The sequence below is a fragment of the Tistrella arctica genome, assembly GCF_039630945.1.
Classification (GTDB): domain Bacteria; phylum Pseudomonadota; class Alphaproteobacteria; order Tistrellales; family Tistrellaceae; genus Tistrella; species Tistrella bauzanensis.
The window spans coordinates 1-42,136 of the sequence record NZ_JBBKTV010000023.1 but is presented as its reverse complement, the minus strand read 5'-3'; the positions used below and the strand labels follow the sequence as shown (position 1 = coordinate 42,136).

The window sequence follows — 42,136 nt, the reverse complement described above, 5'->3', positions numbered from 1 at the left end:
AAGGCATCCTGAAACCCCAACCCAAGGAACAGAAGCGCACGACCCCGAAAGCCATCGCGGCGACCGCCGCTTAACCCGGCTCCCGAGGCGGAACTGTCAGGCGAATACCCTCTCTGTACATAAAGGGTGTGGCTTGGCTGGCCGTCTGAGCTTGCCTGCGGATGTGGTGCTTCAGGGGAATATTCTCTCTGTACATATCTGTTAAGCTCCAGAATCCCTTACAGCGTCACCGTAATCAAACTCGATCTCCGAAATATTCTTCTCGCCTACCCCAACAGAAAACAAAAATTCGTCCTCTACTTTCTTTATGGTTCGCGCTCTTTCTTCCAAAAACAAAGAAACATTCCCATCCCGCAGCGCGGTAATTGCGTTTCCTTCAATAAAATGTGATTTACATATTCTTTCTTGATCCGAATCAGGAATGTCGATGAACATAGTTCTGGCGCGACGCCCATAGCCTCTCGGCAGAATAACGCGATTAGCTGGATCTGAAACATGGGCAGGGATAGCATTCGGGAAAAAATATGGAATATCACGCGCTACTTCATCTTCAAATACTGAAAAAGCATCAAAGTTCCGTCTAGTTTTTGGATCAATCTGCTCTCTTGAAAGAATTTGCACCACAAGAGAAGCTCGAATACGTGCACTGCGTCGATCAAAGCTTCTTGGCATATTCCGAAGAGGGCGATCAGAGAAGAATTCAAAAAAACTCGCATCATCTTCGGAGTCAAAAGAAGCAATATCTCGTATTTTTTCGGCAGAACGCCTCAAGTCAGTCGTGTTTGCACCGGCAAACCAGCCGTTAAACGATGTAATCCAAAACCACTTTTTTAATAAAGAGGCAGGTCTATTGCCATCTAAACCCGCACGCGTCCGTTCCTGGAAGTAGAAAGAAATCATGATAAGCTGTGATGCATAAGGAAGCAGCCTACCGGACTTCAATCCGACTTCCTCTTGCAGAAATTTCGCAGCAGATATGAGTGATGACATTGCCAATTTTGCAGCTGGATCCAGTTTAGAAGCAGAATTTCGATCAACTATTCTCTCATAGGCGGGCTTTGTAAAATTTAAATCTGCGGCATATAATATAGCCTGCAATATTGACTTTCGTTCCGTGTTACCAAACCCATATTGGCTAAGTTCATCGATAATTTTATCAATTTCGATAGATAGATCAAATGCGCCCTCAGTCTGCTCTCTGAAGGACAGAGCCGAAACCATCTGATCCGGAGTCATATCACGTCCACGTTGATTGACTCGCGCAAATATATTAACAGCATCATCCATTGATGTTGATTTCATAACTGTAGCTGGTATACTATAGTCTCGAATTTTTCTATTCAATTGATCGGCTCTATCTAAATACAGGTCGATTTTTTCATCCGAAATTTTACTCGCCAGACTTCTTGTTAGTCGCGCAAAATCTACTGTCTTGATAACTTTGTTAAGTGGAATAATATGACTCTCAGCTTGTGACGATTTCTTTTTAAAATGAACAAACTCTTCACGTTCTAAATCATACCCGATCCACCACCGCCAATCATCTATTGTTTCAGAAGGATGGGTGTCAGGCAGAGCCAAAACTCCCACTAATGTCGCCAACCTTTGATGACCGTCAACAACATAGCTAGCGCTTCGCACGGAAGAGGACCGCCGATCGATTGGTCCAATCTTCTGTAGACTCGAAATATCATCCCTATCCGTCTCCCATATCAGTAACGAACCAATGGGATAGCCATGGTAAATGCTATCAAAGAGCTGAATCATATCATCTGGCGTCCAGACATACGGTCTTTGAAATCTGGGAATCCTAATCTCCCCAGAAGATGCTTTATCTATAAGATCGTATACAGGAATTATTTGCGGTGTCGTCTTCGAAACTTCTTCACTCGAAGCCATATCCTCAGATACTCCTCATGACATCATCCAGTATTTCGTCTATTTCCTTATTCATGCCCGGCAGGGGTAAAATAGTCTTCCCAGGCTCTGGGCGGTGCTCAAGCTTAGTGTATATGGTAGAAAGTGCACTACCAAAGCCTTTGCACAAAAGCTCCCAATCTTGGACTGAAACGTTCTTGTATAATATCTTCCGCTCCTTATGCACATGGGGGCTCTTTTGAAATTCCTCCAAGGAAGGATTTGCAGTGCTCACAAGAGCAAAGCCTTTTTTTAAGTTAAAATGCCGCATTTGTGAAACAGACATGTTAAAATATGCATGTACTTTTGCTTTATCCACATGATCTGAATAATAATTTAACATACTTACTTTTGGTAAAAAATTCTCAATACTTCTAGCGCTAAGCTGCCGAACCCATGCTGTGTGTGGCTCACATTTTAACCGTATGGTGGCATTCGGATCATCCCCTTCGTACGATGAATCACTGTCCAGCAATATGCCACACCATAGCCGTCGTGCATGTGTGTAATCATTATCAGATCGGGGCCAGACTCCTGTAGATAGAACCTTTGCTGACCTCTCCAACTCGCTTTTCCCCCCAGCATGACGAAATTGAAACAGCCGATCTCGATAGGCAGAGATGAACCGCTGATTATTACGAACTTTTGCCATCCATAAAATAAAAGAACCGTCAAACCACTCATTCTCCACAATGACGGAAAATGGCTGCGCCAGGAAAATAAGTGCCTCCACCGGGCGAATGGAAGTCGTTCTCCTAGAAAAATCTACCACTCCCCCTACTGCAGCATTTTTATCTATTATTACTGTCGTCGAGCTAATCGTTCTAGAAAATGATGTAGATCGTGCGCTCAAAGTCAAAAATTCTCGCACTCTGTTATTCAAATTTTTTACCCAGTTGCTGGATAGAATTACGCCAAGATAATCAGGGTCAATAACATGCCTCCTTTCCTCAACAAATAACAAGATAACATTAAATATCACATATAGATCAGGATCACGAAGCGTCTCTTCTGTTATTCTAATTTTCAATTTTCGTGCTCCCTAACAGCTTTTCGTATTGCAGCTATATCATTGAAACTTTCTTCAAATACTCCGCTTGGCCAATCATCTGGATCACCAGACTTATCAAAATGAATTTCTTTAATAGTAGAATTACTAATGTTCTCGCCAGATCCGTGCCCAACTGACCAAAGCACCACATTCTTAGGATCCAATCCTTCAGCGATCCTGCGTCGGATGCGCATAATGATCTGCTCAGAGTGGGTCTCAATCAAAATGGGGCCGCTATGGTTCATGGCCTCAATAAATAAATCCGCAAGGTTTCCATGGGCTGCTGGATGCAAATGCAGTTCTGGCTGCTCTACGATGAAGGCACTCTTTAGATCCCGCCTCCTTTTTGAAAGGTAAGCCTGAACAACAATAGGCAATACCTGAGAGAAACCTGCTCCCGTGTCCGATAAGTTAATACCGAAATCTCCATCGCTTTCTTGCACAAGTATCTTGAAATAATTTCCGCACTTCTCCAATCGGATCTTACAACCCATCGCACGTTCAAACCAAGCACTTACGTCATCGATTAATCTTCCGTGCCCCCGCATCAAATCATCTGCTAAAATTTCTACGGTCATTTCACCTTGCGCACCTAAGAAGTTTATTCCCTGTCGCGGACTACCTATAAAATGACCAACTTCCGTTCTAAAAGGCCCCAAGTATGATGCCTGTGGAAATGAAGATATTATCTTTTCTTCAATTTTTTTCCACTGGCTCCATCCATCACCCTCAACTACTGGAAGAAATCCTGAAAATCCCGCCACCCCGCAATCGCGCCCGCAATTACCACTTGATCTATACTTTGGACGGTTCTTGATAAGCTGCTCATCATCGCAAAGCGCTATCTCGACCTCACGACGCCCATCGATATCCACCTGGAAACTATCTACAATAATTCCAGAGCGCTCCTTGACGTATCTAAATGTAACTTCAATACTGGTTTTTCCTGTCACGTCGTCAAATTCAATTCCAAGAACGAATGGTAATGCAGACTTCATATATGGTATATCTTCGTAATCAACTGCATGGCGAACCCCACCTGCACCAATATTAATTGGTTCGTTTATTTTTCCAAAGTGCAAGCCCTCGGATATAATTAACGGCAATCTGGAAATAACACTCTTTCCACTTCCATTTTTTCCAATAAGAATAGTGATTGGCCTAATTCCCAATCTTGTTTTCTCTCTAATCGACCTATATCTACTGATACTGATGGCGGACAAATTCATAGGATTGACCTTATCAAGCTACGAAAGCGGATAATCGGTTTTCTTCTCAACCCTCCGATCATAGCCATCAGGCAGCGAGGGCAACAGCGTCAAAGATACTGATCTCGCGCTCATTACAACTGATCGGACAGGTCGAAGGAGGCATCGGACGGACGGCAGCCGGGGCAATTCGATCTTCAGGAGCCTTGCACAGAACTGAGCGAGAGCAACGATCTTCTGGAAAGGTTGTTAGCAGTGGTAGAATTCGAGGTGTTCCCCAACTCGCTGAACGCGGCGCTGAGGCGCAATGACCGCTCCATGCGTCACACAGAAGACGACCGCCGCCTCTCCAACACCCCCACAATCCCCGCCAGCAACTCCACATCCTCTTCCGGCAGCAGTTTCACCCCGTTCAGCACCTTGATGGCGCTCTCGGACAGGGCGGGGGTTTCCCCCTCTCCGGGGTCGATGTCGGTGAAGAAATCGGCGATCTGGACGTTGAGGACGTGCGCGAGCTTTTCCAGGGTGCGAACGCTGGTGACCACCCTGCCGCGTTCGAAATTCGAGATGGTTTCGACGTTCTTGTACATGAGCTGGGCAAGCTGCGCCTGCGTCAGGCCGCGGGCTTCGCGGAACGCTTTGATGCGGGTGCCGATGTAATTGCCGATGTCCATGGCCCGATCCTGCGGAGAAAGGCCGGACCTGACTACCTGCGTAATAATCGGTTCTTCTTACTAAGCCTAATTTTATGATATGCCCTGGATACGGATTGCTGATCGCACGCCGATCAACCCTTGGGCATGGAGACAACGCATGGCGACAGGATGGAGCCGGTGGGGCCTGTCATTGCGGCGCTTTGGGCGCGTTGGCCGGTTGCTGGTGGCAGTGGCGGCCAGCACCACCACCCTGCTCGCCCCCACCCCCGCCCCGGCCGCGTGGCAGCGGCTGCCGCCCGAACTTGTGCCGCGCGCGGGTGGGGGTGCGGCGGCGCGGGGGGTGTATCCGGTGTTCTATCTGGCGTCGGAGAGCGGGTTGAGCGCGCTGGTCGCCACCTGCGGGGATGATGGCGGGCCCGAGATGTTCTGGCTGGCGGCGGGGGCCGAGGCGGTGCCCGAGGGGGTGGCGGCGCTGGAGGTGGTGTGGCGGGTGGGCGATCGGCAACCGCAGGCCGGGGTGTGGTGGGTTGGACACACGCGGCGGATGCTGGTGCCCGAGGGCGGCTGGGCCTTGTTCGAACGGCTGGCCGGCGAGGCGCTGTTCGAGGTCGACAGCCGGTTCCTGTTTCCGGCCCGCGAGCGGTTCGACATTGCCGCCACCGCCGGGGTCGTCACCGATCTGGTCACCGCCTGCCCTGCGGGTGGCTGACGCGGCCCTCAGGCGAAGGGCATCGGCCCCGGGAAATCGCCGATCGGCAGCACATGGCTGATCAGGCCGGTATCGGGGCGCCACTGGTGCAGCAGCATCGCCGGCGGCTCGACATAGGATGCCGCCTCCGCCGCCGGATCCAGCCGCAGCGCGATGGCGGTGGTGGTGCTGGGCGCCGTGCACAGCAGGGTGCCGCCAAACCGCAGTTGCATGGCCCGGTGAATATGACCGCAGGTGATCCGCTCCACCGACGGATAGCCGGCAACGATCGCGGCCAGACGGTCGCCGCGCCGGCAGTGATAGGCGTCGATATAGGGAATGCCGCTGTCGAAGGGCGGATGGTGGATCATGATCAGGGTCGGGCGGGCGGGATCGGCGGCCAGTGTCCGGGTCAGCCAGGCCGCCGCCGCGTCGTCGATATCGCCGTGATGCCGGCCGGGGACGGTGACATCCAGCCCGATGATCCGCACCGGCCCGAACCCATCCGCCACCAGATGCAGCGGCGCGTCCATCGGCCGGCCACCGACGCCGCCAGCGCCCGAGCCATCGCCAGCGCCAAGGGCCTCCATCCCACTGAAACACCGGCGGAAGGCCGCGCGCTCATCATGATTGCCGGGAATGGCCAGCAGCGGCATGGCCAGCGCGTCCAGCATGTCGCGCGCCATGGCATAGGCCTCGGGCGTGCCGTCATCGGTGACGTCACCGGTCAACAGCACCACATCGGGGCGCGGCGCCAGCCGGTTCAGATGCCGGATCGCCGCCGCGAACATCGCGTTCGAATCGACCAGCCCCTGATAGAGCTGGCCGCGCGGGCGGATATGCGGGTCCGAGATCTGGGCGATCAGCATGGCTCATATCCTTGACGCGGTATCAGAAATCGAACCCAAGCTGGCGCGGATCGGTCTTGCGGCGACGGGTGGCGGGTTTTGCAGGGCTGGCCTTCGCCGGGCTGAGTTTTGTCGGGTTGGGCTCTGGTTGCGGACGGGCGCCGGCCGGGCGTGGTTTGCGGGTGCCGGGGGCCGTGGCCGGGATCAGGTCGGGGCTGTCGGTGATGCCGTGCAGGGCCCGGCTCAGGCGGTCACGCGCCGCGCGGGCCGCCGCCAGCGGGTCGGCGATCGGGGCCGGATAGTCGCGGCCGAGGGTGATACCGGCCTCGGTCAGCACGCTCGGCGGTGCCGTCCAGGGCGCGTGGATGAACGGCGCCGGCAGGCGGGCCAGGGCCGGCAGCATGGCGCGGATGAAGCCGCCATCCGGATCCTGCACCTCCGATTGCCGCACCGGGTTCACCATGCGGAAGGCATGGCTGCCGGTGGTGCCGGCCTGCATCTGGGCCTGCGCCCAGTGGATGCCCGGTTCGTAATCCACGAAGCACCGGGCCAGCACCGTGCCTGCGGGCCGGAAATCCAGCCACAGATGATAGCTTGCCACCGCCATCAGCATGGCGCGCATCCGGAAGCTGAGCCAGCCATCGCGGGCCAGCGCCCGCATGCAGGCATCGACCATCGGCCAGCCGGTCTCCCCCCGGCTCCAGGCGTCGAGGTGCCCAGCTTCCGCGTCACGCAGCCCGGCATCGGTGTCACGCAAACCATCGAAGGCCGGGTCGAGGGTGACATGCGGGCAATCGGGGCGGGCTTCCAGGCCCTGGATCATCCGGCCGCGCCAGCGCAGGCGGTCGGTGAAGGCATCGATCGCCTTCAGCCGGTCGCCGGTGATCGCGGGCGGCAGGTCGCGCAATTCGTCGCGGCGCCGCACCGCCGCCGCCATCACCTCACGCGTCGACAGCGTGCCCCAGGCCAGATGCGGGCTCAACCGCGAACAGGCATCGCCCGCCGTTGTCGGCGAGGCCATGCCCCGGCGATAGCGCAGCAGCCGGCGGTCGAAGAACCGCTGCATCGCCGCCTCGCCCGCCCGCCGGCCACCCGACTGACGACCGGGGCAGATATCGGGCACCCGGCCGATCAACCGGTCGAGGGTGTCAGGGATCGGGCCGGGCTCAATACCGGCACCGGGCGACATGGTGGCAGGCGGAATGGCCACGGGTGATGCCGCCGGCGCCACAGCCATGATCCGCGACCAGCGCGCGACCCAGCCCGCGCCATCGGCGGCGCCGCGCAGCACGCCGTCATGGCCGGTCTCGATCCAGGGAATGCCACGGTCGCGCGCCCAGGCGGCGACGGCGGCATCCCGCCCCCAGCTCCAGGCGGTGCCGGTTTCGCGATGCGACCACAGGCCGGCGATGCCCTGCGCCCGGTGGATCGCCGCCAGCACATTGACCACAGGCCCCGCGCGCAGCACCAGCAGCTGGCCGCGCGCCGCCAGATCGCGGCGCAGATCAGCGAGCGACTCGCGCACGAAGCCCCATTGCCGGCCGCTCATATCACAGCGTCGCCACAGATCCGGCTCCAGAATATACAGCGGCAGCACACCACGGCCGGCCTCACGCGCAGCCGCCACCGCCGCCAGCAGCGGCGCGTGATCGGCGCTGCGCAGGTCGCGTTTGAACCAGACGATGTGCAGTCCGGAGGTCGTCATGCCTGCCTGCCGATGCCGGAGCGGGCCTCAACCGCCCGCGCGGGGTGTTGAGGATAACGCCTGCGTCACGGGATGCCAGAGCCGCCACGCGCAAGGCCGCGACCGACGCTCAGAGCGGCAATCCGCCGATGCCCCAGAACCACAGCACGGCCATGATCATGCCGGCCAGGGTCATCGGCATGCCGGCGCGGGCATGGGCGCCGAAGCCGATCACCACCCCCGCCTGCCGGGCGCGTTCAACCGCGATGATATTGGCCAGACTGCCAACCACCAGCAGATTGCCGGCCAGCGTCGCCAGCACCGCCAGCGCCGTCAACGCCAGCGGCGGCCAGTCGGGCACCACCGCCAGCAGCAGCATCACCAGCGGCACATTGCCGATGGTGTTCGATCCGGCCAGGGTCAGCGGCGCCATCACCGCCAGCCGGCCGGGGGCGATGCCATGAGCAGCCAGGGCATCCAGCGCCACGCCCGGCAATCCCGTCTGCGCGAAGGCCGCCGTCACCACGAACAGGCCGGCGAACAGCAGCAGCAGCGACCAGTCGACCTCGGCCAGCAGGCGCCGGGTTTCGATCCGCCGGCTGATCAGCAGCGCCGCCGCGATCGCCACCGCCGCCTCGACATGATCGAGCGGGGTTGAAAAGGCGATCAGCAAGGCCGCCAGCGCCACCGCCGCCTTGATCAGCGCCGCCCGGTCTCGGATGGCACTGGTGCCGGCTATCCCGGCCGATGATGACGACACGCCCTCCGCGGCCACCAGCCACCAATGCCGCCGCCACACCGCCCAGATCGCCAGATGCACCGCCACCAGCCCGGCCAGCGCCGGCAGAGCCGCCACCAGCGCATAGCCCCAGAAATCCAGCCCGCCCAACTGGCCGATCAGGATGTTCTGCGGGTTGCCGATCAGGGTGGCGGCCGATCCGGCATTGGCGCCGCCGGCCAGCGCCAGCACGAAGGGGCGCGGGTCCAGCCCCCGGCCGCGCACGCCCTGGGCCAACGGGATCGCCAGCGCGAACACGACCACGTCATTCGACAACGCCGCCGACAACAGCCCCGCCGCCATCACCACCAGGGCCAGCAGCGTGACCGGCCCCACCCGCCCGGCGGCAAGCCGGCCGGCGGCGGCGTCATAGAACCCCGACAGGGCGAACTGCGCCGACAGGATCATCAGCGCGAACAGCAGGATCAGCGTCGGCCAGTCGATCGCGGCCAGCGCCTGACCGGGCGTCATGGCACCGCTCACCACCATCAGCAGGGCGCCGATGATGGCAATGCCGGTGCGGTCGACCACCAGCCCCGGCCAGCGCCCGGCCGCCATCCCGGCATAGACCGCGAGGAAAACCGACAGAACCACCCAGGTCATCGATGGCACCGGTTCATGGATGGCACCGGCGGGCGGCACATGGCCGGCGACAGGCAGACCGGATCATGACGGACACCGTTTCGCAAAGGCGGCGGCATCATGCCGCCGCCGCCTCTGTCATCCCGCGCCGGCCGGCGCGGCGTCAATCCGAAAAGCGGCCCACCAGATCCAGGGGCCTCAGATCCGCTCGAAGGTCACGAAGGGCGACAGCAGCGAGATCAGGAAGGCGCCGGCGCCCAGCAAGGGCGGGCGATCCTGCAACAGCCGGTCGCGATCGGCCAGGGCCTGAAGATCGATCCGCGCCGAGGCGCCGGGGCTGATCGCATCGGCCACCCATCCCGCCAGCAGGCCGTTGCCGACCGCGTTCAGATGCAGATTGTCGAGGCCATACAGGCTGGAGGTCTCGTCATCCAGGATCAGATTGGCCAGCGACAGATCCTGGCCCTTCACCCGCACCGACACCGCATGGGCGGCATCGCCCCGGTGTTTCCGGTCGACCTCCGCCATCCGCGCCGCCAGATCGACCACCACCAGCCGCTCGCCCGCCTGCCCCAACCCCGCACGAAACGCGTCGGCGGCGGCGGCCGACAGCACCGCCGCCTGCTCGTCCAGTTCCGCCACGTCGCGGCCGGTCATGTCGCCACGCCCGGCCAGATAGCCGACATAGCGCCGCCAATAGCCCTTGGCCTTGGGGTCGCGGCCGGGTTCCTGATCATCCGGCCATTTGGCGCGCGGCCGCAGATTGGCGACGGCACTTGGTTTGGACAGGCCGTTCAGCACGATCTGGTCGGTATCGGCCAAAGCCGGCGCCAGCGCCTCGCCCAGCGCCCGCATCCGGTCGGGCAGTTTGGCCATCTTGCGATCGAAGACATTGATCCGCTTGCCGGCCATGATGGTCGCGGTCAGCCCGTCATTCTGACCGATGCTGACCAGCAGCCGCCGTGGCCGGCGGATATCCACCCAGTCGGTCTGGGTCAGCCCGTCAAGCTCGGGCAACCCATGCGGGTTCAGCAGATGGGCGGTGTTGATGCCCATATGCATCTCGACCAGCTCATCGCCCGGCAGGCCCGATGCGGCGCGGAACCGCTTCAGCGCGCCCGCGAACATTCGCCGGGCGGCGGTGGCGCTGCCACGCTTCGGATCGATCAGATCGTCGACCTCGGCGCCGGCGACCGCGATGTTGTCGAACAGCGCCGGGCCGGCAGGGCTGCGGGCGCCCTCGGTCAGCAGATCGGCTTCCCAGGCGGCGACAGTCTCAAGAATGCGCGCGCGCAGGCCGGCGACATTCACCGCCGATTGCGCCAGATCGCGATAGGCCTGTTCCAGATCGCCCATCACCACCCGCGGATAGCACGCCGGCTGAAAGGTTTCTCCCAGCGCCGCCGCGACCAGCACCGGCGGCGCCAGTTGCGCCTTGTCGTCATCGATGGTGGCCGACCGCATGCCGTTATAGAACCCGTCGCCGATCGCCATCAGGGCGGGGGCTGGCGGGTTGCCGATCCGGTCGCGAATTGCGGCGCGTGCCGCCGTCTCCAGAACCATGGCGTCGGTGTCTCCTCCGTCCGGGCCGTTGACGCGGCAACCGGCAGGGCACAGCACCGCCCATGCCCGGCGATGCGCGCCCGGCGCGTTTTCTTGATCCCCCGGATCATATCATGACGAGAGACACGACAACCACCACGGCGCGAAGACCCGACAGATAAAACAACGCAGAGACACAGACTCCAACCGGTTCCGGTGGCTCAGGGAGCAGAGGCCACGCCGCCATGGACCCGCACCCGGCCGCGCCCGGCGCGCTTGGCCTGATACAGCGCCGCATCGGCGTGGCCCAGCACCACACGCGGATCGCGATCATCCAGCGGCCACAACCCCACACCGGCACTGGCGCCGATCCGGGCCAGCACGCCATCCTCCAGCGGCACCGGCATCGACAACAGGGCAATCAGCCGCTCGGCCGTGCGCGCGGCCTGTCCGGCGGGATCGCCGCTGTCCAACGTCAGCAGCACCACGAACTCATCGCCGCCCAGCCGGATCGGGACATCGGTGTCGCGCACCGCCTCCCGCAGTCGCGCGGCGGTGGCGCTCAGCACCCGGTCGCCCATGGCGTGGCCCAGCGTGTCGTTGACCGCCTTGAAACCATCCAGGTCGATGAACACGCAGCCCAGCACATTGCCTTCATCGCGCAGCCGCGCGCACAGCAGATCGAGCACGTCATCAAAGAAGCGGCGGTTCGGCAGGCCGGTCAACGCGTCGCGCGCCGCCGCCGAGACCGCCGCATCCAGCGCGTTGCGGCTGTGGGTCAGCCGGTCGATCAACGCCCGCAGCGAATAGGACAGCAATTCAACCTCGGTGGCGCCACGAACATTGGGGATGTCCACCGCATCCTCGCCCGACCGGATCCGGTCGGCGGCCTGGGCGATGCGGCGCAGCGGCCGCGCGATCCAGCCCGCGACCAGCCAGCCGGCAATCGCCACCAGCAACCCGCCACCCAGACCCCAGATCATCACCATGCGGCGCAGATCCTGAACCGGCGCCATGGCCACGCCGGCCGGCAGCCGGACATGGACCGTCCAGCCCAGCTCGCCCATATCGGCGCGCCCGACCAACGCGGCATAACCGGTGAGCTGGCGGTCGGGCCGGTCGGGCCAACTGGTCGCCACCCAGCCATTGCGCGCGATCGTCGCCGGCTCGACCGAGGCGGCCGGCACCGCCTGTCCGATCAACGCGTCGGGGCCGATGATCACCCGCCGGTCGCCATTGGCCACCACGATATCAAGCGGCCGGTCTCGGCGCAGCGCGCGGCCATAATCCCGTTGAACATCCTCCGCCCACCGCCAGCCGATATGTCCGACCAGGGCACCGCGCATGCGGCCATCGGGGGTGAGCGCCGGTGCCGCGACCGTCACCATATGGGGGCCGGGCGGATTGCCCGGCATCGACAGGCGCCGGCCGGTGTCGAACACCACGGGCCGGCTCCCGGCGGCCCGCATCCGCCGGATATCCTCGTCGTTCAATCGCTCGCCCGCCTGTCGGCCGCGACCGCTCGCGGCCACGATCCGGCCGTCAGTGTCGATATAGGCCAGCCACAGGATGGTATTGAAGCTGGATTGCATGCCCGAGACCATCACGGCGATCCGCGCCTCATCGCGCCGATCCACCCGGGCCATTCCCCGGGCCGCCAATCGGATCTCGTGGCTGCGGCTCAACATCTCGCGGTCGAAACGGTCGGCCGCAAGCTGCGCCACCTCGGCAAGGCCGGTGCCGATCTCGACCGCCAGATGGTCGGCGGCACGTCGGCCGATCAGGGTTTGCAGGCCGATCACCAGAATGGCGATCAGCACCACACACAGCAGCGCCACCCGGCTTCTGAGGTCGTTCAACCGGATCAGCACCAGTCGCCACCCGCGGGTTGGACCGATAGCCGGTGTGGTCTCATCCCGCAGCAGGGCCATCCTCCGGATCGGCATCGGCCGGATCCGTATCGGCTGTCGGCGTGCGGTGGAAAGGCCGCAGTCGCAGCTTCGTGCGGTGCGGCGCCATCTGCGGGCCCGCGCCATCGGGTGCGCGGCCCCGGAAATAGTCCTTCTGCCAGCCGGCCCGGCGGGCGGGGCTGTCTTCCTGGCCCAGATCGTTCAGAAAACGGCTGCGTCCCTCGACGAAGGCCGCATGGGCAAGGGCGGTCGCAGGGTCGCTGTCGATCGGGCGGATATCGGGCCGCATGGCTTCCATCAGCGATGGCAGCACCGGAATGATGGCGGCGAACGGCTCGCCCGCCTCGAACCGCACCGGGGTCCGCGGCCGGGTGAACCGCCAGTTCATGGTGAAGCCGAAGGGCGACCAGCCGGTTTCAACCAGCCCCGACAGCGGCGCGATCGCATCCTTCGGCCGGTTCAGCGGTCCCTGCACCATCAGCGCCACCTCGCCCGCCGTGCGAAACAGCCAGGGGACATGAAACGTCAGAATACCCGACCCGAAATGCCCGATCGCCACCTGACGGGCGGCGTCGTCAGGGGTGACCACGACATCGCCGGACGCGGCCCCACCGGTCCAGACCGCGCTGAACCCGGCGGGCGCCAGCATCTCCCAGCCCCAGGCATTGGCCACGGCCAGCGGCAGACAGCGATAGGCGAAACCGTCCGGCGTCGCGTCCATCCAGTCGCGATCGACCGGTGCCGGCCTGATCTCCGGACCGTCCGCCCCCAGCGAAAAGGCGGTCAGCCGCGTGATGTCGTCATTGTCCGGGTTCATGACGCAAACCCTACCGTCGTATTGCGCCCTAGGCCAGCAACACCAGCAGCACGCCGGCAATCACCGCCACACTGCCCGGAATATCGGCGGCCTTTGGCCGTTCGCCCAGCAGCAGCCGCCCCATGATCAGGGTGAAGACCAGTTCCACCTGACCGAAGGCCCGCACCAGGGCCGCGGTCTCCAGCGTCATCGCCCAGGCCCAGCCGGCCGATCCGGTCACGCTCAACAGCCCGACCAGGGCGGAACTGCGCCAGGTGCGGAACACCGCCACGAAGGTTGCAGGCTCGCGCGCCACCAGCCATGCGCCCATCAGCACCGCCTGTATGGTGTTCATCACCGCCAGTGTGGCGATGGCGCGGGGGAAAGCCGGGCCATCGCCCAGACCAAGGGCACCGGCACGGATACACACCGATGCCACCGCGAACATGGCGCCGGCACCCAGCCCGTACAACGCCGCCTTGTCGCCGGCGCCGCGCAGCAGGGCGGCAACGCCGTCGCGGCTGCCACGGGTGGCGAGCACCGCCACACCGGCCATACACACCAGAATGCCGGCCCAGGCGGTGACGGCCAGCGCCTCGCCCAGCACCGCCCAGCCCACCAGGGCCACGATCACGGTCTCGGCCTTCGAATACACCGTGCCCACCGCGAAGCCGCGGGCACCGAACGACATGATCAGCAGATTGGTCCCCAGGATCTGCGCCACGCCGGCCACCGCGCACCACAGCGCATGCGTCATGCTCAATGCGGGCAACCCGGCCGGAAACGGCCCGTCGGCCGGCAGCAGCGCCACGGCGGCCAAAGCCGCCAGCGACACCGGCGCGCCATAGGCATAGCGCACGAACCCCGCCCCCTGCACCGACAGCAATCCGCGAAGTCGTTGTTGCAGCGCAGTGCGCGATGCCTGCAACAACGCAGCCGCGACGGTGACAACCACCCAGGTCTCTATCATCAGTCCGGCCCTTCGCCTCAGCGTGATCCATGCCCTGGCGTTGGTATACCACTAAGAGGATTTTTGGTATACCATGCTGGTTTCGCATAGGCCGGATGCATCTTTGGCGCATCATCTTTTTCCGGAGCGGCGATATCCTGTCGGGCTTACACGCCGGATGGTGCCAGTCACCCCGGCCGCATATGCGGCCCCACCATCCTCGGACCACCCGACATCCTCGGATCACTGGGGCCATGATCCCCGCGGCGGATGCGTGCCTCGCGCACCGCTTCCCGCGTGATCAGCACAGCCGCCGTTCCGGGACCGGTATCCGCGCGCGTCCCCCGCCAAGCTTCAGTGACCAACATGACCGGCACCGCCTCCCCCGCGGCCGGCGCACGGACCCCGCTCGTGCGCGAGGCCCCGTTTCTGCACGAAATCCGCGCGACCTTCGCGCTGGCCTGGCCCATCGTGCTGACCAACCTGGCCCAGATGGCCATCACCACCACCGATGTGCTGGTGATCGGCCGCCTGGGGCCCGAGGCGCTCGCGGCGGCGACCCTCGGTGCCAACCTCTATTTCGCGCTGTTCATCTATGGCATGGGCCTGGCCATGGCCACGGCGCCGATGCTGGCCCAGGCGGTCGGCGCCCGGCTTGGCATCATCCGCGATGTCAGGCGCAGCGTCCGCCAGGGCCTGTGGCTGTGCGCGGGTGTCAGCGCCGCCTTCATCCTGGTGATGGGGGAAACCGAAGCCATCCTGCTTACGCTGGGTCAGGATCCGGTGCTGGCGGAACGGGCCGCGGCTTATGTCCACACGCTCCGCTGGGGCGTGCTGCCGGCGCTATGGTTCATCGTGCTGCGCAATTTCATCTCGGCGCTGGGCCGGCCGCGTGCGGCGATGGTGATCACCATCATCGCCATCGGTATCAATGCGGTGCTGGATATCGGTCTGGTGCTGGGTGAGTTCGGCCTGCCGGGATTGGGCCTGCCCGGCGCCGGCATCGCCAGCACGCTGGCCAATCTGTTCCTGTTCAGCGCGCTGACCCTGTTCACGATGGCGGATCGCCGCTTCCGGCGGTTCAACCTGTTCGGCCGCTGGTGGCGGTCGGATTGGCCGCGGCTGGTCGAGATGTTGAAGATCGGCCTGCCGATCAGCCTGACCGTTGGATTCGAGGTGACGGTGTTCAATGCCGCCGCCTTCATGATGGGGCTGATCGGCACCGAGGCGCTGGCCGCCCATGCCATCGCCCTGCAGGTGGCCGCCGTCACCTTCATGGTGCCGATGGGCGTGGGTCAGGCGGGCACGGTGCGCGTCGGGCTGGCGGCCGGCGCCGGCGACGCGCACCGGATAACGATGGCCGGCCGCTCGGCCATTCTGCTGGGCATCGGCTTCATGGCCCTGTCGGCGATCGTGATGCTGTCGATCCCGCGCACCATCATCGGCCTGTTCCTGGATGCCGGCGACCCGGGCGTTGCCGAAACCACCCGCATCGCCGTGGGATTTCTTGGCATCGCCGCGATCTTCCAACTGGCCGATGGCGCCCAGGCGGTGGGCGCCGGGCTGCTGCGCGGCCTGAAGGACACAGCCATGCCCATGATCTATGCCGGCATCGGCTATTGGGGTGTCGGGCTGGGTCTTGGCGCCGGGCTCGCTTTCGGCGCCGGCATGGGCGGCACGGGGATCTGGATCGGACTGGCGGCAGGGCTTGGCACGGTCGCGGTTCTGATGCTGACGCGCTGGGCGCGGCGCGGGCGTCTGACACGGGCCACGACGCCCCGGCGGCGAGATGACACGGCCGAGGACTCTTGATGCCGTAATACCCGGGGGAGTATATATCGCGCAAACATCAACCCATGATGGATTTTGCGATGTCCTCCCCCACCATCCTGATCCTGGTGCGCGAACCCACCGCCGACAGCGAGGCTCTGGCCTCGGCCCTTGCCCGTCAGGGCGCCCGCGCGCTGATCCGGCGCCCGGAAGCGCTGACGGTGGCGATCGACGGCCGGTCGCTGACCATAATGGACGGCAACGGCGCGCCAATTGCCGTTGATGCCGCCCTTGGCTGGACCTCGCTTGCCGCCCGCGATGCCGGTTTGTGGCTGTTGCGGGCACTGGAACAGGCCGGCATACCCGTGATGAACCGGGCAGCCGTACTGGATGGCGGCCAGTTGAAGCCGGTCGGATCGCTGATCCTGGCGGCCCACGGCCTGCCCCATGCCCGCACGCTTCTCGCCGGCGCCGATGGCGACCCGAATATGCTGATCACCACGCTGGGCCTGCCGATGGTGGTGAAGCCCTGCCTTGGCACCAAGGGTGGCGGTGTGCGCCTGATCACCGAGCGCGCCGATCTGGTGGCGCTTCTGGCTGCGGCCACGGCCAGCCGTCTGCCGCTGTATCTTCAGGAGCATGTGCCGAACACCGGCGCGGATCTGCGCATCCAATGCGTCGATTACCGGCCGTCCTATGCCTTTCGCCGTCATGCCGCCCCAGGCTCCTTCGTGACCAATCTTCATGCCGGCGGCCGCGCCGAGCTTGTGGCGCCGATCCCGCCGGTGCTGGCGGCGCTGGCCACAGCCGCCGCCCGCGCCTTCGACGCGCCGATCGCCGGTGTCGACCTGATCGAGAGCCCCGATCGCGGGCCGGTGATCCTGGAGGTCAACATGACCCCAGGCTTCTTCACCGCCGCCGTGTTGGCCGGCGATCAGCGCGTGGTGATCGAGCCCGCCGCGCGCGCCGCCGCCGATGCGATCGCCCGCGGCCTGATCCGGATGGCGGCAACCCGACGGCGCGGCGCGGCCCTTGGCCACGGAACCGCCGCATGACCGCCGCCCGCATCCTGGCCCACGTGCCACAGCCGGTGCGGGCCACCGGCGGGCCGCGCCAGCGTGGCCGGATGATCGGTCAGGCACTGAAACCCGCGCTCCATGCATTCCTGGACGAAGACGTCGCCCATATCGACCGCGTGCGGGCGGTCCCGCTGGGTCGCGAGCAGGCCCGCCTGCTGGCGCTGAGCTTCGCCACCGTCATTGCCGCCACCCTGCCCGGCATCTTCGCCGAACTGAACGGCATGGCCGAGGGCGCCGACCTGCCGCTCGCCGACATCATGATCCTGCAAATGCGTCGGGAACTGGCCATGCCCGGCATCGGCCCCGCCACCTGGCCGCCGGCGACCGACATCTCAGGCGGGGTGGAGGGCTGCACCACCATCGCCTTCCGCACCGACGCAGACGATGGCCGGCCGCATCCGCTGATCGCGCAGACCGCCGATCTGCCCGGCGATCTGTATGGGCTGGGCACCGTGCTGCATCTTCAGGGCGCGGGGCCCGCCGGCGGTGACATCCTGGCCTGGGCGCCGCTGGGTCAGCTCGGGTTTCTGGGCATCAACGGCGCCGGACTCGCCATCGGCATCAACATGGTCGTGGCCGAAGGCTGGCGGCCGGGCGTGCCGCCCTATCTGATCATCCGCCATCTGCTGTCCCTGCCCGACGCCCGTGCCGCCGAAGAGGCGATCGCCCGGCTGCCGCGCGCGTCGTCTCGCTGCTACACCCTGGCCGATGCCCGCGACCTGATGATGATCGAGACGACCATCGACACTCGCCGGCGGCTGGACCCGGCGCCCGGCATACCGCAATCGCGGCTCAGCCACTGCAATCACTTCCTGCACCCCGATCTGGCCCCCCGCGACCGGGTGCCGGACTGGTCGTCGACGCGGGTGCGCGCGGCCCGGATGGACACGGTGTTTGCATCCGGCGCCTGGGCCGCCGGCACCGCCGGCGCCGATGATGCCCGCGCACTGCTGGCCGATCATGCCAATGCGCCGCTCAGCATCTGCGCCCATGACCGCGGGCCCGCCCGGGGCCGCACCGTCGCCGCGGCGGTCATGGACCCGCTGGCCGGATGCCTGGACATCGCGGCCGGCACCGCCTGCGACAGCCCCTTCATCCGCCATCGGATCGCGCCGCCCGCGTGGCCGGGCGCCATGGATCCCGCCGCCGACGCCGGAGTTGCCCCATGGAACGGGTGATCCGCCTGCGACTGGCGGTGCTGTTCCTTGAGAAATTCGCCGAAGCCGCGATCTTTCCGTTCATGGCGTTGCGCTTTGCCGAAGCCCTTGGCACCGGCACCGCCGGACTGTTGATGTTCACGGCCTTTGCCGCCGCGACGCTCGCCGGCATCTGGGCCGGCCATCTGGCCGATACGCTGGGCCGGCGGCGGGTGCTGGTGCCGGCCGAGATCGGCCGGGCGATCGCCGCCGCCGCACTCGCGCTCGCCATTCTGCCCGAGACGACGGCGATGGCCGGCCCCGTCGCCGCCTGGGCCGGGTTTCCGCCATTTCTGGCGCTGGCGATCGCCGCCGGCGTCTCCACCCCCACCGCCGAGGCCACGGTCATCGATCTGGCGACGCCGGAACGCCGGACACGGATCTATGGCGCGGTCTACTGGATCACGAATGTGGCGCGGTCTTCAGGCACGCTGGCCGGCGCCGCCCTTTATGCCATCGCCTTCGGCTGGCTGCTGGCGGGCATCGCGGTGCTGGCGGCGGGTGTTGCCATCGCCCTGATGCTGTGGCTGATCGAAACCCGCCCGGAGGCCGTGCGGGCCGCGGCCAGCCATGGCCGCTTCCATCCGGGCGCGCTGATCGCCGGCTATCTGGTGGTGCTGCGCGACCGCCTGTTCCTGCGCTATGCGCTGGGTGTGTCGCTGTCGCTGGCGGTGGCCGCCCAGCTTGCCCATTACGTGGCGGTCCGCCTGGGCACCACGGTGGAGACCGCGGTGCTGATCGATGCCGCCGGCTGGCGGCTGGCCCTGAACGGCCCGGAACTGTTCGGCCTGCTGCGGATCGAGAACGGGTTGATGGTGGTGGCGCTGGCGCCGCTGGTTCAGCGCCTGGCCCGGCCGATGACCGATCGCCGGCGGCTGATCATCGGCTTTGCGCTGTTCGCGATCGGGTTCTGGGTGCTGGGCTGGTCGACGGCGCCCTGGCTGCTGATCGCCTTCACCGCCCTGTTCACCATCGGCGAACTGCTTTATGCCCCGCCCAAGCTGGCGCTGATGGCGGCGCTGGCACCGCAGGCGGCGCGCAGCCGTGCGGCGGCGGTGATGGGCCTGGGCTTCCGCGGCGCGCTGATGACCGGCGCACTGGGCGTCGCCGCCGTCGGCCATGTCGACCCGCAGGTGATGGCGCTGGTGTTCGTGGCCGGCGCCGCCCTGGCCGGATGGCTGCTGGTCGATGTCTCACGCAAGGCCGAGGGGCGCTGACGATGACGGGATTGACGGGACATGCCGGCGGACCGCGCCTCTATCGGGCGTTCTGCGCCGAAGACGGCCATGGCGGCAATCCTGCCTGGACGCTGATCGCCGCCCCCGATCACGACCACAATCACGATCACGATCACGATCACGATCCGACAGCGCTGGCCCGCGCGGCCGCCACCGCCAGTGCCACCGGCATCGAGGTCACCCTGCTGACACCCGGCGATGGCGGGTCATGGCGGGCGGTGTTCATGGTGCCGGGGGGCCGGCTGTCGCTGTGCCTGCACGGCTTGATCGCCGCCGCCGCACGGCTGTGGCAGGACGGCGCCGCGCCCCGGGCGCCTTTGGTGATCGACACCGATGCCGGGCCGCAGCACCTGACCCCGGTCATCCACGACGGCGCCATCACCGGGGCGGTCTGCCGGCTGGACGGCAATCACCACCGCCCCTGTGCGGATGCCGAGGCCACGGCGATCATCGCCAGGGCCGCCGCCGCGACCGGTCTGGCGCCGGATCGGTTCCGGCATTCCCCTGCCCGCGCCGGCGCCGCCCGGCCGAAGCTGGTGTTGCGGATCGACGATCCGCACCTGATCGGGCAGATGAGCCCCGATGCGGCCATGGTGGATGCGCTGGGCCGCGACACCGGCACCACCGGCCTCTATGTCTATGCCCATGCCGGCCCTGCTGCCGGTATCCATGCCGGTCCTGCCGGTACCGCCAGCCTGATCCGCGCCCGCCATTTTCCCGCCGGCATCGGCCTTGTCGAGGATATCGCGACCGGTGGTTCGGCCCCGGTCGCCGGGCTCGACCTGCTGCATCACCGCCAGGTGTCGGGCCCGCCGCACCTGATCATCGCCCAGGGCCCCGACGGACCGGATGGCCGCGGCATGGCGCGGATCGAAACCTGGCGCGACGGCGATCACGCCCGGCCCGGCCGCTGGATGGTGGCCGGTCGCATCTCCGCCGGGACGTCCGGCTGAGAATCCGGTCCCGCTCCGGCGCCAGACCGGTCGCGGCGGCCGCCGCCGGCAATGTCGACCGCGTGGCCGGCACCACGGGGGAACTGGCGGGCTCCATCGCGGGTATCAGTCAGGACATGGCCCGCAGCACCGACATGACCACCCACGCGGCACAGCAGGCCGGCCAGATCGATGAACAGGTCCGCGCCCTGGCCGACACCGCCCGGCGGGGCGGCGCCGTGGTGACGCTGATCGCCGGGATCGCCGAACACCCTGCTGGCCCTGAGCGCGACCATTGAGGCAGCGCGCGCCGGCGATGCCGGCAACAGTGTCGCCGTCGTCGCCGGCGAGGTGAAGGCCCTGGCCACCCAGACCGCGCGGGCGACCGGGATATCGGCCGGCGGGTCACCGCGATCCAGGCCGAAACCGCCCGCGCCGCCACGGCAACCGCGATCCCGCGCGACGACCCGATTGGACACAAAGGCCCGATTGGACACAAAGCCCGATCCGGCACAAAAAACGGGGGCGGCACCTTGTGGTGCCGCCCCCGTTCATGATCGGATCAGCCGTTGGTCGGCGATCAGCCAGCCGTGCTGCGCCGCTGCGGACGGCCTTCGAAGCCGCCGCGCGGGCCGCCGGCCGGGCGCTGACCGCCCGGACGCTGGCCACCCGGGCGCTGGTTGTAAGACCGCTCGCCGCCACGGCCCTCGGCACCACCACGTGCTTCGGCGCCGCCACGGGCGTCGCCGTCGCGATAGGTCCGGCGCTCGCCGCGATATTCACGCGGCTCGCGATGGTCGCGGGTGTCGCCGTTATGGGCACCACGGACCGGGCCGTTGCGGCCACCGGGGCGACCGACGCCGCCACTGGGGCGCCCCTTGCCGGCCGGACGGCCATTGCGCATCTGCTGGCGCTGCGGCGTGCGGTCGGGATTGGCTGCGATCGATTCCGGCGTGCGGCGATCCTCGGTCGGGATCGTCTGCCGGGTCAGGCGCTCGATATCGCGCAGCAGGCCCAGCTCGTCATCGGCGCACAGCGTGACGGCGATGCCCTCGGCGCCGGCGCGCGCGGTGCGGCCGATGCGATGGACATAGCTTTCCGGCACGTCGGGCAGCTCGTAATTGATCACGTGGCTGATGGCGGTGACATCGATGCCGCGCGCCGCGATGTCGGTGGCGACCAGGATGCGCACCCGGCCGTCACGGAACCCGCCCAGGGCCCGCTCGCGCTGGCTCTGGCTCTTGTTGCCGTGGATGGCCGAGGCCGGCAGGCCGGCGGCTTCCAGATCGCTCGCAACCCGGTCGGCGCCGCGCTTGGTGCGGGTGAAGACCAGGGCACGGCCGACCGTGGTGTCGTCCAGCAGGTCGATCAGCACGCCACGCTTGCGCGAGGGCTCGACACGGATGATCCGCTGGTCGACGCGTTCGGCGGTGGTGGCGACCGGCGCCACCGAAACCTCGATCGGATCGCGCAGCATTTCAGCGGCCAGGCCGCCGATCTCCTTCGGCATGGTGGCCGAGAAGAACAGGCTCTGGCGACGGGTCGGCAGCTTGGCGAGAATGCGGCGGATCGGGATGATGAAGCCCAGATCCAGCATATGGTCGGCTTCGTCCAGAACCACGATCTCGGTGCGATCGAGCTTCAGGATGCCGCTTTCCAGATGGTCGACCAGACGGCCCGGCGTCGCCACCAGCACGTCCAGGCCGCGATTGATCGCACGGGCCTGCGGGCCGGAGCTGACACCGCCCACGACCACGGCGACCGCCACCCGCATGTGGCGGGCATAGGTCTTGAAGTTGTCGGCGATCTGGGCTGCCAGTTCGCGGGTCGGCGCCAGGATCAGGCAGCGGGTACGGCCCGGCAGGTTCGGGCGCTGGCGGTCGGCGGCGAAGCGGTTCAGGATCGGCAGCGCGAAGGCCGCCGTCTTGCCGGTGCCGGTCTGGGCGATGCCCAGAAGATCGCGGCCGGCAACGAGATGCGGAATGGCCTGCTCCTGAATCGGGGTCGGCTGGGTATAGCCGGCATCGACAAGGGCACGCAACAGCGTCTCGGACAGGCCGAGATCAGCAAAATTGGTCAAAGGTCAGTCTTTCGAACGGGTGGCGCCGGCACGACCGGCGAGCGCAAAGCTCCGCCGGCTGCGTGTCAATCGGCAGCCGATGAGTGAGGACGTGCCCCGCGTGCCTGGGCCAGTCATGGGCTTCCGCCGTGATCGGCGCTCGGACGGCGAACCGGACCGGTCAAGGTCCGTTTGTGGTTCGTCACGCGGCCGGAGCGCCCGGCAGTGGCACGTCGCGAAGCTTGAAGTCCGCACATGCCCGTTGAGGGTTGCGGTATCGGGCGGGACCAATACCGGGTCGGCGGCGGTGTTCACCGGACCGCGCGGTCGGGACCGCATGATCAGGCGACACTGTCGCGGCACTGTCCGGGCTACATGCCGCGTGATGCACAGAACAAGCTGTGATGCACGAGACAACCGGAAGGCCCCCGGCGGACAAGACCCCGCCGGCTGAGGTGTTGAGTAACACCCGCGGAGTTTTGCCGCAAGTGCGAAATGCCGCAGAGCAGACCTGCGCGCCTACCGCCCCGCCGGATCGCAAGCCGCGGTGCCGCAGGCCCTGGACGTGAAAAGGCCCAGCCTGATCAACAGCCTGGGCCTTTTCGGAAATCTGGAGGAGGGGAAGGGATTCGAACCCTCGATAGGGTTTTACCCCTATAACGGTTTAGCAAACCGTCGCCTTCAGCCACTCGGCCACCCCTCCGCATCGGAAGCGTCCGATTACATAGCCAAGCGCCTGGGGCTTGTCAATCGGCTGCAACATGGCGCGGCACGGAATATGGCCGCCCGGCCCCGATTGTCGGCCGATTGCCGCCCGGTCACCATCAACGGCCGAGCGCGCGGTCCAGATCGGCGATCAGGTCGCCCACATCCTCGATGCCCACCGACACCCGCAGCAGGTCGTCGGGAACCGGGCTGGTCGGGCCCTCGATGCTGGCGCGATGCTCGATCAGGCTTTCGACGCCGCCGAGCGAGGTGGCCCGGGCGAACAGGCGCAGGCGACCGGCCATATCGATCGCCGCGTCCCGCCCCCCGGCCACGCACAGCGACAGCATGCCGCCGAAGCCGCCGGTCATCTGGCGGGCGGCGATGTCGTGGCCCGGAAAATCGGGCAGACCCGGATACAGGATCGCCCGCACCCTCGGGTCACCGCTGAAATGGCGGGCGATGGCCGCGGCATTGGCGCTGGCACGGTCCACCCGGATCGCCAGGGTGCGCATGCCGCGCAGCAGCAGCCAGGCCTCGAACGGCCCCAGCACCGCCCCGTTCATACCGCGCAGCATCCGCGTCCGCTGCCACAGCGGATCGCCCGCCGCCCCCGCCGACACGGTCAGGGTGCCGGCCAGCACGTCGGAATGGCCGTTGAGATATTTGGTGGCCGAATGCATCACGATATCGGCGCCGTGCTCGATCGGCCGGGTCAGGATCGGGGTCGCGACCGTGTTGTCCACCGCCAGCACCGCACCCGCACGATGCGCCAGCCGTGCCGCCTCGGCGATATCGGTCACACCCCATAGTGGATTGGACGGTGTCTCGATCCAGACCAGATCGGCACCGCCGTCCAGAGCACCAGCCAGCGCCGCCATGTCGGTCATGTCGACGAATGCGACGCCGATGCCGGCCGGTCGCGCCACGTCGATCAGCCATTTGCGCAGGCCCCAATACATCACCTCGGGCGCCACGATCCGGGCACCCTGCGGCAGGGCCTGAAACAGTGTTGCCGCCGCCGCCATGCCGGATGCGAACAGCATGCTCTCCGCCCCGCCCTCCAGCGTGGTCAGCACCGCTTCCGGTTCGTCATAGGCGGCGCTGTCGGCGCGGGAATACACCCGGCCCCGGGGATAGCTCAGATCGGCCGCGCGCTCGAATGTGGTCGAGACATGGATCGGCGGCACCACGGCACCGGTCGCCGCATCGACACGGCCGGTGCCGCGCGCCGCATGGGTCGCGCGTGCATAAGACGTCTCGGACCCGGTGCCTGCGGCGGCGGATACCAGAGATGATGCGGCAACGGTCTTGTCGGTCACGCCATGTCCTTTCAGAATGCCCGCAGGTCCAAATACCGGCAGGTCAGCCGGTGGGCCGTCTGCATGCATGCTATATGTCGCTCTGTTCCACCGCCGGACAAGCCCCCGGCGACCCGGCGATGCCGCCCCCAGAACCGGAGTTTTCCCCTCGTGTCCATCTTATCAGCCGGGTTCATGGCATCAGCCGGCCGGATCGCCGTCGACAGCCGGTTCGACGGCGGCAATGGCGATCTGGTCGGAATCGATGACAGCCTGCCCCGCGCCCGCGTCGATCTGGCGATCCGCACCGATGCCGGCTGCGATTTCCGGCAGTGGTTCCATGTCCGCCTGTCGGGCATCCGCGGCCGGCCGGTGCAGGTCCGGATCCTGAATGCCGGCACCTGCACCTATCCGCGGGGCTTCAAAGGCTATCGGCCGGTCATCTCGACCGATCGTCAGCGCTGGACCCGGGTGCAGGCCGCGTTCGACGGCATGGTGCTCAGCTTCGATCTGGATATCGACACCGATCAGGTGGATGTCGCCTATTTCGCGCCCTACGACCTGTCGCGCCATGCCGATCTGGTGGCGCGGATCGGCAGCCGGCCGGGGGTCGAGCGGCTGCGGCTGGGCACCACGGTCGACGGCCGGCCGCTCGACGCGCTGAAAGTCGGCGCCGTCGATACCGGCCGGCCGGTCTGCTGGATCATCGGCCGCCAGCATCCGGGCGAGACCATGGCCAGTTGGTGGATGGAGGGCGCGCTGGAGCGGCTGACCGATCCGGGCGACGCGGTGGCGAGCCGCCTGCGCAGCGCCGCCAGCTTCGTCTTCGTGCCCAACATGAACCCCGATGGCAGCGCGCGCGGCCATCTGCGCGCCAATGCCGCCGGCGCCAATCTGAACCGCGAATGGCTGGCCCCAAGCCTGGCACGCAGCCCCGAAGTCGCGGCCGTGCGCCAGGCGATGATCGCGACCGGCGTCGCCTTCTGCCTGGACGTGCATGGCGACGAGGCCCTGCCCCACAACTTCATCGCCGGTTTCGAGGGCATTCCCGATCTCCGCCCCGGCCAGCTCGACCTTCTGGCCGATTACCGCGACCGGCTCGACCGGATCTCGCCCGATTTCCAGACCCGCGCCGGCTATCCGCCCGCCCGGCCCCAGACCGGCAACCTCACCGTCTGCACCAACTGGGTCGCCAACACCTTCGGCACTCTGGCGATGACCCTGGAACAGCCGTTCAAGGATTGCGCGGAAGCGCCCGATGCCCAGCGCGGCTGGTCGCCCGATGGCTGCCGACGCCTCGCCGGCGCCTGCCTCGACGCCCTCGCCGGCATGACCGACCGCCTCACCACAGGACACGCCACCTGATGTTTCTGACCGCTCATGGCATCAAGACCTGCGATACCTGCCGCAAGGCGCTGAAGGCGCTGGAACAGGCTGGCATCGCCCACCGGTCGCGCGATCTGCGCACCCAGCCGCTGAAGCCCGAAGAGGCCGCGCGCTGGCTGGACCAGATCGGCGCGGACCGGCTGATCAACCGCCGCTCCACCACCTGGCGCGGCCTTGCCGAAAGCGATCGCGCGATCGCCGACGGCGATGACGCCGCCGCCATCGCCGCCCTGCTCGCCCGCGAGGTGACGCTGATCAAACGGCCGGTGTTCACCGACGAGGACGGCGACGACCGGGTGGTGGCGCTGGGCTTCGATGCGCCGGCGAAAGCCGCCATCGGCCTGACCTCATGATGCGGCCCCCCATCGCGACCCCAGCCGTGGCGCTTGATCGCCTCAACGCTGGTCTTCTGTCAGGGCCAGCCTTGGGAGGATCAGGGTCAGGTCCGCATGGAGCCGGTCGTCGCGTATGCGTGGCAGAAGTGCGGTGAGGCGGCGGTGCAGCATGTGCCGTCCGGCCCCTGTGGCCGCGGCCGATGGCGCGCCGCCCAATGCGACGATATGCCGGCGCAGTGTCCTGGCCGCCCATGCGTCGTCGTCCCGCCCTATGTCGGGGCCCACCGCCGACAGCAGATCGTTCAGCGCCGCCACGATCTCGTCGCGGGGCGCATAGCCCATATACACATCGTCAGCCTCGCGCATCTGACAGGGCGCGGAGCTGAGGTCGGCAGGGTCGTCGCCATCCGGCGCCGCCGGAACCACAGGCTTGCTCATCGCGGCCTCTCCATGGCGACAGTGTAGCTCTGGTGGGGGCGGTCAAGCCAGCGCCTGCAGATCCGCGCGCAGGCGGTCGGCATCCGCGCCGGCAAGCTGCGCCTCCACCGCCGCATGGGTCGCTTCCCACACCGGCACCGCATCCGCCAGGACCGACCGGCCCGCCGGGGTCAGCGACAGACGGCGGCTGCGACGGTCGTCAGGGTCCACCGACACCGCCACCAGACCGCGGCGTTCCAGTGGTTTCAGATTGGCGGTCAGGGTGCTGTGATCCATCGCAAGCAGGCTGGCGACCTGGCCCTTATTGGGCGGTGTCGGCCGGTTCAGCGACATCAGCAGCGAGAACTGGCCGCTGGTCAGGTCCAGATGGCGCAGCGCGTCGTCGAAGCGCCGGGCCAGCGCCCGCGCCGCGCGCTGGACATGCAGGCACAGGCAGTTGTCGCGGACCAGAAGCGTGGTTTCGAAGGGAACGATCACGGGTTTTGACATCGGCCTATAATGTTGATATCAAGGTAAAAAATCAAGCAGAATATGTGGCGAAACAGCCACTCTCTGCGGTCATCGGAGGATACCCCATGCACACCGAACCCGGAACCGGCCATCTGTGGCTGCAGCGCCTGATCGGAAGCTGGCAGTTCACCGCCGACTGCTCGATGGGACCGGACAAGCCGCGCGAAACCTTCAATGGCAGCGAGACCGTCCGGTCACTGGGCGGATTGTGGATCATCGGCGAAGGCCAGGGCGAGATGCCAGGCGGCGGCATCGGCCATACCATCCTGACCCTTGGCTTCGACCCCGCCACCGGCCGCTATCCCGGCACCTGGATCGGATCGATGATGAGCCATCTGTGGCTCTATGACGGCAGTATGGATGCCGATGGCAAGGTGCTGACCCTGGCGGCCCAGGGGCCGAGCTTCGCGGGCGATGGCAGCATGGCGCGCTATCAGGACGTCATCACCCTGGCCGGCGATGACGAACGCATCCTCACCTCACGCGTCCAGATGCCCGATGGCAACTGGCAGGAATTCATGACCGCCACCTATCGCCGCACCGCCTGAGCGGCGGGCATGTCGGCCGGCGCCGGTGACGGCAGGCAGACGATCGCCGCCGCCACCAGATTGACCGCGACGCTGGCCAGGATCGGCACCAGATAGCTGTGGCTGATGTCGAAGACATAGCCGGCGGCCGTGGGGCCGATCAGGGTGCCCAGGGCGACGCTGGTATACAGAATGCCGATCAGCCCGCTGACATTGCGGCTGCCGAAACTGTCCATCACCACCGCCGGCAGAACCGCCACCCAGCCGCCATAGAACACGCCATAGAGCAGCGCGAACACCGCCAGCGACACGATACCGCCCGCCACAGCCCACACCATCTGGGCCGCCGCCATGCCGATGAACATCGCGATCAGCGCCCGGCGCCGGCCGATCCGGTCGGCGAGGCCGCCCAGGAAGAACCGCCCCGCCGTGCTGCCGACACCGATCGCGCCCAGCAGCAGAACCGCCATCGACGGCTGCACCCCATGATCGATCGCATAGGGCACCAGATGCACGAAGGGCACGAAGACGCCGAAGGCGCAGATCAGCCCGGCCGCATACAGGATGATGAAGCGCCGCGACCGGATGGCCACGGCCACAGGGATGCCGGGCACGGGGTCGCCCATCGCCGCCGCCTGCGGCGGATCGCCATCGGGGCCGAGGCCACGGTCGCGCGGATCGTTTTCGATCAGCAAGGCCATGGCGCCGCCGATCACCACCACCAGCGCGCCCATCGCCAGATAGGCGTCGCGCCAGCCCAGCGCCGCGATCAGCACCGCGGCCAGCGGCGGCATCACCAGCGTGCCCACACCAATTCCGCTGACGGCGATGCCCGAGGCGAAGCCACGCCTGCGGCTGAACCAGCGCTGCACGGCGCCCACCGCCGGCACATAGGAACAGCCGACCCCCAGCCCCACCCCCAATCCATAGGCCAGATAGACCTCGGTCAAGCTCCGGGCGAGACCGGCCATCGCCAGCCCGGCGCCGGTCAGCACCATGCCCGCCAGCACCAGACGCCGCGAGCCGAAGCGATCGGCCAGCGGGCCGGTGATCACGCCCAGGCCGAAATAGAGGAAACCGGCCAGCGAAAACACCAGCGAGACCGACCCGCGCGAGGCGGCGAAATCGGTCTGCATGGCCTCGACGAAGGCACTGAAGCTATAGGCGGCGCCGAACCCCATGAAGGTTGCGGCGAAGGCGCCGGCAACCACGAACCAGCCGTGGAAGGGGCGACGGGGGGAAGCTTGTTGCGTCATCTCGGTCCATCGGGAGCAGGCGGCATCGAGAGTTGGGGGACGGGTCGGGACGGTTCCCGCCAAAGGAGCCGTTCCAGGCCGATGCGCCATCGCCCAGCATTCCACGGAACCGACTGCGATGCCATCGGACAGATGTCATGGCACGGGATCATCCCCGCCGGCTATCCGCCAGCGGTCAGCACAGGAACAGAGCGATGAGCGATACTGCCACCATACCCATGGCCCCGCTGACCGGGGTCATCGCCTATCTCAATCTGGAGGGGGCCAGCGACGCCTCGGCCTTCTATCAGCGCGCCTTCGGGGCCCGCGAGGTTTTCCGGATGCCGGCCGAGGATGGCGACCGGCTGTTGCACTGCCATGTCGAGATCAATGGCGGGCCGTTGATGTTCAGCGACTGTTTCCCGGAAATGGGCGTGGCGCGGCAGGCCTCCGACAGCCACACCCTGCATCTGGTGGTCGATGATATCGATGCCTGGTGGCGGCGGGCGGTGGATGCCGGCTGCGAGATCACCATGCCGCTGGCCGTGCAATTCTGGGGCGATCGCTTCGGCAAGCTGCGCGACCCGTTCGGCGTGAACTGGTCGCTCAGCGCCCCCGACTCGGCGGACGATACCGGCTCGGCGGACGATACCGGCTCAGCCGGTGATGCCGGCTGAACCGGGCGTCCCGTCATCCGGGCGCTACGCCCTCAGGCAAGCCTGACCAGTTGTTTGCCGAAATTGCCGCCCGACATCATCCGCACGAAGGCTTCAGGCATACGCTCGAAGCCTTCGAGCACGTCTTCCCTGAAGGTGATCTGGCCGGCCCTGTGCCAGGCGGCGATGCGCGCCATCGCCGCCTGGCGCAGATGCCACCAGTCGAACACCACCAGCCCGTGAATCGAGGCGCGGGTGACGATCATCCGCGCGCTGGCGCGCAGGCCGATATCCTGTTCCGGCGGCTGGTCGACCACGGCGATACGGCCGCAGATCACCACCCGGGCGTGGGTGGCCAGTTGCGCCATGGCCGCGTCGTGGATCGGCCCGCCGGTGTTGTCGAAGAACACGTTCACGCCATCCGGGCAGGCGGCCCGGATATCGGCGCCGAGATCGGTACTGGTGCGGTAGTTGATCCCGGCCTCATAGCCGATCGACCGGCACCAGTCGAGCTTGTCCCGCGAACTGGCGATCGCCACCGGCCGCGCGCCGCACAGTTTCGCGATCTGCCCGACCATCTGCCCCACGGCCCCCGATGCCGCCGAGACGAGCACGGTATCACCAGGCTTCGGCCGCGCCAGTTCCAGCAGCCCGACATAGGCCGTCAGCCCCGGCATGCCCAGCCACGACAAGGCCGCCTGCGGCGGTGCCAGACCGGCATCGACCTTGTTCGCCCGCGCGGCCCCCGGCAGATCGGGGCTCAGCACGGCGTATTCCTGCCAGCCGAAGGCCATGCTCTCGACCAGATCGCCCACCGCCCAGCCGGGATGATTGGACGCGATCACCGTGCCGACGCCGCCGCCCTGCATCACCCCACCCACGGCGACGCCCTGGGTGTAGTTGCCCGCGGCACTGATCCGCCCGCGCATATAGGGGTCGAGCGACAGCCACAGCGTCCGCACCAGAATCTGCCCCGGCCCCGGTTCCGGCATCGGTGTCTCGACCATCCGCCAGGTGTCGGTTGTGGCCGGGCCCGTCGGGTGGGCCGCCAGCAGCCATTGCCGGTTCGTCATCGCCTGATCCTCCCCTTGTCTGTCGCGGCCTGATCGGCCGCCTGTTCATGCCGGTATCTTGTACCGCGCGGGATGATCGGATGTCACCGGCATGCGATGGCGCCCGCCCGGCCGAAGCCGCGCGGGCGCCATAATACGTCATTCCGGTCAACCGTCAGCGCAGGTGATGCACCTCCTGAAGCCCATAGACCGGCGTCGGGATGCCTTCCATCCGCGCCTTCAACTGCAGCGCCAGATACTGCGAATAATGGCGCGACTGGTGCAGGTTGCCGCCATGGAACCACAGCGCTTCCTGCTGGGTCGGCTTCCACATATTGCGCTGCTCGCCTTCCCAGGGCCCCGGATCCTTGGGCGTGTCAGATCCCAGACCCCAGCATTTGCCCACCTTGTCCGCCACCTCCTGGCTGATCAGGTCGGCCGCCCAGCCGTTCATCGATCCATAGCCGGTGGCATAGACGATCAGGTCGGCGGGCAGCATGGTGCCGTCCTCCAGCACCACCCCGTCTTCCACGATCTCCTTCACCTGCCCCGCCTTCAGCTTGATCTTGCCATCGATGATCAACTGGCTGGCGCCGACATCGATGTAATAGCCCGATCCGCGGCGCAGATATTTCATGAACAGCCCCGAGCCGTCGGCGCCGAAATCGAGCTGGAACCCGGCTTTTTCCAGGCCGGCATAGAAATCGGCATCGACCTCGCGCATCTGGTCGTAAAGCGGGATCTGGAATTCGTGCATGATCCGGTATGGCAGCGAGGCGAAGATGAAATCGGCCTTCTGCGTGGTCACGCCGGCAACCACCGCCTCTTCCGAATACAGCGCCCCCAGCCCGATCTTCATCAGCGTGTCAGACCGCACGATATGGGTGGTGGAGCGCTGAACCATGGTGACGTCGACATCGTTCTCCCACAGCGCCGCGCAGATATCATGGGCGGAATTGTTCGACCCGATGACCACCGCCCGCTTGCCCCGCCAGGCATCGGGGCCGGGATGTTTCGATGAATGGTGCTGATCGCCCTTGAACCGGTCCATACCCGGAAAATCGGGCAGATTGGCCTTTGCCGACATGCCGGTTGCCAGCACCAGTTGCTTCGGCTTCAGGGTAACGGGCACGCCGTCGCGCTCTACCTCGACGGTCCATTCCCCCATTGCCTCGTCATAGCGCGCCGAGGTGCAGGTGGTGCTCGACCAATAGTTCAACTCCATGATCTTGGTATACATTTCCAGCCAGTCGCCGATCTTGTCCTTGGGCGCGAAAACCGGCCAGTTAGGCGGGAACGGCAGATAGGGCAGATGGTCGTACCAGACCGGATCATGCAGGCAGAGCGACTTGTAGCGGTTGCGCCAGCTATCGCCGGCGCGGGCGTTCTTCTCGATGATGATCGCCGGCACGCCCATGTTGCGCAGCCGTGCCCCCAGCGCGATACCACCCTGGCCGCCGCCGATGATCACCACATAGGGCTGGGTGGCATAACCCAGTTCGGCAGCCTCTTTCGCGCGCTCCTCCGACCACGACAGCCGGCCCTTGGCGGCACCGTGTTTGGCGCCCAGCGGCCGTTCACGGCCAAGCGGCTCCTCATGACCCTTCAATTCGGTCATCGCGGTCAGCAGGGTCCAGATCAGCCCGTCCTTCAGCCGGATCAGGCCATAGCCGCGTGCCACAGCGGTTTCGAAGCTGATCCAGGCGGTGGTGACGCCGCCCTCCTCGGTCGCGGTCTCGCCCTCGGCCACCCGCCAGTCTCCCGGATGGACCGTCCCAAGCTGGGCCGTCAGCATGTCACGGATCTGATCGCGGCCTTCCATGGTCCGGATGTTCCAGGTGAACGTCACCAGATCGCGCCAGTAGCAGTCGGTCTGAAACAGCGATACCGCGCGATCGATGTCACCGGAAGACAGCGCGCCATCCAGCGCGCCCAGAACTTTGACGACCTCGGCATTGACTGTCATGTCGAGCATATCTGCACCTCCCATGGGCTTTTATTCTTGGAGTGAGGCAAGTATGACCATGGATACCGCGCCCCGCGAGCCCGATTCAGCACGGGGTCCGGCCGCTGCCGAATTCGCCCCGCCGGGCTGTGTCGCGAACTGTGGCGTGCCACGATCGACGCCACAGGTCGCGACATCGGGCGGCGCGCGACATCGGGCGGCGCGTGACATCGGGCGGCACGTGACATCGGGCGGCACGTGACATCGGGCGGCGCGTGACATCGGGCTCAGGCCGGTGACGGTGTTCCCGGCCGGTGAATGCCCAGCCGCTCCATCCGCCGATGCACGGTGGTGCGATCCACCCCCAGCCGTCGGGCGGCCCGTGCCACATTCCACCCGCAGATCCGCAAGGTGGTCTCCAGCTCGTCCGCCGCCTCGGGCATGGTCCGGGCATCCGCCGCCACCGGGTCCGCCACCGGCAGCACCGGCGGCGGCAGGTCTTCAAGGTCGATCACCGCGCCGTCGGTCATCGCCAGCGCCACATCCAGGGTGTTGATCAACTCGCGGATATTGCCCGGCCATGGCCGCTGCTTCAGCTCCATGCGGGCCGCGGCACTCAGCCGGTAGTGATGCGGATAGGTGATCGCGCGCTGGCGCAGCATCCGGTCGATCAGCCAGTCGATATCCTGGCGGGCGCGCAAGGGCGGCAGGGTCAGCGACGCCCCGGCGAGCCGGAAGAACAGATCCCGCCGGAACCGCCCGCCCGACACCATCGCCTCGGGATCGGCGCTGGTCGCCGAGATGATCCGCAACCGCAGCCGCACCGGCTGCCGGCCGGCGCCGACCGCCACGCCGTCATCGGTCAGCATCCGGACCAGCCGCGCCTGTGCTGCCTCCGACAGATCGGCGATTTCATCCAGATACAGCGTGCCGCCCTGGGCGGCCCTGACCGCCTCCTCGTCGATCGCGGCACAGTCGACCGCCACGAACGGGCCGCTGCCCGGTCGGCTGTCATGGATGGCGCGCGCCAGGCTCTGCTTGCCGGCGCCGGTCTCGCCGCGGATCAGCACCGGCATGGTGCCGGCCGCCAGCCTTGCCGCGGTCTTCTCGACCGCGCGCATCACGGCATCGTCACCACTCAGTGCCGATAATGGTTTGGGCAGTGTGGTGCGGGCGGCGATCAGCGCCGTGGCGCTGCGCTGGGGCATGATCGCGTGGGCGAACATCGCGCGGCCGTCGCGCAGCCGCACCACCCGGTCCTGCGCCGGCCGTGCCCGGGTCAGTGTCGGCAGGTCATCGATCGACAGATCGAAAAAGCGCTGCAATTTCTGGCCGATCAGCGTGTCCGGCCGCTGCCACAGCGTGCCGCCGGCCTGGGCCAGCACCCGGGCGGCGGCATGGGTCATGCCGATCACGCAGCCGGCGCTGTCCAGCGCGATCGCCGCCTCCGGATCCACTTCCAGGAATTCCGGCAGGGTCGAGAACCGCAGCACCCATTCCAGCCGGTTCATCGCCATCAGATTGGCCAGTTCGATCCGCCGCGCCGAGGTCTTGACCAGTTGCAGGGCCAGACTCTGGCTCACCTTCGGTTGCGGCGAGCGCAGCAGCGAGATGTCGAGCACCGCCGCCAGCGCGCCGGTGGTGCTGAAGATCGGCGCGGCGGTGCAGCTCAGCGGCGTATGGGTCAGATCGAAATGGTCGGTCTGGTGAATGGTCACCGCCTCGCCGGTGGCGATACAGGCGCCGACGCCACAGGTGCCGGCCAGGTTTTCCGACCAGTCCGATCCCAGATACAGCCCCGCCTGCCGCAGATCGCGTTCAAAGGCGGGATCGCCGAAGAAATCGACCGTCACCCCCTGGGCGTCGGCCAGCAGCAGGACATAGCTCTGCCCCGCCACCTGCCGGAACAGCGCCTCAAGGCCGCTGCGCGCGATCGCGATCAGCCGTTCCGATTGCTCGCGATGCTCGCGCAGTTTGGTGTCCGGCACGATATAGGCCGGATTGGGCCGGGCCGGATCCAGTCCGTGATCGGTGACGCAGCGCCGCCAGGATTGCAGCACCACCGCATCGCGCAGCGAGGCATCGCCGCCCAGCACCCGGTCGATCTCGTCGATATGGTCATGCGCCGACATGGCCGCTTCCTCCCCAGGAACGGTGCCTGCCTTGGCAGTCGGGCCGGTGCCGACGTGTTCGTCGTGCGCCGGTCTCCGGGGTCATCATCGCGCAAGGCGTACGCGCGCGCCAGCCATCAGGCCGCATTTCCCTCTGTCGTCAGCGCCCCTGCCGGCAGACGAGGATCAGGCTCGTCCCCGCCAGCAGCATGACCACCGCCCCATAGACAGTCGCGGTGACGACCAGACCCGCCTGCCCCGCCAGCAGGCCCGCCAGAACCGCCGGAACGCAGAAGGACAGATAGCATTCGACATAGAAGGCCGACAGCAGGCCCGCGCGTTCGTCGGCCGCCGCCATCGGCATGATCGTGCGCAGCGCCCCCAGAAAGCCGGCGCCAAAGCCATAGCCGGCGATCACCGTGCCCAGCAGCAACAGCGGGATGGCGGCCAGATTGATCCCCGCCAGGAACAGGCCGGTGCCCAGCGTCAGGCCGGTGGTGCCGATGATCAGGATGCGCCGGGCGGGCCGATTGCGCAGCGACAGGATCGCCAGCCCGCCACAACTGGTCAGCCCGGCGACCACCAGCCCGCCGATCAGATGCGACCGGCTGCCGGTGGCGCTCTGGATCAGCGACGGCACCAGCGACAGATAGAGCCCGCCCACCGCCCACACCGCAACCGCCACCGGCGTCACGCGCAGCAGTGCCGCGCGCACATGCGCCGGCACCGCGATCCGTGGCCGCAGCGACGCCATCAGGCCCGGTTTGCCGCCGGCCGTTTCGGGGGTCAGCCAGATCAGCGGCATCTGCCCTGCGAACAGCACCACCAGCACCACGAACACCAGATGCAGTGGCAGGGGCGCATAGCTGACCAGAATGGCGGTGCCCAGCGCCCCCGTCGCCATGCCGGCCATGGGGGCGATACTGTTGATCAGCGCGCCCCTGGCCGGGCTGCCGTCGATCAGCGCCGCGCCCAGCGCACTGGCCGCAAGCCCCGTGGCCACGCCCTGCAACAGCCGCGCCGCGATCAGCAGCCCGGCGCTGCCGGCATCCAGGAACAGTGCCATCGCCATCAGCTCCAGCGCCAGCGCCCCCAGCACCACCGGCCGTCGGCCCAGATGGTCCGACAGGCTGCCCGCCACCAGCAGGGTGATCAGCAAGGCCAGCGCATAGACGCCGAAAATCACCGTCACCGTCACCGGTGGCAGCGCGAAGTCCTGCTGATACAGGCGATAAAGCGGGGTTGGCGCCGCCGATGCGGCAAGGAAGGTGCCAAGCGTCAGCGCCCGGCTGGCGGTGGCGACATCGCCCCGGACGGCACGCGGCAGACGGCTGATGATGCCGGAAGACATGGCGGGCGACCCTTAATGCAAATTTTTTGCGTTAAGCCGGTTTACCGTGTTTCCGCTCGACACTAAAGCTGTTTTTTTGCATCAGTGCCGGCATGTCGATGTCGATCTGCGGATGGAGGACAGCGTGATGATGGCGAAGGACGGCCTTCGTCCGGGCGGGCGCAGTGCGCGGGTCCAGGCCTCGGTTCACCAGGCGGTGCGCCGGTTGACCGCCCGACTGGGCCGGGCCGGGGTCACCATCCCGATGATCGCCGCCGAGGCCGGCGTCACGCCGTCGACCATCTATCGGCGCTGGGGCGATCTGGCGGGCCTGCTCGCCGATGTGGCGGTTGCGCGGATGCAGCCGGAAACCTTGCCGGTCGATACCGGCGGGCTGGTGACCGATCTCGATCTGTGGTTCGAGCAATATGCCGAGGAAATGTCATCAGGGCCCGGCCGCGACATGCTGAAGGACATCCTGGCGGCCGCCCCCGAGCCCGACCGCATGGCGCGCTGCTGCGGCTATACCACCACCCAGCTCGACCACATCCTCGATCGCGCCGCGGCACGGGGCGAAGCGGCGCCCGCCGCCGCCGCGCTGATCGATGATGTGGTCGCGCCGATCCTCTACCGGATCCTGTTCGGCGGCGGCCCGGTCGATGCCGCGTTCTGCAGCGCCCGCATCCGCCTCGCCCTCGCCAGGCATGGCCAGCCAGAGCGGCAGCATCAAACGCCATAATCCCCTTGGCGCATCTCAGCGCTTGCGCACGAATTCCGTGCGCAGAACCAGGCCCTTGACCGCCTCATGCCGGCAGTCGATCTCGTCGTCATTCGCGGTCAGGCGGATCGACTTGATCACCGTGCCCTGTTTCAGGGTCTGGTTTGTGCCCTTCACCTTCAGATCCTTGATCAGGGTCACCGCGTCCCCATCGGCCAGCGCATTGCCCGCCGCGTCATACACCACCCGCGGGCCGGCATCGGCAGCGGCCGTCACCTCCGAGGCCGGCCGCCACTCGCCGCTGGCCTCGTCATAAACATACTCGTCCTGCGCGTCGTCGTGATCGGCCATGACTAAGGGTCTCCGGTCCTGTGTGGGGGGAAGGCGAAAGGCAAGCGGCGGGGGCCTCCTGCCCCGCCGCTTATAGCAGATGCCGGGCGCGGGCGCTGTATGGCGGCGTGCGGCCACGCGCGCACGCGCCTCTATGGGCGCATAGGCGCAGGCCCGCACCCATGCGACGTCAAGCGCTGGTGCCGCTGACACGGACTGAGGAAGGCGAACCGCTCTTATACTGTCTCGGCGTACATCCCATGACCCGCTTGAATGCCGTGCTGAAGGCACTTTCCGACTCGTATCCGAGCGAGAGCGCGACGGCGGAGACCGAGGCATTGGTGGTCTCGAACCTGTCGCCGGCGAGCGTCATGCGCCAGCGCGACAGGTAGTCCATCGCGGTTTCCCCGACGGTTGCCTTGAACTTCAGCGCGAAGCTGGATCGGGACATGCCAGCGCGCTCGGCGAGGGTCTGCAGGGTCCAGCGATGCGCGGGATCGGCATGAATGGCGGCAATCGCAGCGCCGAGCTGCTTGTCGGCAAGGGCGAAAAACCATCCGACACCGTCGTTCGGCCCGTCCTCGAGATGCAGTCGCAGGGCCTGGATCAACATCATATGGGCAAGATGCTGTGCGATGAGCGAATTGCCTGGACGCTGTTCGCGCAATTCCTGCCGCATACGCTCGACCGACCAGATCACCGCGCTCTGCTCCGACGCTCTGCGGATATGGACGATGGGCGGAAGCATACGCAGCAGGCTGCTCGAATTCCGGCCGCTCACGCCGAACCGGCTGCCGACCAGATAGAAATCGCCGCCGCTGTTGACGGTCACGACGCCGCCAGGGCTGGGCGGCGGAAAAAACTCGCTTGAATCGACAGGGTTCAACGCGATGTCGCTGGCGAGCCTGAAATTCCGGCCGCTCGGCAAGACGAAGCACTCGCCCGCCCGCAGTCTCACGGGTTCGGCGAGATCCTCCACGAGCAGCCAGCATTCACCCGATATCACCGCATAGCACTTCATGCGGTTCTGCTGATTGCAGAACTGGATCGACCAGTCGCCGCCCGCGTCGAAACCGGAGGACACATAGCTGCGCGGCTTGAGCAACGACAGCACGTCTGACAGCGGATCCATCAAGCCTCCCGGACGATCGCGAAGATCATATGGACTTGTCAGCATAGATCGCACGTCCACAACTGTCTATCTTTTGGATGAGCAGCAACATGCAGTTTACCAGAACGTCAGCCTTGCATGAAAATTAGCATAAGACATGTATCGGAACCCGTCGCCTTGCAGTTTTTCTACTGATCATCGCCAGTAGATCTGCTGTCTTTTTGCACTGACTGCCGCCGCCGAGGCACAGGACGTCGGCGGCGGGCAGGCAATCACGCGACACCTATCTCGCCGCGCCGCGCCAGATGACATCGGACACGACCATGGTCGTCAGCCTCCCCACCCTGCGCGCCGTGATCATCACATGTCTCGAAAGCCGGCAGCCCGCCGAGGAGATGCCTTTATGACGACCTTCACGATCAATGGGCGTGCAGTGGACGTGGATGCCGCGCCAGACACGCCACTTCTGTGGGTGATCCGGGAGCATCTGAAGCTAACGGGCACCAAGTTCGGTTGCGGCATCGCGCAGTGCGGGGCCTGCACGGTTCATATCGATGGCGAGCCGACACGCTCCTGCGTGACATGGCTTGAAGACGTGGAAGGCCGGCAAGTGACGACGATCGAAGGTCTGTCGTCGGACGCCAGCCATCCGCTTCAGAAGGCCTGGGTCGCCGAGCAGGTGCCGCAATGCGGCTATTGCCAGTCCGGCCAGATCATGCAGGCGGCGGCGCTTCTCGACAGCACCCCCAACCCCACGCGGGAGCAGATCGTCGAGCACATGGACGGCAACATCTGCCGCTGCGGAACCTATATCCGCATCATCAGCGCCATTCAGCGCGCCGCGCGTGAGGGCTGACACATGACCGGATCGTTCAAGCTTCGCAGCCGCGCGATCTCGCGGCGCAGCTTCCTGATAACGGCGGGAAGCTTCGGCGTCGCGGTCGCATTCGGCGGCCTGACCGGGAATGCCCTGAATGCCGCTATGGCGCGAGCCGCCGAGGGCGGCTACCGCCCGAACGCCTGGGTGACCATCGCGGCCGATGGCATGGTCAGCATCATGTCGCCGGCCGTCGAAATGGGGCAAGGCATCATGACGACCCTGCCGCTTCTCATCGCCGAGGAAATGGATGCCGACTGGGACAGGGTCCGCATCGTCCAGGCGCCATCCGATGCGGAGACCTACGGCAATCCGGGCTTTTACGGCATTCAGCTCACCGGCGGCAGCGAATCCACGCGTGGCTACTATGATGTGCTGCGGCTGATCGGGGCGCAGACCCGCAAAGTGATCCTGGCGAGTGCCGCCGGCATGCTGAACGTTCCGACACGCGCGCTTGCGACGGAACCCGGCAGAGTCGTGCACGCGCCGTCCGGCCGCACGCTCGGCTATGGCGAGATTGCCGCGAACGGGGCGCTCCCCGATCCGCTGCCGCAGGCGACCCGGGCCGATCTGAAGGCGCGCGAAGACTGGCGCTATGTCGGACGGCGCGACATCCCCCGCGTCGACGTGCCGGCAAAGGTCGACGGCACCGCGATCTATGGCATCGATGTGCAGCGTCCCGACATGCTGTATGGCGCGGTGCTGCGAGCGCCCGTCCAGGGTGAACGACCGGAGGTCATCGACGACGCCGTGGCCAGGGCCGTGCCGGGCGTCACCCACATCGTGCCGCTCTCCTATGGTGTCGGCATCATCGGCAAGACGGTCGAGGCGACACGGCGGGCCAAGGATCTGCTCGACGTGACGTGGAGCACGTCCTCGCGGGTCCGCAACTACACGAGCAGCCATCTGCTGGAACACTTTCGCAGCGTGGCGCGTGACGTCTCGCAAACCGGTGTCGAGGCGTTCTCGGCGGGTGACACAGATGCCGCGATCGCGCATGCCACAACGGTCATCGACGCCGACTATATGAGCGATCTCGTCTGCCACGCCACCATGGAGCCGATGAACGCCACGGCGCTGGTGACCGGCGACAGGGTGGAGATCTGGGCGCCGACCCAAGGCCCGACGGGCACCCAGAGATTTGCCGCGGACGTGGTCGGTACCACGCCCGACAAGGTCAAGGTCAATGTGACCCTGCTCGGCGGCGGCTTCGGCCGCAAGGCCGAGGCGGACTTCATTATCGATGCCGTGTCTCTGGCGCGGGAGGTCGAGGGCCGACCGGTCAAGGTGATCTGGAGCCGCGAGGACGATATCCGGCACGATAAATTCCGTCCGCTCGAAGCGCAGCACATTCAGGTCGGGCTCGACGCCGATGGCAACATCACCGGTTGGCGGCATCGTATCGTTGCCGATTCCGTCTTCGCCCGGACCAACGCACAGCTTTTCGCGCAGGCGGGCGGTCACGACGACGTCGTGACCGAGGGGGCGCATGTCAACTACGCCCTCCCCGCTCATCGGATCGACTATATCCGGCAGGACAACGGCCTCGACATCGGCTTCTGGTTCGCGGTCGGGGTTGGCTACACCAGATTCGCGATCGAATGCGTCGTCGACGAGATCGCGGCCGCCAGGGGGATCGATCCCTTGCAGCTCAGGCTGGACCTGCTGCGGAACCAGCCGCGTGCGCGCACCGTCATCGAGACCGTCGGCCGGATGGCGGAATGGGATCGCGCGCGCGACGGTCGCGCGCTCGGCCTCGCCTATTCCGATGCCTTTGGCTCTCATTGTGCGCAGATTGCGGACGTATCGCTCAACCGGGAAACCGGGGTGATCAGGGTGCATAAGGTCTGGGCTGCGGTCGATCCGGGGGTGGCGATCCAGCCACGCCACATTGAAGGCATGATGATCGTCGGCATCACGAACGGAACCGGCCACGCGCTGTTCGAGCAGATCAACATCGTCGATGGCGAGGTGCAGGAAGGAAACTTCGACACCTACAGGGTGATCCGCATGTCCGAAGCGCCGGATATCGAGGTGGCGGTGATCCCGACAAGCGGAAGCCCGGTCGGAGGCATGGGACAGGTCGGCCTGCCGCCGGTCGGGCCGGCGATCGCGAATGCCGTGGCGCGACTCACCGGCGGCGTGCGGCTGCGGCACTATCCGTTCCTGCCGGAGCGGGTGCTGGCGGCGCTCGGCGCGTGATGAAAAGCTGGAAAGACGGAAGCGGCGAGGGGGCCGTGGGCCCCCTCGGACCCCCCTGCCCTTTTGGGTGTGGCGGGGCTGTGGCGATGACGCGCTGTATACGGGCAGCGTGGGGAGCTGTGGTGAGGGATGCCCTCCCCTGCCCCGGAAACGCAGCCCCCGCCCGAAACGCAGAACGCCGCCCCTGGCTTTCACCTGGGGCGGCGTTCTGAAACTTGGTTGCGGGGGCAGGATTTGAACCTGCGACCTTCAGGTTATGAGCCTGACGAGCTACCGGGCTGCTCCACCCCGCGTCGGGTGTGGTGCGTTGGGCAGTGTTTTGAGATGAGATGTCTCGCGCGTGTTGGATGCATTGTGCGGTTTCAAGACCTGGCAGCGACCTACTCTCCCGCGTCTTAAGACGAAGTACCATCGGCGCAGAACGGTTTCACGTCCGAGTTCGGGATGGGATCGGGTGGTTCACGTCCGCCATAGCCACCAGGTC

Annotated in this window: 36 protein-coding genes, 2 tRNA genes, 1 rRNA gene and 1 pseudogene; 15 read left to right on the top strand and 25 right to left on the bottom strand. The window is 66.0% G+C overall.

Features of this window, described 5'->3' with window-relative positions:
• Positions 1–201: 201 nt before the first annotated feature.
• The 4 genes from WG924_RS27595 to WG924_RS27580 all read right to left on the bottom strand — a co-directional run bounded on the left by WG924_RS27595 (position 202) and on the right by WG924_RS27580 (position 4,850).
• Positions 202–1,899 carry a GmrSD restriction endonuclease domain-containing protein gene (locus tag WG924_RS27595; protein ID WP_345936257.1) on the bottom strand — a complete coding sequence of 566 codons (1,698 nt, stop codon included), beginning with the start codon at positions 1,897–1,899 and terminating at the stop codon, positions 202–204.
• A 4-nt stretch (positions 1,900–1,903) separates the two neighbouring features.
• Positions 1,904–2,947 carry a hypothetical protein gene (locus tag WG924_RS27590; protein WP_345936256.1) on the bottom strand — a complete coding sequence of 348 codons (1,044 nt, stop codon included), beginning with the start codon at positions 2,945–2,947 and terminating at the stop codon, positions 1,904–1,906.
• A complete protein-coding gene (locus tag WG924_RS27585; protein WP_345936255.1) occupies positions 2,944–4,197 on the bottom strand; it encodes an AAA family ATPase in 1,254 nt (417 codons plus the stop codon). Before WG924_RS27585 ends, WG924_RS27590 begins: the two co-directional genes overlap by 4 nt.
• A 302-nt stretch (positions 4,198–4,499) precedes the next feature.
• Positions 4,500–4,850, bottom strand: a complete 351-nt coding sequence (locus WG924_RS27580; protein WP_345936254.1) for a helix-turn-helix domain-containing protein — start codon at positions 4,848–4,850, stop codon at positions 4,500–4,502.
• 139 nt (positions 4,851–4,989) lie between these two features.
• Here WG924_RS27580 and WG924_RS27575 point away from each other — a divergent pair, with 139 nt between their 5' ends.
• Positions 4,990–5,541, top strand: coding sequence for a hypothetical protein (locus tag WG924_RS27575; RefSeq protein ID WP_345936252.1), 552 nt, complete (start codon positions 4,990–4,992; stop codon positions 5,539–5,541).
• 8 nt (positions 5,542–5,549) lie between these two features.
• On the opposite strand, the gene WG924_RS27570 is transcribed toward WG924_RS27575, so the two are convergent.
• From WG924_RS27570 to WG924_RS27540, 7 genes are all read right to left on the bottom strand, one after another.
• Positions 5,550–6,389 (bottom strand): phosphodiesterase, encoded by an 840-nt coding sequence (locus WG924_RS27570; RefSeq protein ID WP_345936251.1) that lies wholly within the window; start codon positions 6,387–6,389, stop codon positions 5,550–5,552.
• Between the two features lie 22 nt (positions 6,390–6,411).
• The gene (locus tag WG924_RS27565; RefSeq protein WP_345936250.1) at positions 6,412–8,073 is read right to left on the bottom strand and encodes an FAD-binding domain-containing protein; all 1,662 of its coding nucleotides are present in this window, start codon (positions 8,071–8,073) and stop codon (positions 6,412–6,414) included.
• 109 nt (positions 8,074–8,182) lie between these two features.
• Positions 8,183–9,433 (bottom strand): SLC13 family permease, encoded by a 1,251-nt coding sequence (locus tag WG924_RS27560; RefSeq protein WP_345936249.1) that lies wholly within the window; start codon positions 9,431–9,433, stop codon positions 8,183–8,185.
• 177 nt (positions 9,434–9,610) lie between these two features.
• Positions 9,611–10,975, bottom strand: a complete 1,365-nt coding sequence (locus tag WG924_RS27555; RefSeq protein WP_345936248.1) for a hypothetical protein — start codon at positions 10,973–10,975, stop codon at positions 9,611–9,613.
• A 200-nt stretch (positions 10,976–11,175) separates the two neighbouring features.
• Positions 11,176–12,900 carry a GGDEF domain-containing protein gene (locus WG924_RS27550; protein ID WP_345936247.1) on the bottom strand — a complete coding sequence of 575 codons (1,725 nt, stop codon included), beginning with the start codon at positions 12,898–12,900 and terminating at the stop codon, positions 11,176–11,178.
• Positions 12,866–13,681, bottom strand: coding sequence for a DUF6065 family protein (locus WG924_RS27545; protein ID WP_345936246.1), 816 nt, complete (start codon positions 13,679–13,681; stop codon positions 12,866–12,868). Before WG924_RS27545 ends, WG924_RS27550 begins: the two co-directional genes overlap by 35 nt.
• A 28-nt stretch (positions 13,682–13,709) precedes the next feature.
• Complete coding sequence (locus WG924_RS27540; protein ID WP_345936245.1) at positions 13,710–14,630, bottom strand: EamA family transporter; 921 nt, start codon at positions 14,628–14,630, stop codon at positions 13,710–13,712.
• A gap of 390 nt (positions 14,631–15,020) precedes the next feature.
• Between WG924_RS27540 and WG924_RS27535 the strand changes: the two genes are divergently transcribed.
• The 7 genes and pseudogenes from WG924_RS27535 to WG924_RS27505 all read left to right on the top strand — a co-directional run.
• Positions 15,021–16,421: an MATE family efflux transporter gene (locus WG924_RS27535; protein ID WP_345936244.1), complete on the top strand. Its 1,401-nt coding sequence runs from the start codon at positions 15,021–15,023 to the stop codon at positions 16,419–16,421.
• Between the two features lie 59 nt (positions 16,422–16,480).
• Positions 16,481–17,434: an ATP-grasp domain-containing protein gene (locus WG924_RS27530; protein ID WP_345936243.1), complete on the top strand. Its 954-nt coding sequence runs from the start codon at positions 16,481–16,483 to the stop codon at positions 17,432–17,434.
• Positions 17,431–18,636, top strand: coding sequence for a C45 family autoproteolytic acyltransferase/hydrolase (locus WG924_RS27525; protein ID WP_345936242.1), 1,206 nt, complete (start codon positions 17,431–17,433; stop codon positions 18,634–18,636). Before WG924_RS27530 ends, WG924_RS27525 begins: the two co-directional genes overlap by 4 nt.
• Positions 18,624–19,871, top strand: a complete 1,248-nt coding sequence (locus tag WG924_RS27520; protein ID WP_345936241.1) for an MFS transporter — start codon at positions 18,624–18,626, stop codon at positions 19,869–19,871. Before WG924_RS27525 ends, WG924_RS27520 begins: the two co-directional genes overlap by 13 nt.
• A gap of 2 nt (positions 19,872–19,873) precedes the next feature.
• A complete protein-coding gene (locus WG924_RS27515; protein WP_345936240.1) occupies positions 19,874–20,845 on the top strand; it encodes a PhzF family phenazine biosynthesis protein in 972 nt (323 codons plus the stop codon).
• Positions 20,846–20,907: 62 nt separating this feature from the next.
• A complete protein-coding gene (locus WG924_RS27510; RefSeq protein ID WP_345936239.1) occupies positions 20,908–21,123 on the top strand; it encodes a hypothetical protein in 216 nt (71 codons plus the stop codon).
• A pseudogene (locus WG924_RS27505) lies at positions 21,098–21,157 on the top strand (hypothetical protein); the annotation flags it as partial. The gene WG924_RS27510 and the pseudogene WG924_RS27505, both read left to right, overlap by 26 nt.
• A gap of 247 nt (positions 21,158–21,404) precedes the next feature.
• Here the strand turns inward: WG924_RS27505 and WG924_RS27500 are convergent.
• From WG924_RS27500 to WG924_RS27490, 3 genes are all read right to left on the bottom strand, one after another.
• On the bottom strand, positions 21,405–22,904 hold the full coding sequence (locus tag WG924_RS27500; RefSeq protein ID WP_345936238.1) for a DEAD/DEAH box helicase: 1,500 nt from the start codon (positions 22,902–22,904) through the stop codon (positions 21,405–21,407).
• Between the two features lie 590 nt (positions 22,905–23,494).
• Positions 23,495–23,586 (bottom strand) — tRNA-Ser (locus WG924_RS27495).
• Between the two features lie 121 nt (positions 23,587–23,707).
• On the bottom strand, positions 23,708–24,910 hold the full coding sequence (locus WG924_RS27490; RefSeq protein WP_372045014.1) for a trans-sulfuration enzyme family protein: 1,203 nt from the start codon (positions 24,908–24,910) through the stop codon (positions 23,708–23,710).
• 174 nt (positions 24,911–25,084) lie between these two features.
• On the opposite strand from WG924_RS27490, the gene WG924_RS27485 reads away from it, so the two are divergent.
• On the top strand, positions 25,085–26,254 hold the full coding sequence (locus WG924_RS27485) for a M14 family metallopeptidase (protein ID WP_372045134.1): 1,170 nt from the start codon (positions 25,085–25,087) through the stop codon (positions 26,252–26,254).
• Entirely contained in the window at positions 26,254–26,628 is a 375-nt protein-coding gene (locus tag WG924_RS27480) for an ArsC/Spx/MgsR family protein (RefSeq protein WP_345936236.1), read from the top strand. The genes WG924_RS27485 and WG924_RS27480 overlap by 1 nt, the downstream gene beginning before the upstream one ends.
• Before the next feature lie 42 nt (positions 26,629–26,670).
• Here WG924_RS27480 and WG924_RS27475 read toward each other — a convergent pair whose 3' ends face one another.
• Together WG924_RS27475 and WG924_RS27470 are read right to left on the bottom strand one after the other, a co-directional pair.
• Positions 26,671–27,048, bottom strand: coding sequence for a hypothetical protein (locus tag WG924_RS27475; RefSeq protein ID WP_345936235.1), 378 nt, complete (start codon positions 27,046–27,048; stop codon positions 26,671–26,673).
• Between the two features lie 42 nt (positions 27,049–27,090).
• On the bottom strand, positions 27,091–27,537 hold the full coding sequence (locus tag WG924_RS27470; protein ID WP_345936234.1) for a MarR family winged helix-turn-helix transcriptional regulator: 447 nt from the start codon (positions 27,535–27,537) through the stop codon (positions 27,091–27,093).
• Between the two features lie 86 nt (positions 27,538–27,623).
• Between WG924_RS27470 and WG924_RS27465 the strand changes: the two genes are divergently transcribed.
• The gene (locus tag WG924_RS27465) at positions 27,624–28,106 is read left to right on the top strand and encodes a DUF1579 domain-containing protein (RefSeq protein ID WP_345936233.1); all 483 of its coding nucleotides are present in this window, start codon (positions 27,624–27,626) and stop codon (positions 28,104–28,106) included.
• On the opposite strand, the gene WG924_RS27460 is transcribed toward WG924_RS27465, so the two are convergent.
• The gene (locus WG924_RS27460; protein WP_345936232.1) at positions 28,088–29,341 is read right to left on the bottom strand and encodes an MFS transporter; all 1,254 of its coding nucleotides are present in this window, start codon (positions 29,339–29,341) and stop codon (positions 28,088–28,090) included. The two genes, WG924_RS27465 and WG924_RS27460, sit on opposite strands and share 19 nt — an antisense overlap.
• Before the next feature lie 194 nt (positions 29,342–29,535).
• Here WG924_RS27460 and WG924_RS27455 point away from each other — a divergent pair, with 194 nt between their 5' ends.
• On the top strand, positions 29,536–29,997 hold the full coding sequence (locus WG924_RS27455) for a VOC family protein (protein WP_345936231.1): 462 nt from the start codon (positions 29,536–29,538) through the stop codon (positions 29,995–29,997).
• 32 nt (positions 29,998–30,029) lie between these two features.
• Here WG924_RS27455 and WG924_RS27450 read toward each other — a convergent pair whose 3' ends face one another.
• The 4 genes from WG924_RS27450 to WG924_RS27435 form a co-directional block, all read right to left on the bottom strand.
• Positions 30,030–31,049, bottom strand: coding sequence for an NADP-dependent oxidoreductase (locus tag WG924_RS27450; RefSeq protein WP_345936230.1), 1,020 nt, complete (start codon positions 31,047–31,049; stop codon positions 30,030–30,032).
• Positions 31,050–31,203: 154 nt separating this feature from the next.
• Positions 31,204–33,003: an NAD(P)/FAD-dependent oxidoreductase gene (locus WG924_RS27445; protein ID WP_345936229.1), complete on the bottom strand. Its 1,800-nt coding sequence runs from the start codon at positions 33,001–33,003 to the stop codon at positions 31,204–31,206.
• Positions 33,004–33,260: 257 nt separating this feature from the next.
• Positions 33,261–35,105, bottom strand: a complete 1,845-nt coding sequence (locus tag WG924_RS27440; RefSeq protein WP_345936228.1) for a sigma-54-dependent Fis family transcriptional regulator — start codon at positions 35,103–35,105, stop codon at positions 33,261–33,263.
• Between the two features lie 139 nt (positions 35,106–35,244).
• Positions 35,245–36,435 (bottom strand): MFS transporter, encoded by a 1,191-nt coding sequence (locus tag WG924_RS27435; protein WP_345936227.1) that lies wholly within the window; start codon positions 36,433–36,435, stop codon positions 35,245–35,247.
• Between the two features lie 127 nt (positions 36,436–36,562).
• Here WG924_RS27435 and WG924_RS27430 point away from each other — a divergent pair, with 127 nt between their 5' ends.
• On the top strand, positions 36,563–37,153 hold the full coding sequence (locus WG924_RS27430; RefSeq protein ID WP_345936226.1) for a TetR/AcrR family transcriptional regulator: 591 nt from the start codon (positions 36,563–36,565) through the stop codon (positions 37,151–37,153).
• Positions 37,154–37,168: 15 nt separating this feature from the next.
• On the opposite strand, the gene WG924_RS27425 is transcribed toward WG924_RS27430, so the two are convergent.
• Both WG924_RS27425 and WG924_RS27420 read right to left on the bottom strand, forming a co-directional pair.
• Positions 37,169–37,483 carry an alkylphosphonate utilization protein gene (locus WG924_RS27425; protein WP_345936225.1) on the bottom strand — a complete coding sequence of 105 codons (315 nt, stop codon included), beginning with the start codon at positions 37,481–37,483 and terminating at the stop codon, positions 37,169–37,171.
• 169 nt (positions 37,484–37,652) lie between these two features.
• Entirely contained in the window at positions 37,653–38,594 is a 942-nt protein-coding gene (locus WG924_RS27420) for an AraC family transcriptional regulator (protein ID WP_345936224.1), read from the bottom strand.
• A gap of 382 nt (positions 38,595–38,976) precedes the next feature.
• On the opposite strand from WG924_RS27420, the gene WG924_RS27415 reads away from it, so the two are divergent.
• Together WG924_RS27415 and WG924_RS27410 are read left to right on the top strand one after the other, a co-directional pair.
• On the top strand, positions 38,977–39,429 hold the full coding sequence (locus WG924_RS27415) for a (2Fe-2S)-binding protein (RefSeq protein WP_345936223.1): 453 nt from the start codon (positions 38,977–38,979) through the stop codon (positions 39,427–39,429).
• Positions 39,430–39,432: 3 nt separating this feature from the next.
• Positions 39,433–41,652 carry a xanthine dehydrogenase family protein molybdopterin-binding subunit gene (locus WG924_RS27410; protein ID WP_345936222.1) on the top strand — a complete coding sequence of 740 codons (2,220 nt, stop codon included), beginning with the start codon at positions 39,433–39,435 and terminating at the stop codon, positions 41,650–41,652.
• A 216-nt stretch (positions 41,653–41,868) separates the two neighbouring features.
• Here WG924_RS27410 and WG924_RS27405 read toward each other — a convergent pair.
• Together WG924_RS27405 and rrf are read right to left on the bottom strand one after the other, a co-directional pair.
• Positions 41,869–41,945 (bottom strand) — tRNA-Met (locus WG924_RS27405).
• Between the two features lie 74 nt (positions 41,946–42,019).
• Positions 42,020–42,134 (bottom strand): 5S ribosomal RNA (gene rrf, locus WG924_RS27400).
• Between the last annotated feature and the right edge of the window lie 2 nt (positions 42,135–42,136).

Bases quoted from the DNA above. Each gene is read 5' to 3' on its own strand.
- WG924_RS27515 (WP_345936240.1), top strand. From the start codon at position 19,874: ATGACGGGATTGACGGGACATGCCGGCGGACCGCGCCTCTATCGGGCG.
- WG924_RS27480 (WP_345936236.1), top strand. From the start codon at position 26,254: ATGTTTCTGACCGCTCATGGCATCAAGACCTGCGATACCTGCCGCAAG.
- WG924_RS27415 (WP_345936223.1), top strand. From the start codon at position 38,977: ATGACGACCTTCACGATCAATGGGCGTGCAGTGGACGTGGATGCCGCG.
- WG924_RS27475 (WP_345936235.1), bottom strand. From the start codon at position 27,048: ATGAGCAAGCCTGTGGTTCCGGCGGCGCCGGATGGCGACGACCCTGCC.
- WG924_RS27530 (WP_345936243.1), top strand. From the start codon at position 16,481: ATGTCCTCCCCCACCATCCTGATCCTGGTGCGCGAACCCACCGCCGAC.
- WG924_RS27520 (WP_345936241.1), top strand. From the start codon at position 18,624: ATGGAACGGGTGATCCGCCTGCGACTGGCGGTGCTGTTCCTTGAGAAA.
- WG924_RS27560 (WP_345936249.1), bottom strand. From the start codon at position 9,433: ATGACCTGGGTGGTTCTGTCGGTTTTCCTCGCGGTCTATGCCGGGATG.
- WG924_RS27575 (WP_345936252.1), top strand. From the start codon at position 4,990: ATGGCGACAGGATGGAGCCGGTGGGGCCTGTCATTGCGGCGCTTTGGG.
- WG924_RS27455 (WP_345936231.1), top strand. From the start codon at position 29,536: ATGAGCGATACTGCCACCATACCCATGGCCCCGCTGACCGGGGTCATC.
- WG924_RS27470 (WP_345936234.1), bottom strand. From the start codon at position 27,537: ATGTCAAAACCCGTGATCGTTCCCTTCGAAACCACGCTTCTGGTCCGC.
- WG924_RS27410 (WP_345936222.1), top strand. From the start codon at position 39,433: ATGACCGGATCGTTCAAGCTTCGCAGCCGCGCGATCTCGCGGCGCAGC.
- WG924_RS27485 (WP_372045134.1), top strand. From the start codon at position 25,085: ATGGCATCAGCCGGCCGGATCGCCGTCGACAGCCGGTTCGACGGCGGC.
- WG924_RS27440 (WP_345936228.1), bottom strand. From the start codon at position 35,105: ATGTCGGCGCATGACCATATCGACGAGATCGACCGGGTGCTGGGCGGC.
- WG924_RS27435 (WP_345936227.1), bottom strand. From the start codon at position 36,435: ATGTCTTCCGGCATCATCAGCCGTCTGCCGCGTGCCGTCCGGGGCGAT.
- WG924_RS27450 (WP_345936230.1), bottom strand. From the start codon at position 31,049: ATGACGAACCGGCAATGGCTGCTGGCGGCCCACCCGACGGGCCCGGCC.
- WG924_RS27570 (WP_345936251.1), bottom strand. From the start codon at position 6,389: ATGCTGATCGCCCAGATCTCGGACCCGCATATCCGCCCGCGCGGCCAG.
- WG924_RS27585 (WP_345936255.1), bottom strand. From the start codon at position 4,197: ATGAATTTGTCCGCCATCAGTATCAGTAGATATAGGTCGATTAGAGAG.
- WG924_RS27565 (WP_345936250.1), bottom strand. From the start codon at position 8,073: ATGACGACCTCCGGACTGCACATCGTCTGGTTCAAACGCGACCTGCGC.
- WG924_RS27425 (WP_345936225.1), bottom strand. From the start codon at position 37,483: ATGGCCGATCACGACGACGCGCAGGACGAGTATGTTTATGACGAGGCC.
- WG924_RS27555 (WP_345936248.1), bottom strand. From the start codon at position 10,975: ATGGTTCTGGAGACGGCGGCACGCGCCGCAATTCGCGACCGGATCGGC.
- WG924_RS27580 (WP_345936254.1), bottom strand. From the start codon at position 4,850: ATGGACATCGGCAATTACATCGGCACCCGCATCAAAGCGTTCCGCGAA.
- WG924_RS27420 (WP_345936224.1), bottom strand. From the start codon at position 38,594: ATGGATCCGCTGTCAGACGTGCTGTCGTTGCTCAAGCCGCGCAGCTAT.
- WG924_RS27540 (WP_345936245.1), bottom strand. From the start codon at position 14,630: ATGATAGAGACCTGGGTGGTTGTCACCGTCGCGGCTGCGTTGTTGCAG.
- WG924_RS27545 (WP_345936246.1), bottom strand. From the start codon at position 13,681: ATGAACCCGGACAATGACGACATCACGCGGCTGACCGCCTTTTCGCTG.
- WG924_RS27595 (WP_345936257.1), bottom strand. From the start codon at position 1,899: ATGGCTTCGAGTGAAGAAGTTTCGAAGACGACACCGCAAATAATTCCT.
- WG924_RS27550 (WP_345936247.1), bottom strand. From the start codon at position 12,900: ATGCCGATCCGGAGGATGGCCCTGCTGCGGGATGAGACCACACCGGCT.
- WG924_RS27445 (WP_345936229.1), bottom strand. From the start codon at position 33,003: ATGCTCGACATGACAGTCAATGCCGAGGTCGTCAAAGTTCTGGGCGCG.
- WG924_RS27465 (WP_345936233.1), top strand. From the start codon at position 27,624: ATGCACACCGAACCCGGAACCGGCCATCTGTGGCTGCAGCGCCTGATC.
- WG924_RS27430 (WP_345936226.1), top strand. From the start codon at position 36,563: ATGATGGCGAAGGACGGCCTTCGTCCGGGCGGGCGCAGTGCGCGGGTC.
- WG924_RS27525 (WP_345936242.1), top strand. From the start codon at position 17,431: ATGACCGCCGCCCGCATCCTGGCCCACGTGCCACAGCCGGTGCGGGCC.
- WG924_RS27460 (WP_345936232.1), bottom strand. From the start codon at position 29,341: ATGACGCAACAAGCTTCCCCCCGTCGCCCCTTCCACGGCTGGTTCGTG.